This window comes from Martelella mediterranea (assembly GCF_021021415.1).
In the GTDB taxonomy this organism is placed as follows: Bacteria; Pseudomonadota; Alphaproteobacteria; order Rhizobiales; family Rhizobiaceae; genus Martelella; species Martelella mediterranea_C.
The window spans coordinates 1-54,283 of the sequence record NZ_JAINWJ010000027.1 but is presented as its reverse complement, the minus strand read 5'-3'; the positions used below and the strand labels follow the sequence as shown (position 1 = coordinate 54,283).

Below are 54,283 nucleotides of genomic sequence, written 5' to 3'. Positions count from 1 at the left end.
GGGCGGGAGAAGTGCCGCGATCTGGGCGAAATTGCTGCGCACCGCGTCGCAGCCATCAATCTCCCCCCTTGAGGGGGAGATGTCGCGAAAGCGACAGAGAGGGGTAAAGGGCGCAAGCCCTAGAAACCGCAGTCTCCGTGCTCTCGGATAAGTTTCACCCCTCTCTGCCCCTGTCGGGGCATCTCCCCCTCAAGGGGGGAGATTGTTGGGGGGCTCTGCGGCTGGGCCTCAGATGGGCGCAGGGAAGGTCCGGTGCACCCTTGCGATATCGCCGAGAATATCGTCGGTCATGGCGACGTCTGCTGCGGCGATGTTGGTCTTGAGCTGCTCCATTGTGGTCGCGCCGATGATGGCGGCGGTCACGAAGGGGCGGGACAGCACGAAGCCGAGCGCCATCTGCGCCGGGTCCAGCCCGTGGGTTTCGGCAAGCTTGCAATAGGCGTCGACCGCCGGTTCCTGGTGCTCCTGCAGTCGCCCGCCGAGATCGGCGGACGAGACCGCCGCGCGCGAGCCTTCCGGCAGCTTGCCATTGCGGTATTTGCCGGTCAGAAGCCCGGCGGCGAGCGGCGAGAACGCCAGAAGGCCGACATCCTCGTGATAGGCAAGCTCGGCCATGTCGAGGTCGTGGTGGCGGTAGAGCAGATTGTACTCGTTCTGAACGGTCGCGATCCGCGCCCGGTCCTTGGCCTCGGCGCGTTCCAGATATTTCATCGCGCCCCAGCAGGTCTCGTTGGAAAGGCCGATGGCGCGGATCTTGCCGGCTTTCACCAGATCGTCCAGCGTGTCGAGCGTCTCGGCGATATCGATGCGCGCCTGGAACCGGTCCTGCCCGAAGGGGGAGTAGGACCAGGAATTGCGGAAATGGAAATGGTTCCGGTTCGGCCAGTGCACCTGGTAGAGGTCGATGTAATCGGTCTTCAGCCGCTTCAGGCTGTCATCGAGCGCCGTGCGGATGCCCTCCGGCGTCAGCGGGCCGCCATTGCGCACCCATGGGCGGCCGGGGCCCGCCACCTTGCTGGCGAGCACGATATCGTCGCGCTTCTTGCGCGCGCTCAGCCATTCGCCGATGAATTCCTCGGTGCGGCCGTAGGTTTCCGGGCCGATTGGGGTCACCGGATACATCTCGGCGGTGTCGAAGAAGTTGACGCCGTTTTCCACGGCATAGTCCATCTGGGCGGAAGCTTCCTCCAGCGTGTTCTGCGTGCCCCATGTCATGGTGCCGAGACAGATTTGCGAAACCCTGATGCCGGTGCGGCCCAAACTTTTGATTTTCATAAGTTTACCTTGAAAAACGGCTGGTGTGATCGGTGAGGCGACTTTAGCCGGAACCGCCCCGGGCGCAAGCGCATGCAGGTTTTTTTCGGTACCGACTTGTCGCGGCGCGTCGTGGCGCGCCCTTGACTTGGGCGAACGAAACGTCAATTGGAGAACGAAAACCGACGCGATCCGGTAGTATAAGGAACGCGCGGGAGGTTTCACGGCAAAGAGGCTGATTGAAATGAGCGTTGCATTCACCTTTCCCGGTCAGGGAAGCCAGACCGTCGGCATGGGCAAGGCGCTGGCGGATGAGTTTACCGCCGCCCGGCTGGTGTTCGAGGAAGTCGACGATGCGCTCGACGAAAAGCTCTCCGCCACGATCTGGGAAGGGCCTGAGGATCAGTTGCAGCTCACCGCCAACGCCCAGCCGGCGCTGATGGCGGTCTCGCTTGCAACCGTCAGGGTGCTGGAGGCCGAAGGCCTCGATCTGGCAAAAGACATATCCTATGTCGCCGGTCACTCGCTCGGCGAATATTCGGCGCTGTGCGCTGCAGGCACCTTCTCGCTGGCCGATACCGCCCGGCTGTTGCGCATCCGCGGCAATGCCATGCAGCGCGCGGTCCCCGTCGGCAAGGGCGCGATGGCAGCGATCATCGGGCTTGAGTTCGAGGATGTTGAAGCGGTGTGCGAAGACGCCTCGGCGACCGGCGTCTGCCAGATCGCAAACGATAATGGCGGTGGCCAGGTGGTGATCTCCGGCAGCAAGGACGCTGTCGAAAAGGCGGTCGGGATCGCGACGGAGAAGGGCGCCAAGCGCGCGCTGCTGCTGCCGGTCTCCGCACCCTTCCATTGCGCGCTGATGGCGCCGGCCGCCGATGCGATGGAGGAGGCGCTTGCCGAAGTCCGTCGCGGCGAACCGGTCGTGCCCGTTATCGCCAATGTCCGCGCCGCCCCCGTTTCCGATCCCGATGAGATCACGAAGCTGCTGGTGGAGCAGGTCACGGGCCGGGTGCGCTGGCGCGAGACGGTAAGCTGGTTTGCGGCAAATGAAATCGAAACGCTCTATGAAGTCGGCGCCGGCAAGGTGCTGACCGGTCTTGCGCGGCGCATCGAGCGTTCGCTCTCCGGCGTCGCGATCAACGCGCCGGGCGATATCGACGCGGCGCTGAAGGCGATCAAGGGCTGAAACCGAAACGGCCCGCGATTGGCGGGCAAACATCTGACGAGGTTATGACATGTTGGATCTGACTGGCCGAAAGGCGCTCGTTACCGGCGCCAGCGGCGGCATCGGCGAGGCGATCGCCCGCATGCTTCACGCCCAGGGCGCGACCGTGGCACTCCACGGTACCCGCGCGGAAAAGCTCGAGGCGCTCGCCGGCGAGCTGGGCGAGCGCACCCATGTGTTCCCCGCCAATCTTTCCGATCGCGATGCCGTCAAGGCGCTTGGCGAAAAGGCCGAGGCGGATCTCGGCGGCATCGACATCCTGGTCAACAATGCCGGCATCACCAAGGACGGCCTGTTCGTGCGCATGAGCGACGCGGACTGGGAAAGCGTGCTGGAGGTCAACCTCACCGCCGCCTTCGTGCTGACCCGCACCATCATGCATCCGATGATGCGCCGCCGTTTCGGCCGGGTCATCAACATCACCTCGATCGTCGGCGTCACCGGCAATCCGGGGCAGGCGAACTATTGCGCCGCCAAGGCCGGCATGATCGGCTTTTCGAAATCGCTGGCGCAGGAGGTCGCGCCGCGCAACGTCACGGTCAATTGCGTCGCCCCCGGCTTCATCGAAACCGCAATGACCGACAAGCTGAACGACAAGCAGAAAGAAGCGATCCTTGGCGCGGTGCCGATGAAGCGGATGGGCAGCGGGGATGACATCGCCGCCGCCGTCACCTATCTTGCCTCCAACGAGGCCGGCTATGTCACGGGCCAGACCTTGCATATCAATGGCGGCATGGCCATGATCTGACATCGCGGTCCGCTCCACGCGGGTCGTCGAAAATGCTGGAGAGACCGGCAACGCGGTGTTTTTTGGGCTTTGCGCTCAGAACAAAGCATGGTAAGCGGGCCGGGACTGCCAAGAACAGTCCAATGAACGAAGCCCGGTCCATCGGCCGGGATTTCGGTTTAAGTGGGCTTTGGTTCACATATCTGCCGCGGCGTGTTTCCTTTTGGAGGGCCGGCGGCTTTCACATAGCGGATGTCAAGGCATCCGGTAGAACTTGAGACAGGTCGAGGAAACCGACATGAGCGATATCGCAGAACGCGTTAAGAAAATTGTAGTTGACCACCTGGGCGTGGATGCCGACAAGGTTGTCGAAAGCGCAAGCTTCATCGACGATCTCGGCGCCGACTCGCTCGATACCGTCGAGCTGGTCATGGCCTTCGAAGAAGAGTTCGGTGTGGAAATCCCCGACGATGCCGCTGATTCGATCCTCACGGTCGGCGATGCCATCAAGTTCATCGAAAAGGCTCAGGCCTGATCGACTGAAAATTCAGGGCGGCGTTCGGGTCATACCTGCAACCCGCCTCGAACGGCCCGGTAATACGGGCCATTTTTTTGTCCGGCGTTCCGGGACGGGAACGCATCAAGGACGGTTTTGCGCTTGTGACGAGAGCGTTTATAGTCGGGCGAATGTCGATTCCACTCGGCATTGGCCGGCATGAAACACTGGTCATGATGGCAAGAAACTTGAGAAAAATGGGGGCGATCCACCAATGAGGCGTGTCGTAATCACCGGTCTGGGCATGGTAACGCCGCTGGGCTCAGGAACCGAGACAACCTGGTCGCGTCTGCTTGACGGCGTCAGCGGAGCAGGGAAGGTCACCGCGTTCGAGACCGAAGACCTTGCAGCCCGGATTGCATGCATGATCCCGGTCGGCGACGGCAGCGATGGCACCTTCAACGCCGATCAGTGGCTGGAGCCGAAGGAGCAGCGCAAGGTCGATCCGTTCATCACCTACGCGATCGCTGCCGCTGACATGGCGCTTGACGATGCCGGCTGGCATCCCGAAAGCGATGACGACCAGATCTCGACCGGCGTGCTGATCGGCTCCGGCATCGGCGGGCTCGAAGGCATCGTCGAAGCCGGCTACACGCTGCGCGATCGCGGCCCCCGCCGCGTTTCCCCGTTCTTCATTCCCGGCCGTCTGATCAATCTCGCTTCCGGCCAGGTATCGATCCGCCACAAGCTGCGCGGCCCCAACCACTCCGTGGTCACGGCGTGCTCCACGGGCGCGCATGCGATCGGCGACGCCAGCCGGATCATCGGTTACGGCGATGCCGATGTGATGGTCGCCGGCGGCACGGAATCGCCGATCTGCCGCATCGCGCTTGCCGGCTTTGCCGCCTGCAAGGCGCTCTCCACCAATTTCAACGATGATCCCCAGCGCGCTTCGCGCCCCTATGATGTCGACCGCGACGGGTTCGTGATGGGCGAGGGCTCCGGTATCGTGGTGCTCGAGGAGCTGGAACACGCCAAGGCGCGCGGCGCCAAGATCTATGCCGAGGTGGTCGGCTACGGCATGAGCGGCGATGCCTTCCACATCACCGCGCCGAGCGAGGACGGTGAGGGTGCGTTCCGTTGCATGACCTCAGCGCTGAAGCGCGCCGGCGTCGCGCCGTCCGAGGTCGACTACATCAATGCCCATGGCACGTCGACCATGGCCGACACGATCGAGCTTGGCGCCGTCGAGCGGCTGCTGGGCGATGCCGCCGGCAAGGTCTCAATGTCCTCCACCAAGTCCGCAACCGGCCATCTTCTGGGCGCGGCGGGCGCGATCGAGGCGATCTTTTCGACGCTGGCGATCCGAGACAACATAGCGCCGCCGACGCTCAACCTCGATAATCCCGAGCGCGAGACGGCGATCGATCTGGTGCCGAAGGCGGCCCGCAAGCGCAATATCGATGTCGCGCTGTCGAATTCCTTCGGTTTCGGCGGCACCAATGCCTCGCTGGTGCTACGACGCTACGCGGATTGAGCCGACCGCCATTGTGGACATGGAAAAGAAACGGCTGACATTTTGCAGCCGTTTTTTTATTGAAGAGCAGGCTTTGGCAGCCGTTAACGACGAATCGGCGGCTCAACCGGTTAAGCTTCGACTGGCCGTTTTCATCCGGTTCGCCGGCAATGTCGGACATTGATAACAACACCGGCAATTCATTTGGGTCAGGCGGCTTTTTAAAAGTCGTCGAGGAACATGCGAAAAGGGGGTCCGGTGAGCGGCTCGGATCAGGACAGTGAGCGCGGTTCGGCGCCGGAACGCAGGCCGGCGGCGGTGAAATCGGCCAAACAGGCGCTGAGGCCGGAGCGTGTACCCCAACCAAGCGCGCGTTCGAAGAAGGCCAAGAGCCCGGTCGTCATCCTGCTTAATTTCATGATGACGCTGCTGGTGCTGTGCTGCCTCGGCGCAATCGCGATCTATTACTACGCCATGTCGAGCTATCGCGATCCCGGTCCGCTGGCCGCCGACACGGAATTCACGGTGAAAAGCGGCGCGGGGCTGGCGATGATCGCGCGTGACCTGGAGCGCGAGGGCATCATCTCCGATTCCCGGATTTTCCGCTATGTGACGGCGGCGCGCATGCGCGATGGTGAGACCCTGAAGGCCGGCGATTACGAGATCGAGGCGGGCGCTTCGATGCAGGAGATCGCCGATCTGTTCGAATCCGGCAAGTCGATCCTGTTCAGCATTTCGTTTCCCGAGGGGCTGACGGTGCGCGAGGTCTTCGACAAGCTGGCCGCCGACCCGAACCTGTCCGGCGACCTGCCGGAGGAATTGCCGCCGGAAGGCAGCCTGATGCCGCAGACCTTCTCCTTTGCGCGCGGAACGCCGCGCACCGAGATCGTCGAAAAGATGCGGGCGGGCCAGGAGGCGCTGGTCGATGAAATCTGGCTGCAGCGCGCCAGGGACCTGCCGATCGAGAACAAGGAGGAATTCCTCACCCTGGCCTCGATCGTGGAAAAGGAAACCGGCGTGGCGGAAGAGCGGCCGCTGGTGGCGGCGGTGTTTCTCAACCGTCTCAAGCGCGGCATGCGCCTTCAGTCCGATCCGACCGTGATCTACGGCATCTTCGGCGGCGAGGGAAAACCCTCCGACCGCCCGATCTACCGCTCTGATCTCGACAAGGAAACGCCTTACAACACCTACCGCATCAACGGTCTGCCGCCGGGGCCGATCGCCAATCCCGGACGCGATGCGCTGGAGGCCGTCGCCAACCCCGCCGAGACCGATGCGCTCTATTTCGTTGCCGATGGCAGCGGCGGCCACGCCTTTGCCGAGACGCTGGATGAGCACAACGCCAACGTGCGTGCATGGCGCAAGGTGGAGGCCGAGCGTTCCGCCAACTGATCCTCGGTATAAAACCGTGCGTTTGCCTGTCTATTGCGTTCCGACGTTGTGTCAAATCCTGTAGTGTGCCGCCAAGCGAGCGTTAGCGAGGGACCATGACACAGCAATCGATGACAGGTTTTGCCCGCAGTCAGGGGCAGTTTGATCGCTATCGCTGGACCTGGGAGCTGCGTTCCGTCAACGGCAAGGGCCTAGATCTGCGTCTTCGACTGCCGCAGGGTTTTGACCATCTGGAAAGCGCTGTCAGAAAGCTTGCCGCCGCAAGGCTGACGCGCGGCAATGTGCAGGTTGCGCTCAACCTCAGCGTTGCCGACAGCAAGCTCGAACTGGCCGTCAATGACAGCGCGCTCGAGGCGGTACTCAATCTCAAGACCCGACTTGCTTCCAGGCTGGATGATTCGCGCCTGTCGCTTGAAGGATTGCTGGCGATTCGCGGCATCGCCGAGCTGCGCGAGGCGGAGGAGCGCGGCGAGACCCTTCAAAAGCGCGAAGCCCTGATCCTGCGCGATCTTGAACTCGCGATCGATCGGCTCGCGGCCATGCGGACGGAGGAGGGCGAGAAGATCGTCGCCGTGCTGCAAGGGCAGGTCGACGCGATCGAGGCGCTGACGGACGATATCGAGGCAGACCCTTCGCGCCAGCCCGCGGTGATTGCGGCGAAGCTCTCCGAACAGGTGCAGCGGCTTCTTGAAGCCGCCCCCTCGCTCGAAAGCGACCGGCTCTATGCCGAGGCGGTGCTGCTGGCCACCAAAGCCGATATTCGCGAGGAAATCGACCGGCTGCGCGCCCATGTGACGGCCGCCCGCGCGCTGCTGGCCGAGCCCGGGCCGTGCGGGCGACGGCTCGACTTTCTCGCGCAGGAATTCAACCGCGAAACCAATACGATCTGTTCCAAATCCAATTCGGTGGGGGTGACGGCTGCCGGGCTTGAATTGAAAACGGTGATCGATCAATTTCGCGAGCAATTGCAGAATCTGGAGTGAGCATGGACGTGAGCGAAACGGTGAGACGGCGGGGCGTGATGCTGGTGCTGGCGGCGCCTTCGGGCGCTGGCAAATCGACGATCGCGCGGCGGCTTCTGGCCGAGGACCCGATGATCGATCTGTCGATCAGCGCCACCACGCGGCAGATCCGCCCGAGCGAGCGCGAGGGCGTGCATTATTTCTTCATGGACCCGGAAGGCTTCATGAAGAAGCGCGACGAGGGCGCGTTTCTGGAGTGGGCGGAAGTGCACGGCAATTACTATGCCACGCCGAAGGCCGCCGTCGAGCAATCGCTTGCCGCCGGCCGCGACGTGCTGTTCGATATCGACGTGCAGGGCGCCGAGCAGTTGAAACAGGCCATGCCCGGCGATGTCGTCGGCATCTTCGTGCTGCCGCCCTCGATGGAGGCGCTGAGGGCCCGGCTGCTGGCGCGCGCGGAAGACAGCAAGGCCGCCATGGAAGTGCGCCTCAAGAACGCCACCGGTGAAATCTCGCACTGGCGGGACTACGAATATGTCGTCATCAACGACGACCTCGACGATGCCTACGACCTCGTCCGCTCAATCCTGCGCGCCGAACGCGCTAAACGCGAGCGCGAAACGGCAATCCCGCGTCACGTCGAAAGCCTGCTGGGCCAATAGGGCCTGCCGCATCCGGCGCGTTGCCGGATGCGGCCTGATCGCCTTCGTCAGGCCTTGAGGAAGGTGGCGACGGCGTCAATCTCCTCCGGGCGGATTTCGTGGCCGCCGGGATGGAAGAGTGAGCGAAGCCCCGCTTTCTGCGCTTCGAAATAGCCGATCAGGGCCCGGGTCAGCGATGGCGGGCAGATCGGGTCGCGCTCGCCCGCCGTCACCAGGATTTGCTTGCCGGCGAGGCCGGCATTGTCCCTGGGTGTCCAGGGGATCAGCGGGTGGAGCAGCACGGCGCGGTCAAAGAGCTCCGGTCTTTCGAGAAGCACCGAGGCGAGAATGTTCGCGCCGTTGGAATAGCCGATGCCATAGACGGGGCGACCGGGATTGGCCGCCCTGTGCATCTCTATGAAGCGGGTCATCTTCTCCGTGCGGCGGGCGAGATCGTCCATGTCGTAGACGCCTTCGCCGGTGCGGCGGAAAAAGCGCAGGGCGCCATGCTCGGATACATCGCCACGCGGCGAGACAATCGCCGCCTCCGGCAGAAGCTGGTCCACCAGGGGCACGAACTGATGCTCGTTGCCGCCCGTGCCGTGGAAGCTGAAAACCAGCGGTTCGCCAGCCGCGCCGGCGCGAGTGAATGCCTGATATGTATCATTGGTCATGATCTTCGTGCTCCAACCGGCCGCGCATCCGCGATCGACCGGCGTCAGGTGGCCCAGCCGAACCGGACCGGACCTTGATATGTGTGAGATCCCTGCTCAGCCGAACGGTTGGGCAGGGCCGATGCTAGTCCCTGAGCGGCGTCAGGATCTGCTCGATCTGCGCACGATGCTGCTCATATTGCGGCGGCAGTTTCAGCGCCTCGCCGAGATGGGCGGTGTCCTCGTCGGCGTCAAAGCCCGGTTCGTTGGTGGCGATTTCGAACAGCACGCCGCCGGGCGTGCGGAAATAGATCGCCCAGAAATAGTTCCGGTCGATCACCGGGGTCACCTGATAGCCGGTATCCATCAGCGCCTTGCGGACTTCGAACTGGGCGGCGCGATCTTCCACCGCGAACGCGATGTGATGGACCGAGCCGGCGCCCTGACGGGCGGCGTTGGCCGAGGGCAGGGTCTGGATGTCGATGACATCGGCGCCATTGCCGTGGCCGATCGCAAAACGGGTCCAGTCGTCCTTGCTGTCGACCTTTTCATAGCCCATGAAGCCGAGCAGTTCCGCCGTCGCGCCGCTGTCAGCGAGCCGCAGGCTTGCGCCATGGAAGCCCCGGATTGCTTCGGCTTCGGCGATATCGCCCTTGAGCCAGCCGGCGCGGTGATCATTGTCCACCTCGACCAGCGCGAAGGCATCCCGGTCCGGCCCCGCGAAATGCAGCCGCTTTTCGCCGAAGACTTCGCTTTCCGTGATGTTTCCGACCCCAAGCTTGCCGAGACGCTCCTTCCAGAAGCCGAGCGAACCGCGCGGGACCGCAAACAGCGTTTCGCCGACCTCGCCCGTTCCGGGTTTTCCCGCCGCTATGTGCGGGAAGGGGAAGTAGGTCATCACCGAGCCGGGCGTGCCGATCTCGTCGCCGTAATAGAGGTGATAGACATCGGGCGCGTCGAAGTTCACCGTCTTCTTGACGCGCCTTAGCCCGAGCGCGCCGGTGAAGAAGTCGTTATTGGCCTGGGCATCCGCCGCCATCGAGGTGATGTGATGCAGGCCCTTGATCTGCTGTAACATCAAACTGTTCCTTGCTGTGCGGGCGCATCTGCCGCGCCGCGCTTCTGGCCATAAGATGGCAATTATGGGTCTACGCGTGTAGTGCAATAAAATTGACATTATTATTGCGAAAAACGTAATAATCTTCCGATGAAGGACATGAACGACATTCGGGTTTTCCTGAGCGTCGCCGAACTGGGTAGTTTCGCCGCGGCGGCGCGCACGCTTGCGATGACCGCGCCGAGCGTGACGCGGGCGGTCGGCGCGCTGGAGGATCGGCTCGGTGTGCAGCTCTTCGTGCGCACCACGCGCCAGGTGTCGCTCACCGCGGCGGGCGCGATCTATGCGGCGCGGATGCGGCCGCTGCTGAAGGCCTTCGACGATGCCAGCGAGGAGGTGCGCGAGCGTGAAAGCGCCGTCAGCGGCCATATCCGACTGAACGCGCCGCTGTCGCTTGGCCAGCAGATATTGCCGGACGTGCTTTCAGGCTTCCGCTCGGAGCATCCGGCGATCAGCCTTTCGGTGACGCTGGAGGACAGCTTCGTCGATATCGTCGGCGCGCCGTTCGATCTGGCGATCCGCATTTCCGGCCCGCCGGACGACAAGTCGACGATCTGGCGCAAGTTGTGCCCGGTCCGTCGGGTGCTGGTGGCCTCGCCCGGCTTTCTCGCCGCAAACGGAACGCCGCAAACGCCCGACGATCTCGCCGCCGCCGCCTGCCTCGCCTTCGACGCCGAGGCGACGGGTGAAACCTGGGAGCTGACGAGCGCCGGGAAAAAGCGGCGGGTGAGGGCGGGAACGAATCTCGCCGGCAACAACGGCGAATTGCTGGCGCGGCTTGCCGAGAATGGCGAGGGCGTGGCGCTGCTGCCGCATTTCATTGTTGAGGAAGCGCTGGGAGAGGGACGGCTGAAGCAGGTGCTTTCCGACTGGTCACCGCCGGAACTCTGGTTGACGCTTTACTATCCGCCCTATGAGAGGCTGCCGATCCGGGTTGCTCGGTTTTCGGATTTCTTCGAGGCCTATGTCACCCGCGTCCGGCCGCTGTGACGCGCGGCGCGCAAACGCGCTTGCCCGAAAGGCGCAACTTCTTTACCTCTGGCATCGTTTCACGCTCGTGCTGAAAGGTCTGTCGTACATATGGCTAAGGCAATCTATCGCTCTCCGGCGCTGACCGGGGCCTTCTGGATGGTGATGGCCGGCGTGGTTTACGCGGCCGGTAATGTGGCGCTTCAGCAGGTGACGATGAATATGGGGTTCGCCGCCTCGTCGGTCGCCTTCTGGCAATATGGCATCGCGCTGGTCTTTGCCGTGCCCTATCTCTGGCGCACCGGCCTTTCGGTGATGCGCACAAACCATCCCTGGCAGCATGTTTTCCGGGTCGCGCTTTCCGCGCTCGGGGTACAGGCGTGGGCCATCGGCCTTGCCTCGGTTCCGATCAGCCAGGCGATCGCGCTGGTCATGACCTCGCCCTTCTTCATCATCGTCGGGGCGAAACTGTTCCTGGGCGAGACGGTCGGCCCCTCGCGCTGGATCGCGACGGCGGTCGGTTTCACCGGCGCGCTGCTGATCCTTCAGCCATGGTCGGAAAGCTTTACCTGGGCGGCGCTTCTGCCGGTTGCCTCCGCGCTTCTGTGGGGCGGAACCTCGCTGATCACCAAGCGGCTGACGGCCCATGAACGCCCCGAATCGATCACCGTCTGGCTCCTGATGCTGCTGACCCCGATCAACGCGCTGGTCGCCATCGGCGGCGGCTTTGCCGTGCCGACCGGCGATATCATCTGGATCATGCTGGCGCTCGGCCTGCTGACGGCGCTGGCGCAGTATTTTCTGACGCTTGCCTATTCGAGCGCGGACGCGGCCTATGTCCAGCCCTTTGACGACCTGAAACTGCCGCTCAACGTGCTCGGCGGCTGGCTGGTGTTCGGCTATGCGCCGGACACGCTGTTCTGGATTGGCGGCGTGATGATCCTCTGCGCCTCGCTTTCGATCATGCTGATCGAGCGCCGGCGGGAAAAGTAGGCGGGGTTGTCATCGTCGTGTCATCACGGCGTAATCCTGCTGTCACACCGCGCGCGCAGAACCCTCCGGACATCATCACCTTGGAGGGTATATTCATGCGATTCCGTCTCACCGGCGCGGCCTTGAGCGCTGCGCTTCTGGCTTCCGCCGCTTTCCCCGCCGCCGCCGATCCCGTCTTCAACCGCATCGCGGTTTTCTCCGTTGCCGAAAACCTGCCCGCCGACATGGACCCCGCGACCGAGACCTCGGCCGAGATCATCGCGGCCAGCGAAGACGGCAACACGCTGATTTATTCCGACAGCCCGCTCGGCGCGCTCGGCTTCTTCGACATCACCGACATGAAGGTCCCGGCCGCGCTCGGCATCACCACGCTTGAAGGTGAGCCGACTTCGGTTGCCGTTTCCGGCGCAAAGGCGCTGGTCGGCGTCAATACGTCGGAAAGCTATACCGATCCGTCCGGCTTCCTCGGCGTTGTCGATATCGCCTCGCGCACGCTGGAAAGCCAGTGCGATCTCGGCGGCCAGCCTGATTCCGTCGCCGTGTCTCCGGACGGCTCGATCGTTGCCATCGCGATCGAAAACGAGCGCGACGAAGAGTTGAACGACGGCGAAATCCCGCAGATGCCGGCCGGCGATCTGGTGATCATTTCGCTCAATGACGGTGTTGCCGATTGCGCCACGATCAAGCACGTTGCGCTCGCCGGTTTCTCCGAAATGGTCGCGCCCACCGATCCCGAACCGGAATTCGTCGACATCAACGACGACAATGAAATCGTCGTGACGCTGCAGGAAAACAACGGCATCGCGATCATCGACGGCAATACCGGCGAGGTGAAGAACCACTTCTCCGCAGGCTCCGTCGATATCAGCGGCGTCGACATCGAAAAGGACGGCAAGCTCGACTTCACCGGTTCGCTGTCCGGCATCGCGCGCGAGCCCGACACCGTTAAATGGCTCGACAATGACCGCTTCGCCATCGCCAATGAGGGCGACTACAAGGGCGGCTCGCGCGGCTTCTCGATCTTCTCCGATGCCGGCGAACTGCTCTATGATTCCGGCAGCTCGTTCGAGCGCGCCGTCGCCTCGATCGGCCATTTCCCGGACAAGCGCGCCGACAAGAAGGGCGTCGAGCCCGAGGGCATGATCAAGGGCACCTTCGGCGACACCAACTATCTGTTCGTGCTCTCCGAGCGCGCCTCCGTCGTCGGCGTCTATGATGACAGCGCCGCCGACGCGCCCGAGCTGGTTCAGCTCCTGCCGTCCGGTCTGTCGCCGGAAAGCGGCGTTGCCATTCCCGCCCGCAACCTGCTGGTCACCGCCAACGAGACCGATCTCGGCCCCGATGGCGGCGTGCGCGCCCATGTGATGCTTTATGCCTACGAAGACGCCGAGCCGAACTATCCGCAGATACTCTCCGATGTCTCGCGCGATGAGCTGATCGGCTTCGGTGCGCTTTCGGGCCTCGCCGCCGATCCGGGCGATGCTTCGAAGCTCTATGCCGTCAATGACAGCTTCTATTCCGCCCAGCCGTCAATTTTCATCATCGACGCCTCGCAGAAGCCGGCGATGATCACCGATGTCATCCGCGTCACCCGCGATGGCGCCCCGGCCGAAAAGCTCGACCTCGAAGGCGTTGCGACCGACGGCAATGGCGGCTTCTGGCTCGCCTCGGAAGGCAATCCCGACAAGGAAGTGCCGCATGCGGTCTATCATGTCGACGGCACCGGCGCGATCACCGAGACGATCGACCTCCCGGAGGCTCTGCTCGCCAACCAGACCCGCTTCGGCATGGAAGGCATCACCACGGTCGGCGAGGGCGATGACCTGACGCTGTGGATGGCGGTGCAGCGCGAATGGGCAGACGACGAGAAGGGCTTCGTCAAGCTGCTCGCCTACAAGCCCGCCACCAAGGAATGGGGCGCGGTCGCCTATCCGCTGGAAACGCCGGAAAAGGGCTGGATCGGTCTTTCCGAGATCACGGCGAACGGCGACAGCGTCTACATCGTCGAGCGCGACAACCAGATCGGCGAGGCCGCCAAGCTGAAGAAGCTCTACAAGGTCGCCCTTTCCGACATGCAGCCGGCGCCGATCGGCTCCGATCTGCCGGTTGTAGAGAAGCAGGAAGCCGCCGATCTGATGCCGCTGATGAAGTCGGCCTCCAACGGCTTCGTCGTCGACAAGATCGAAGGCTTCACCATCGCCGCCGACGGCACGGCCTATGCGGTCACCGACAATGACGGCGTCGACGATTCCTCCGGCGAGACGCTGTTCTTCACGGTTTCGCTGAACTGATCGTTACTGTATTCGAAAACAAGGAGGCCGGGCGTCAATGCCCGGCCTCTTTGCGTTGTTCAACGATCGCATGCGAAGACGTCACATTCCCCTGACGCTCGCGAAGCTTTCCGGACGAGCCGACAATGGTCGGTTTGCAGCCGGCAGGTCTCTTACACCCGTTCGGCGTGCCAGCGCAGGTGATCGTCCATGAAGGTCGAGATGAAGTAGTAGGAGTGGTCGTAGCGCTCGTGCATGCGCAGCGTGAGTTCGATATCGGTGCCCTTGACGGCCTCCTCGAACAGCCACGGCTTCAGCCCGTCCTCCAGGAAATTGTCGGCCTTGCCCTGGTCGATCAGGAAGGCGGGAAAGCGCGCGCCATCCTCCACCAGCGCGCAGGCATCGTGCTTGCGCCAGATAGACTGGTCGGAGCCCAGATATTTCGTGAACGCGCCCTGCGCCCAAGCCGATGTCGAGGGCGAGACGATCGGCGCGAAGGCCGAGCAGCTCTTGTAGCGGCCGGGATTTTTCAACGCCAGCGTCATCGCGCCGTGGCCGCCCATGGAATGGCCGAAAATGCCCTGGCGATCCATGTCGACGCGGAAGCTCTTGGCGATCAGCGCCGGCAACTCCTCCGTGATGTAGCTTTCCATCCTGTAGTTCCGCGACCACGGCTCCTCGGTGGCATCGACATAGAAGCCTGCCCCCTTGCCGATCTGCCAGTCGGTGAGCGCATCGGGAACGTCAGTGCCGCGCGGGCTGGTATCCGGGCAGACGATGATCAGGCCGAGCTCGGCGGCCATGCGCCGGTACTCGCCCTTTTCCATGACATTGGCATGGGTGCAGGTAAGGCCGGAGAGATACCAAAGCACAGGGCAGGGTCGCTCGGTCGCCTGGGGCGGAAGGAAGACGGCGAAGGTCATCTCGCATCCGCAGGCTTCCGATTCGTACGAGAAAACGCCCTGCATGCCGCCGAAGGCAGTGTTTTCGGAAATAATGTTCATCGTGATTTCCTTCGTCATTCACCGGACGACTTCGCCTTGCGGCAAAGCTGTTCCATGGTTTGTAGAAAAGCCGATCGGTCGCGGGCCGAAAACGGCGCGTTGTAGCCCTTGCTCTCGCCGGTCTCGCGCAGATGCTGGCCGAGATCGCGCATGGCGCGGGCCATGCCGATATTCTTGTCGTCGAAGACCCTGCCGGTCGGGCCGGTGACCAGCGCGCCGGCTTGAACGCAACGCTCGGCAAGCGGCACATCGGCGGTCACGACGATATCGCCCGCGCCGGCGCGTTCGGCAATCCAGTCATCGGCGGCATCGAATGCGCCGGAGACGATGACATTGGAGATCATCGGATCGCGCGATGGGCGCAGGCCGGTATTGGCCACGAAGGTGACGCGCATCCCGTGACGCTCCGCCACCTTGATCACCTCCGGCTTCACCGGACAGGCATCGGCATCGACATAGATCATGAGGCGATCCTCTCGGCGGGGCGGATCATGTCCACATGCGGGATGCCGTCCTCAAGATATTCCGCCGAGGTCACGCTGAAGCCGAGACCGCCATAGAAGCGCTGCAGGTGCGCCTGCGCCGAAATCGCGATCGCAGCGCCCGGCGCGCGTTTTTCACAGGCGGCGATCGCCTCCCGCATGATGCGCTCGCCGAGACGCCGGCCGCGATAATCGGGCGCGACGACGACGCGGCCGATTCGCGCCTCGCTCGTGGTCGCGTTGGCTGCGAAGATACGGGCATAGGCGGCAAGCCGGCCCTCGTCCAGAAGGCGCAGATGCAGCGCCTCGGGGTCCTTGCCGTCGATCTCGGGATAGGGGCAGTTCTGCTCGACCACGAACACGTCGATCCTCAGCCGGAACAGGTCATGCAATTCGCCCGGCGTGAGCGCATCCAGCCGGGCGATATCGACGGTCAATGCCATCAGTAGAGGACAACCGAGCGGATGCTCTCGCCGCCATGCATCAGATCGAAGCCCTTGTTGATGTCTTCCAGCTTCAGGAGATGGGTAATCATCGGATCGATCTCGATCTTGCCGTCCATGTACCAGTCGACGATCTTCGGCACGTCGGTGCGCCCGCGCGCGCCGCCAAAGGCGGTGCCCATCCAGGAGCGCCCGGTGACGAGCTGGAACGGACGGGTGGAGATTTCCTGGCCCGCGCCGGCAACGCCGATGACGACCGACTTGCCCCAGCCGCGATGGGAGCTTTCCAGAGCCTGACGCATGACGGTGGTGTTGCCGGTGCAATCAAACGTGTAGTCCGCGCCGCCGATCGTGTCCGCGCCGCGCTTCGTCAGATTGATCAGATAGGGGACGAGGTCCTCGCCGATCTCCTTCGGATTGACGAAATGGGTCATGCCGAAGCGCTCGCCCCATTCCTTCTTGTCGTTGTTGAGGTCGACGCCGATGATCATGTCCGCGCCGGCAAGCCTGAGCCCCTGGATGACATTGAGGCCGATGCCGCCGAGACCGAAGACGATCGCCGTCGCGCCGATTTCCACCTTGGCCGTATTGATCACCGCGCCGACGCCTGTCGTGACGCCACAGCCGATATAGCAGACTTTGTCGAAGGGTGCGTCCGGGTTGATCTTGGCGACCGCGATTTCAGGCAGCACGGTGAAATTCGCGAAGGTCGAGCAGCCCATATAGTGGTAGAGCGGCTTGCCATCGAGCGAAAACCGGGACGTGCCGTCCGGCATCAGGCCCTGACCCTGGGTCGAGCGGATGGCGGTGCACAGGTTCGTCTTGCGCGACAGGCAGGAGGGGCATTCGCGGCATTCCGGGGTGTAGAGCGGGATCACGTGATCGCCCTTCTTCACCGAGGTTACGCCCGGGCCGACGTCAACCACCACGCCCGCGCCCTCATGGCCGAGGATCGCCGGGAAAATACCTTCCGGATCGGCGCCCGACAGCGTGAAATCGTCGGTATGGCAAATGCCCGTGGCCTTGACCTCGATCAGGACTTCGCCCGCTTTCGGTCCTTCGAGCTGAACATTCATGATTTCCAGCGGCTTTCCCGCTTCAACAGCCACTGCGGCGCGTACATCCATCGGCGTTACTCCCGGATTCTCTTGTTTTCGTGCACCGAGTTTCGCATGCGCGCTCCGTCGTCGGCAAGTATGCAAGCGACCAATTTCAGTTGATTTGCGGAAAGCAGCGGGTGTGGGTGGCGGTTTTGCCCGCGATTGGCTATGAAGGATCAAGACCGGGCAAACCGGCGCGGTTTTCGGGAAGGAAGCGCAATGGACGAGAAATTCTACGCCGACGACACGCTCGGCGGCAGGCTGCTTGCCGCGCGCGAAAGCGCAGGATTGAGCCTCGATACCGCGGCCGCGCGGCTTGGCGTTGCGCCACTGACGCTCAGGAACTGGGAATGCGACCGCGCCGAACCGACCGTAGAGCGCCTGGTGAAGATCGCCGCGATCCTCGGCGTGCGGCCGTTCTGGCTGATTTCCGGCGACTGGGAAGACGATTGCGGCGAGGCCGGGATGAAACACACCGACATGGTGATGGGCATCAACCGCGTGGGAAAAACCGGCCGTCGCGACGGCGATGCCAAAGGCAGCGCATCGCGCGCGCGTCTTTCAGGCTTTGCGACCGGCAACCGAACGCTGCAATAGCAGGGTCAGCCCTCGATTTCCGTTTCTCCGAATACATCCTCGAAGGCCTTGCGCAGCGCGATGTCGACATCGCCCATGGTCACCGGCAGGCCGAGATCCACGAGACTGGTGACGCCATAGCCTGAAATGCCGCAGGGCACGATGCCGCCGAAATGCTCGAGTTCCGGCTCGACATTGATCGACAGGCCGTGAAAGCTGACCCAGCGCCGGAGCCTGATCCCGATCGCGGCGATCTTGTCCTCGGCCATGGAGCCGTCCGGCAGCGGCGGGCGTTCGGGCCGCCGGACCCAGACGCCAACCCGGTCCTCGCGCCGCTCGCCGCGCACATTCATCGAATCGAGCGTCTTGATGATGGTCTCCTCGATCGCGGCGACGAAGGCGCGCACATCGCGGCGGCGGCGCTTCAGGTCGAGCATCAGATAGGCGACCCGCTGGCCGGGGCCGTGATAGGTATATTCGCCGCCGCGTCCGGTTTCATAGACCGGGAATCGATCGGCGATCAGCAGGTCGCCGGCATTGGCGCTGGTGCCGGCTGTATAGAGCGGCGGATGCTCGACCAGCCAGACGAGCTCGTCCGCTTCGCCGGACGCGATCAGGTCGACCTCACGCTCCATTTCGGCAAGCGCCGCAGGGTATTCCGTCAGTCCCTCGCTCACCCGCCAGCGCACCGGCGGGCTGCCGGGCTCGGGCTGCATCAGGGTCTCGATGTCGCTTCTTTGCATGTGCGGATCCTTCGGCCTTCTCCTCGCAGATTTGGGGCGGGACGGCAAGCGCCGCAAGGCCTGTCGCGGCGGGCGGAGAGCGCGGTTTCACACTTCGCGTGCAGAAATGAAAAAAAACGATCAATGGCGCTTGTGTGGCGAGTTTGCTTTTGCTACATGCTGCGGCGCCGGCACAAACCGGCATCTACCACGATGCGGTCGTGGCGGAATTGGTAGACGCGCAGCGTTGAGGTCGCTGTGGGGCAACCCGTGGAAGTTCGAGTCTTCTCGACCGCACCATTTTTTGAATTTCATTCAGTAAAAACAATCGTTTATGCCGTATTGTGCCCCACGTTGGAGCCATGTGTGGAGCACTTCGAGGCGGCGCATGGCGTCTGAGGCGAGTTTCCAGCGCTCAATTCGTCTGGTGTGAACCTCGCTGGTCTTCGTGAGATTGGTTGAAAGTGTTCTGAAACACCCTCAACCAACCTCGCGCGAATCTATGGGATTGTTCGCTCTTACTCTCCGTCTTCATCCGCCGTATCAGGCGGAGCCGAGGCGCTGTTCCAGCGCAGGTTCATCGTGCGGTCGAGCCAGCCGAGGCCGGCCAGCGCCAAACCGAGGCCGATGAAGGAGACGACGCGCAACAGGCCTTCCAGGCCGGATATATCGACCAGGAAGACCTTCGCTATGGTGAGGCCGGTTGCTGCCATGGCGACCTTGCGCAGCGCATTGGAGCGTCTTGCGAAGCTCACCAGCAGCAGGACCGCGCAGACGATCACCAGCGCGATCGTGTAGCTGTAGAGCTCTGGTTGGGTGACGCCCGGAACCGAAAGGTCGTTGCCGCGCCAGAACCGCCGGATCTCGCACACCACATAATAGCTGGCCAGCAGGCCCGCGACCCCGATAAAGCCGATTCGCAACCATCGCCCGAGAGTGCCGATCTTCCAGGCGCCGATCGCGAGGACCACCGAAAGCGGCAGATAGGCGAGCGCCAGACTGTCGAATATCGGCGGGCCGGTTACCAGGTTGGATCGGAAGAGAAGCGGGTTAGTGAGTGTCAGTGGCACGGCGATCAGCGTCAGGGTGATCAGGCCGAAGACGACTGCCAGGGCGACCCGAAGATGCCACAGCCATCTGTTCGAAGTCGACAGACGGCTGATCTGCCCCAGCATGGCGATGGCCGTCACGGCGGCAAGCAAGCCCGGCTCTTCAGGAACCAACCGTTGCAGCAGCGCGCAGGCGAATACGGCGGCAATCGTCCAGGTGGTGGTTTCGATGGCCGCCTGCACCGACGCGCGCGCGCGCTCCACGGTCAGGCGCCATCCGACATAAAGCAGCGCCAGCGTGCCGACATAGGCCTCGAAAAACATAAGCCAGGATGTGTTGCTGCGCATCGCCCAGAAAAAGCCGGGGCTAATCACCAGCCGGTAGGCGATGATCGCCAGCGCAATCTTGGTGAAGATGCCAACCAGCGCGAGATCGAACCGGCGATCGAGCCAGATCGTGAGAATGACCACGACGCCCAGCGCCAATGTGAGCGCCGTTTGGGTGAGTACAACGAATAGCGCCAGCGCCAGCATCGAGAGTGCGGAAATGGCGAATAGCGCCGCCTGCAGTTGCCGCCTTCCGTGATTTTCTCCGCGCAGCACCCGGTCCGTCATAAACGCCATCACCGCGGCGATGGCGAGAATATGCAGGCTCCAGAGATAATCCCCGAAGGCCGCCGCCGGCGACCACAGAAACTGGAAGATGAAGGCGCAGGCCGGCGCGAATACCGCGGCGCCAAGGGCAAATCCCAGCGCCGTCTTTTCTTCGTCTGCGCAATGCGTCATCCGCCAGAAGCTCATCACAGACGCGATCGCCGACAGGACAAGGGAAAGGGTGATGAAGGATGACGCCGGGGCTCCATCGGTCTCGACCTGCAGCGCAGCAACGAAATGGCTGAACAGCGGTCCATATTCGACGGCCTGCAGCACAGGCACCGCCAGAAACGCGGCGGCGGGCAGGAGCGGCATATCCGTCAGCGCTTCCGCCCGGTGCATCCAAATCAACGTCGCGCCAAGAACAAGGGCGATGAGCACGAAGGCGATGTTGGCCTCCGCGATTGACTGCGCTTCAAGGGAAAGAACTATGCCCGCGCCGCAGACGAAGGCCGTCATCGCCGCAACGATCCGGGCGGGGAAGTCGGCGCGCGGCGTTTTGCCCGCGAAAGTCGCCACTATCGTCTGGCCTACATGGTTCGGCACGAGGCTCTGCACTGGAATTATAACGGCTGCCAGCCAGGATAGGGCAAGGAAGGCCGTGTAGTGGATGAGGCCGCCCGTCGCGGCATAAAGCACTGTTGCGGCGGCGGTGGTGGCGATCAGCACGAGTGCGGAGACCCATGCCCAACGCTTCACACAGTCGACCGCAAGGCCGGCTATCGCGATCAGTGCAAAATAGTAGAAGAACAGCCAGCCGCTGTCCGATTCGCCGCCGACGAGAAACGGGGCGGCTGTGGCGCCGATAATACCAACGGCGCTGAGTACGGAGCCATAAAGCCAGCCGAGCGCCACTGCCAGAACGCTGACCAGAACAAGCCCGGCGAGCGTCGTCTCCGCGGAAACAAGACCATAAAGCAGACGCGCGGCAAGCACGGCGGAAAAAAGCGTTATCAGACCCGCGCCGGCGAAGACGGAGGGCAGGGATCGGGTGGCCGGCGTCTCCTCATCGCCATAGCGGCGGCGAAGCCTCTCGCCGACGCCCACCAGCAGCGCGCCCAGGATCAGCGCTCCGATAACCCTCCAGACCGGCGTCAGAAGCCCGTTTTCGACGCCGTACTGCACCATGAAGATTCCGCCGAGCGCCAGCGACAGCGCCGCAAGGGCGATCGTCCAGTTGCCGCGAAGCCAGCCGCCGAACTGCCGCAGCAGCGTTCCGGTAAAGACGAAGGCGCGGGGGGGACCACTTGACGCGGCCGCCGGTCGAGGGGCTTCTGTCGTTTCTCTTTGCTGCGGCGGCGCGGCGTTTGCAGTTTTAGTCATATCGGTTCTGGCGCCGATCGGCTCGATCGCAACCTTTTGCGGCTCCTCGACGTCGGAGGCCGCGGCGCCTTTCGCCGCGCCATCGCCGCCGCGCTCCAGCGCCTCCACCCGGCTGCGAATCGTTCGATGTTCATCCTCCAGCCTGTTCAGTCGACGCTTCAGCTCCTTGTTCGAAACCGCCAGCGCGGCCAGAATCAGAAGCAAAAACAGAAGTCCAAAGAACGAAGTCATTTCAACACATTCCACTTTCAAACGCGGTGCGACAGGTCTAGCCGAGATGTTTGCCGCCGTTAAGGCCCAACATGGGCTTCTGCGCAAGCGACGTAACCACGACGTGTTCCAAAGTCACGGCTGCCTGAGAGGGGGTGAGCGGCGACCGGAGCGATGAAACTCCGCGATGATGGGCTCCGGGGTTTGGCCTTTCCCTCAAGGTCGATGCTTGTCAGCGCCTGTCGACCTGAGGGATGATGCGATATCTTTTCGGGTCGAAGGCTCGCCGTCGCAGGCCAGTAGCGCCGGGGCTCTACCGTTCATACGGCTCGCCGAGCGAGGCGATGCCGTTCAGCTTCAGCAGGCGTCGGTCGGCGGAGATGATGCCCAGCACGATGATGGTGACGATGTAGGGCAGGGCGGAGAGCAGTTGCGAGGGCAGGCCGACGCCGGAGGCCTGGGCGGCAAGGCTCAGGAGCGAAACCAGTCCGAACATGCAGGCGCCGAGAAAGACCCGGCCCGTCAGCCACGTGCCGAAGACGACGAGGGCGATGGCGATCCAGCCGCGCCCGGCGATCATGCCGTCGGCCCAGAGCGGGGTGTAGACCGTCGCCGCATAGGCGCCGGCAAAGCCTGCCATCGCACCGCCGAAGACGATTGCCGCCAGACGCACGGCGATAACGGGAAAGCCGATCGCATGCGCGGCCTTGGGGTTTTCGCCGACGGCCCGTATGACGAGACCGGTCTTGGTGCGATTGAGCATGAACCAGACGCCGAAGGTTGCCGCCAGCGATAGCCAGACGACGATATCCTGGCTGAACAGCCCGCCCACAACGGGGATATCGGAAAGGCCGGGGATCGCGAGCTTCGGCAGGCCCTTGATCGTCAGGCTCTCATAGGTCTTGCCGAACAGCGCCGAAAGCCCCTGTCCGAGAATGCCGATCGCAAGCCCGGCCGCGACCTGATTGGCGCGAAATCCCAGCACCACGAAGGCAAAGATCAACGCAAGCAGCGCGCTGACGATGCCTGCGGCGATAAAACCGAGAATATGGCTTCCGCTTTGATAGACGACGATGAAGGCGATCGCCGCGCCCAGTGCCATCAGCCCCTCCAGGCCGAGATTGATCACGCCGGAGCGCTCGACCACGAGCTCGCCGAGGGCCGCCAGCAGGAACGGCGTTGCGGCGGCCAGCATGCCGGCGATAATGAATTCGACTGCGTTCATGCCGTGCTCCGCCGATGGGTGGCCGGCCACTCCAGCCGATAGCGCGTGAAGGCGATGGCGACGAGATAGGCCAGAAGCAGGCTGCCCTGGAAGACCCGAACCGCCGCGACCGGCAGGTTGGCGGAGACCATGGCGTTGTCGCCGCCGATATAGAGCGCTGCCATGAACAGCGAGGAGAAGATGATGCCGATCGGATGCAGGCCGCCGAGATAGGCGACGATGATCGCGGCATAGCCATAGCCGGTCGCAATCGAGCGCTGGAGCTGGCCGACGGGGCCGGCCACTTCGGCAGCGCCCGCGAGGCCGGCCGCAAAGCCGCCGATCAGCAGCGAAAGCCAGATCGCGCTCTTGTCGCTGAAACCGGCATAGCCCGCCGCCTTCGGCGCAAGCCCGCCGACCTGTAGCTTGTAGCCCATGAAGCTCTTCTGCATGAACACGAAGGCGGCCGCCGAGAAGACGAGGGCGATCAGCAGCGAGACATTGACGCGGGTGCCGGGGATCAGCGTCGGCACCATCGCGTCATACTGGAACATCACCGATTGCGGGAAATTGAAGCCGTTCGGGTCCTTCCACGGCCCGAGCAGCAGGTAGTAGAGCAGTTGCAGGGCGACGAGGCTCAGCATCAGCGAAACGAGAATTTCACTGGCGTTGAGGCGCGCGCGCCAGAACGCCGTGATCGCGGCCCAGAGCGCGCCGCCGACGGCGCCGAGCAGAAGCATCAGCGGCCAGATCCAGAACCCCGTCGCCATCGGGAACCAGACCGGTATCGCAGAGGCGAAGATCGCGCCGAGTATGAACTGTCCCTCCGCGCCGATATTGAACACCTTCGCCCGGAACCCGATGGCGAGACCCTGCGCGATCAGCAATAAAGGTCCGGTCTTCAGCAGCACCTCCGAAAACGAGGTCCACGAGATGAACGGTTCGAGCAGCATGGCATAGACGACCGCCGTCGGGCTGCGGCCCATCAGCACATAGAGGCCGACATTGAGGATGACCGCCGCCAGCAGCGCCAACAGCGGCGCGAGCAGGGTCGCCTTCAGCGAGGCCTGTTCTCGCTTCACCAGATTGGGCAGGAACGACAGGGCGGTCATGAGGCGCGTTTTCCTGTTTCGGAGCCGATCATGTAGCGACCGATTTCCTCGGGTCGGGTGTCGCGGGTGACGAGCGGCGGGCTGAGCTTTCCGTGGTGGAGCACCTGGATATGGTCGGAAAGCTCGAACAGTTCCTCAAGCTCCTCGGAAATCACTAGGATCGCCATGCCGGCATTACGCAGCGCGATCAGTCGCTGGCGGATCGCGGTCGCGGCTCCGATATCCACGCCCCATGTCGGCTGGGCGACGAACAGCAGTTTCGGCGCGAGCATGATCTCGCGCCCGACGATGAATTTCTGCAGATTGCCGCCGGAAAGCGCGCCGGCTTCGGCCTGCGGCCCCGGCGTGCGGACATCGTATTCGCTGATGCACTCAAGGGCGAAGGCCTCCGCCGCTTTCCTGTCGATCACGCCGTTGCGGACCACGTTGCGGCCATGGGCGGTCAGAATGGCGTTCATCGCCAGCGACATTTCCGGAACCGCGCCCCGGCCAAGCCGTTCTTCCGGAACGAAGGCGAAGCCGAGCTTGCGGCGGGCGGCGGCACCCATGGGGCCGACATCCTTGCCCATCATGAAGATGCGGTCAGCGGTGGCAAGCCGGGTCTCGCCGGAAATCAGCGCGGTCAGCTCGCTCTGGCCATTGCCGGAAATGCCGGCGATGCCGAGGATTTCGCCGCCGCGAACGGTGAGTGTGATGCCTTCGAGGGACACGCCGAACGGGTCTTCGGGCTTGTAGTCGAGACCGACGATCTCGAGCTGCTTGTCGCCCTGTTCCACAGGTTCGGCTGGCATTGGTTCGGGTATGTCGCGGCCGATCATCATCTTCGCGAGCGTGTGCTCGTCATGCGCGCGCGGGTCGAGATGGCCGGTGACGCGACCGGCGCGCAGGATTGTCGCCCGGTCGCAGATCGCCTGGATTTCCTCCAGCTTGTGCGAGATCAGCAGGATCGACACGCCGCCATCGCGCAGGCGCTGCAGCGTTTCGAACAGAAGGGTGACCGCTTGCGGCGGGAGCACCGATGTCGGCTCGTCGAGGATCAGAAGCTTGGGGTCGGTCATCAGGCAGCGGATGATCTCGACCCGCTGACGCTCGCCTACCGAAAGCGCGTGGACATGGGCGAAGGGATCGACCTCCAGCCCGAAATCGCGGCCGAGCGCGCGCATGCGCTCGGCAAGCGCGGCCTTGGTTCCGGGCATGACGAGCTGGATGTTCTCGACGACGGTCAGCGTCTCGAACAGGGAGAAATGCTGGAACACCATTCCGATGCCCTGGCGGCGGGCGGCGGCGGGAGAGGCGAGCGCGATCGGCGCGCCATTCCACGCCATGCTGCCGGCGTCGGGCTGCTCCACGCCGTAGATCAGCTTCATCAGCGTGGATTTGCCCGCGCCGTTTTCACCGAGGATCGCGTGGATCGATCGCGGAGCGACGGCGAGGTCGATGTCCTGGTTGGCCTGGACCTGTCCGTAGCTCTTCGAAATGCCCTTGAGCGAAAGGAGTGGTGTCTCCATTCCCTGCGGGCCTTATTGCGGCAGCGGCGTGGTGACGCCCTTGACGTGCCAGTCCATGGCGACGATCTGCTCGTCGGTCATGATCTCGCCCGCGGCCACGCCCTCGCTACCGTCAGCCTTGGCGATCGGCCCGGTGAACGGCGAGAAGCTGCCGTCGGCGATCTGGGCTTCGGTCGACTTGATCTTCTCCATGATGTCGGCAGGGATGTCGCTGTTGAGGTCAACGACTTCGACCACATTGTCAGCCATGCCGAGGAAGGCATTGGCACCCTTGAATGTTCCGTTCATATGCGCCTCGACCTGCGCCTTGAAATAGGGCGACCAGTCGGTGGCCACGCAGCCGAGATATTTCTCCGGCGCGTATTTCTGCATCGAGGAATTGAGGTTGAAGGCATAGACGCCGGCTTCCTCGCAGGCCGAGATCACCGAGGGCGTGTCCTGGGCGTTGGAGAAGATCACGTCGCAGCCCTGCGCGATCAGCGCCTTGGCGGCATCCTGTTCCTGTGCCGGATCGAACCAGGAATTGACCCAGACCACCGAGACCTCGATATCCGGATTGACCGCCTGCGCGCCGAGCGTGAAGGCATTGATCGAGGTGATCAGTTCGGGAATGGCGAAGGCCGAGACAGAGCCGAGCTTGCCGGATTTTGAAACCGCGGCAGCGGCCATGCCGAGCAGATAGGTGCCCTGGAAATATTTGGCGGCAAACGGCGAGAAATTCGGCCCGACCATGTAGCCCGAGGCATGCAACACGCTGATCTTCGGATTGCGCCGCGCGATCTGGAACGCGCCGTTCTGATAGCCGAACGAGCCGGCGATCAGGAAATTATTCCCATCGGCGACGGTCTTGTTCATGATCCGGTCGGCGTCGGGGCCTTCCATGATATTTTCAAGCACGGTGACCTTGACCTTGTCGCCATAGGCTTCCTTGACCGGTTCAAGGCCGGCGGCCAGCGCATGGCCCCAGCCGACATCGCCGATCGGCGACGGCACGACGAGGGTGATGCCGAGCGGTTCGTCGGCGGCAAAGGCGCGCTGTGCGCCCATCGCGCCGGCGAGGCCGGTGGCGGCTGCGGCCTGGATCAAGGTTCTGCGGGTAATCTTGGTCATGTTATCGGTTCCCTGGAGGTTGGTCTTCACATTGCAATGCCGGCGAGCGCCTGTTCGGCGTCCGCGAAGAGTTTCTGTTCATCGAGACCGGCGAACTCGCCATCCTGCCAGATGATCCGTCCGTTGATCATGGTCATGTCGGTCGTGCTGCCGATGCCGACGCGTGGGATCAGGCTCAGCGGATCGTGTCGGGTGCCGACATAGTCCATGCGGCGCGTGTCGATCGCGAACAGGTCGGCCGCCATGCCGGGCGCGAGCCGGCCAATATCGCTGCGCCCGAGCAGGCTTGCGCCGCCGGTCGTGCCATAGGCCAGGAAATCGGCTGGCGGCGGCACTAGGTGCTCGCGGGTCGATGAGACGAGGCATTGCAGCATGTAGCCCGAATGCAGGCAGTGCATCAGGTTGGAATTGTCGTTGGAGGCAGCACCATCGCAGCCCAGCCCGACACGCAGGCCGAAGGCGGCCATCGCCGGAATGTCGGTCACCTCGGCGCCGACGAGATAGACCGGCTCTGGGCAGTGGGAAACGCCGGTGCCGCTTGCCGCCATCCGGCGAAGCTCGTCATGGGTCAGTTCCCAGCAATGGGCATAGAAGGTGTCGGGGCCGGCAAAGCCCATCTCTTCCAGATAGTCGACGGTGCGCTTGCCGTGGCGGGCCTCCATCACCGGGCTTTCACCCTCGCCGACATGGGTGTGCAGCAACACGCCCCGATCGCGCGCCAGGCGAACCGATTCCACGAAGGTCTCGCGATAGCTGTTGACCGGCTGGCAGGGCGAGACCACGACTTGGCGCATGCTGAAGGGGTTGGCATCGTGATAGGCGTCGATCAGCCGCGCGCAGTCGCCGATGAATTCGTCGGTGGTCTCCAGCATCTCGTCGGGTATGGTCGAGCCTTCGGATTTCGGCAGGCTGTTGCCGCCGCGCCCGGCGTGAAACCGCATGCCGAACAGGTCCGCGGCCTCGAACTGGCGGTCGATCAGCCGTTTGCCGGCATGGCGCGGGAAATTGTACTGGTGGTCGAAGGCGGTGGTGCAGCCATGCTTGATCAGTTCGGCCATTGCCGTGACCGAGGAATGGTAGAAACAGTCTTCATTGAGGCACGCAAACACCGGATAGATCCGGTCGAGCCATTCGATGACCGACAGTTTGGTCCAGTCCAGATCGGCCCGGTTGCGCACGAAGCACTGGAAGAAGTGATGATGCGTGTTGACGAGGCCGGGATAGACAAACCATCCATCCGCATCGATTTCTGTCGTGCCCTCCGGCATCTCCCGGTCCGCAAGACCAATGCCGATGGCTTTGATCGCCGGGCCCTCGGTGAGAAGATCGACATTGCGCAGCACGGTCGGACCGTTGCCTTCATCGACAACAACGGCCGCGCAGTTCTTGAGCAGATGACCGGCCACTCAGCTTTCCTCCGCAGTGTGTTCCGGTTCAGGCTTCAGTTCATGCAGCCGGTGGATGCCCGGCATCTCGATGAAGCCGTCGAGCGAGCGGATGGCGCGCAGCCACATGCGGATCGTCGGGTAGGGATCGAGCAGGATATTGCCGTCGGGAGCGAGCGCCACATAGGGGAAGCAGGCGATATCGGCTATCGTCGGCCGGTCGGCGGCAAGATAGCGCATGCCGCGTTCGCGTTGCTCGAAAAGACCCATCTCCAGTTCCCTGAGGGCCGCGACGCCCGCGGCGGACATGGCATCGATATCGCCCGGCATGTTGAGCATCTGATGAAGCCTGGCGCCGCCGAGGCTCGCCGTCAGCCTGGGCGAGAAGGCAAGCCATTGCTGCACGAGGGCAATCTCGACGGAATTATCGGCCCGGCCAAGCCAGGCGGGCGCCGAACCGGCCGCGATATAGGCGAGCATGGCCGAGGATTCGGTCAGGACGAGATCGCCATCCGTCAGGATCGGGAGCGTTCCCGCCGGATTGAGCTGCCGCATTTCCGGGCCGCGATGTTCCTTGCCGGGGTGAAAGTCAACCGCGCGGGTCTCGAGCGTGACGCCGGCCAGCGCCGCCATCAGCCGGACCTTGTAACAGCTTGGAGAAAGGATGTAGTCGTAGAGTTTCATTGGGCCACCAATTGCGCGCCATAGGTATAGTTGTGGCGCTTCAGCCAGCGTCTGTAGGCGATGGATGTCATGTCGGCCCGCGTCGGGATTTCCTTGCCGGGGTCAAGCGGCAGGCGCGCGGGGATCTGGTTTTCGAGGATCGAACGATCCTGCAGGAAGATCATCTGCTGGAACTGGATCAGGTCGGTCATCGAGGAGGTGTCGTCGAACAGCGCCATCCATGGCCACACCTCACACACTTCCTCCGTCAGCGGCTGAACGAACAGCGCGATCACATCCCACTCGCCGGGGCGCGGCGGACAGGATTTGTAGAGCACCGAGCAGGTGGGGGCGGGGACGCGGTACATATAGTCGGTATCGATGCCGCCGCTTGCCGATTTGGCCGCCTGCGGCTGGTAGAACTTCACCTGGGTCGCCCAGACCTCGTCCCCTTCCTCGCGGATTTCGACTTTGTAATTTGCCACCTCGGTATGCGGCTCGGCGCCGAGAATATCGGTATGGACGAAGGGGAAATGGGCGATGTCGAGAAAATTCTCCACGGCCCGCAGCGGCGAGCACTGAACCCGGACGATCCCGACTTCGACAAGGCGGCGCTCGGGATCGGCGGCCTCCGGGATATCGAACAGCTCGTGGTCGGGCGTGCCGAGCGAGGTCCAGACGTGGCCGTAGCGTAAGCGCACGGGGAGCGCGCGGCCATCCGAGGCGGTCACCTTCGCCTCGTCAGCGCCGACGCGCGCGACGGTGATGTTTTCGCCCATCAGCATGGTGTCGCGGCGATCGAGCTGGCTGAACAGCGCGACCGGATACCATTCGTCTCGCATGGCATTCATGATCCGGCTCCCTGGTTGCTGGCGGCTTCCGCCTTGCGGCGCAGCGTTTCCGCCTGTCGCGAGGCGGCGATCCGCTGCGGCGGCGTTGCGTCGGCGAAAACGAGCACATGAATCAACGTTGCGGTTTTGCCCTGCGGGGCAAGCAGAAGGCAGAAGGCGTCATCGGATGGCCTCACCACGCCGTCGGCATCCGCTTTTGCATCGGCGGCCAGCTCGATGGCGGCAATGCCGGCGCTCACGTTCAGCGAACGAAGCGGCATCAGCCCGTTCAGGGGCGGCGGCGCGCCGGCATCCTCGCCGTCCGCGATCCAGATGATGCCGTCCTGTTCGATCACGGGGTAGGTTTCAACGCGGATGGTCTTTGGCGGGGTGAGATCGGGATGAGCCGGGATGCGCAGACACTGGCCGTCCTGGCCATAGCGCCAGCCATGATAGATGCAGGACAGCGCCTCGCCGCGCACGAAGCCGTGGGAAAGGCGCATGCCCCTGTGAGGACAGCGATCGTCGGAGGCGGTCAGGCGGCCGGAGGCGCTGCGCCACAGGGCGATGGTCTTGTCCGTGAGGCTGGCCGGCATCGCCGTGCCCGCGGCCAGGTCGGCCGAGAGCGCCGCCGGCGTCCATCTGCCTGTTGTCTGGGGGTGCATTTCGGGGCTTTCCAAACATTGATTTCTCATCGGCCGGCGCGCCCTTTCAACAAGCGATCGCGTCGACGCTGTCTAAATTTGCACAGCAAATATGCATTGGCAAGAATGAACAAATTTGATGCAAAGGTAATTCAGCGTGCGGTCGCCGAAGCCGGGCGTCCTGCGGCATATCCCGTCCGGTCAATGGCTGACCGGCTCATCGGATTTCGGCATGGCATTGAGCGGCAGGCATTCGATGTCCTCGACCCAGATCTCGATCGGCCCAAGCGAACAGGCCATTTCCATCGCGTCGATCAGGGCAGGCGGGCCTTTGACCGCCATTTCGATGCGCTCGGGCGAGGCGGTGATGATTCGCTTCTCCAGTCCAAGCTTGCGGGCATGCCGGTCCATCCACGGGATGAAGCTGTCGGCGCCGAAACGGCCGCGCATGATGAATTTCTGTGTCTGGTCGATCTGGGTCAAAGGCGGTTCTCTGAAAGGGTCGTCGCGCCTGCCGAAGGCTTTCGGCCAGATTATGCAGTCACGACGCGCCCGTCCAGCCCTGGTGCAGACAACCCTCTGGCATTGCACCTTGCGAGAAGGGTATGGCATGAAGCGGCGAGCCGCTTTTGAGGAGCCCATTCATGGAAAAAATCGATATCGTGCTGGTCGCGGCCGTGGCCGAAAACGGGGTGATCGGCCGGGCCGGCGACATGCCCTGGCACCTGGGCTCCGATTTCAAACGCTTTCGCGCGATCACCAAAGGCAAGCCGCAGATCATGGGCCGCAAGACCTTCGCGTCCATCGGCAAGCCGCTTCCCGGCCGCACCAACATCGTCGTTTCGCGGGACCCGGACCTTACGATCGAGGGATGCCTGACGGCGACCTCGCTTGAGGATGCGCTGGCGCTCGCCAGAAAGGACGCCGTGGAAAAGGGCGTGGATGAAATCTGCATTCAGGGCGGCGGCGAGATCTACCGGCAGGCGATAGGGCTGGCCGACCGCCTGCGCATCACCCATGTCGAGACCACGCTTGCAGGCGATACGGTTTTTCCGCACATCGATCCCGCGCTCTGGGAGGTTGGCGAGGAGGAAAGGCTTCCCGCCGGCGAGAAGGATGACTATCCGACCTGCTACAGGGTCTATGAGCGGCGTCGTTGAACAGGAATTTACCGAGAAAACTCTTTCGTTATCACGGATCGCGTTGAAAGCGGTCGTCTGCATCCTTATAACGGGTCAAACGCCTTGCGCGTCAACGGGGCCGCGCTTTGCGGTTCAGAGGAAACAAACAGTTAAGAGGTGTGGATGCCCTGGAGCAATCAGAATGGCGGCGGTCCCTGGGGAGGCGGCGGCGATAATCAGGGACCCTGGGGGCAGGGGCCGAAGCGCCCCTCCGGCGGCAATGGCGGCAGCGGAAACGGCGGCCCGCCCGATATCGAGGACTTCTTCCGCAAGGGCCAGGATCAGTTCAAGGGCATGTTCCCCGGCGGTTTCAGCGCCGGCTTGATCGCGATCATCGTTCTGGTGTTGGCGGTGTTCTGGATCATGCAGTCTGTCTACACCATCCAGCCCGACCAGCGCGGCGTGGAACTGCGCTTCGGCAAGCCCAAGACGGACGTCGCCCAGCCGGGTCTGCACTTCATGTTCTGGCCGTTCGAGACCGTCGAAAAGGTCGACATCACCGAACGCCGCATGACCCTTGGCGGCGGCCGCGGAGACCCCGACGGCATCATGCTGACCGGCGATCAGAACATCGTCGATCTCAGCTTCTCGGTGATCTACAACGTGACCGATCCGAAGAGCTTCCTGTTTGACGTGGAATCGCCCATCGAGACGCTCAATCAGGTTTCCGAAAGCGCCATGCGCGAAGTTGTCGGCCGCAGGCCCGCCAACGACGTCTATCGTGAGCAGCGCGAGGCGATCGCCGTCAACGTGAAGTCGATCATACAGGATACGATGAATGAATACGGCTCCGGCATCACCGTAAACGCGGTGTCCTTCCAGGATGCGTCGCCGCCGCAGCAGGTGGCCGATGCCTTTGACGAGGTGCAGCGCGCCGGACAGGATGCGGACCGCTTCCAGCAGGAAGCCAACCAGTATGCCAACAAGGAACTGGGTGCTGCCCGCGGTAACGCGGCCGTGGTCCGCGAGGCGGCGGCCGCCTACAAGGATCGCGTCGTCAAGGAAGCGGAGGGTGAGGCCGAGCGCTTCATCTCGATCTATGATTCCTATCGCACCGCGCCTGACGTGACCCGCAAGCGTCTCTATCTCGAGACCATGCAGGGCGCGCTGTCGCAGTCCAAGAACGTCATCGTCGACGATGAAGGGCAGGGGGTCGTTCCCTATCTGCCGCTCGATCAGATCGACCGCGATGCGGCCCAGCGGACGCAACGGACGCTTCCCGCATCATCCTCGACGCAGAACCTGACGCAGGGAGCGAGCCAGTAATGTCATCCAATCGTCTTCTCGCTACCCTTGCCGCCATTGGCGTCATTCTCGTGGTGCTTTACGGCTCGTTTTTCGTGGTCAATCCGCGCCAGCAGGCGATCGTCATCCGCTTCGGTGAGATCCAGCGCGTGGAGTCGGAGCCGGGAATCTATTTCAAGCTTCCCTTCTCCTTCATCGATGCCGACCGCGTTCAGTATGTCTCGAAGCAGGATCTCCGCTTCGACCTCAGCGATCTGCGCATCCAGGTCGCCGACGGCAAGTTCTACATCGTCGACGCTTTCGCGGTGTACAACATCAACGATCCGGAACGCTTCCGCGAGGCCGTCTCGGGCGACCGGACGGAGGCCGAGGGACAGTTGCGGTCGCTGCTCGATTCAGCCCTGCGCCGGGTCTATGGTCTGCGCGGCTTCCAGGCGGCGCTTTCCTTCGAACGCGCTTCGATGATGGAGGAAGTGCAGGAACTGCTGCGCAACGACGCCGAAAAGCTCGGCATCAAGATCGTCGACGTCCGCGTGCTGCGCACCGATCTGACGCCCGAGGTATCGGAAGATACCTATTCGCGAATGAAGTCGGAGCGTCTTGCGGAAGCCGAGGCGATCCGGGCGAACGGCCGCGAACAGGCCGAAACCCGGCGGGCCGTGGCCGATCGCCAGGTCGTCGAGATCACCTCGCAGGCGGAAAAGGAAGCCGAAATCCTGCGCGGTGAGGGCGATGGCCAACGCAACCGCATCCTTGGCGATGCCTATGGCCGCGATCCTGCCTTCTTCGCCTTCTATCGTTCGATGAACGCCTACAAGGACGTCATCAACGACAATGCGACGATGGTGCTGTCGCCGAATTCGGAGTTCTTCGAGTATTTCGGCTCCAGCGGCAGCGACAATGCGCCCGCGCCATTCGCGCCGGACGTGGAAGAGGATACGACGGAAGCTCCCGCCGGGAGCAACTGATCCATGCTGATGCAGGATATCCTGATCGGATTCGCTTTCTTTCTGATCATCGAGGGGCTGGTCTATGCACTGGCCCCTTCGTTTCTTGTCTCCATGGCAAGACTGCTGCCGACTTTTTCGGAAGGCGCATTGAGACTGGCAGGCGTTGTCGCCGTCGCGCTTGGCGTGCTGCTGGTGTTCCTGGTGCACGGCTGAAGTGGTGGTGGTCCGGCGTTTTCGGAGGCTCCGGTCTCGATCTTCGCCGGAAATGCCCTATGATCTGATCATCAATGACGGAGGCTTCATGTCGAAGACAGTCGATTCCCTCTTTGTCCGCCGCCTTGCCGGTCTCGGGCTTGCCGTCGCTCTGGCCGCTTCGACGCCGCTTGCGGGGCCGGCCGGCCGGGCGGAGGCGGAAACCCTCTCCGACGTCTCGATCGCCGACATGGCCGAAAGGCTGTTGCCCTCCGTGGTCAATATCTCGATCTCGCAGGAAGGCGATGGCGATGCTGGCGATCGTCCGGTGCCCAAGGTGCCCGAAGGCCAGCCCTTCGAGGAATTCTTCGAGGACTTCTTCGATGGCGAAGGCGGGCCCGGCAGCCGGCCGGTGTCGTCGCTCGGTTCCGGCTTCATCATCGATCCGGATGGCATCATCGTCACAAATAACCACGTGATCGAGAATGCCGACACGATTTCCGTGTCGTTCGCCGACGGCGAAACGCTGGACGCGACGCTGCTCGGCGTCGATGACAAGACCGATCTCGCGGTCCTGAAGGTGGAGCCCGATGCGCCGCTGCCGGCGGTGAAGTTCGGTGATTCGCGCACCGTCAGGATCGGCGAATGGGTGGTGGCGATCGGCAATCCCTTCGGTCTCGGCGGTTCGGTGACGCTCGGCATCGTCTCGGCGCGCGGGCGCGAACTCGACGGGCCCTATGACAATTTCATCCAGACCGATGCGGCGATCAACAAGGGCAATTCCGGCGGCCCGCTGTTCAACATGGATGGCGAGGTGATCGGCATCAACACCGCGATCCTGTCGCCCTCGGGCGGCTCGATCGGCATCGGTTTTGCCGTCCCAAGCGAACTGGCGGAGAATATCGTCGACCAGCTCGTCGAGTTCGGCCAGACGCGACGCGGCTGGATCGGCATTCGCGTGCTGGAGGTCAGCGATGATCTTGCCGCCTCGCTCGGCGCTGACGATCCCTCAGGCGTCGCGGTCGGCTCCATTATCGAGGACGGGCCAAGTGCCGGCGGCCCGCTCGAGGAAGGCGATATCATCCTCAGTTTCGACGGCCATCCGATCGAAAGCCCCCGCGATCTGCCGCGCTTTGTCGCCGAAAGCCGGATCGGCGAGCCGGCCGATGTCGAGATCGTGCGCGACGGTGAACGAATGACGGTTCAGGTCACGCCGCAATTGCTGGAAGAACCCGAACTGGCGGAAAGCGAGCCGGCATTGACCGATGAAGCTCTGCCGGAGGATGGCGTGCCCGATCAGCCCGGCCTGCCGGTGTCGCTCTACGGGCTGACGCTTGGCGATCTCGACGACAATGGCCGCGCGCTCTACCAGATCGACGGCGATGTCGAGGGCGTGCTGATCACCGAGGTCGAGCCGGACAGCGCGGGCGCCGACGAGGGGCTGGAACCCGGCATGGTGATCGTGGAGGTCGAGCAGGATGCGGTTGCCACCCCGCAAGAGGTGCGGTCCCGCATCGTCAAGCTGATCTCCGAGGGCCGCCGCAGCGTGTCGTTGATGGTCGCGGCCCCGGACGGCGCGCTCAGCATCGTCAGCCTGGTGCTGGAATAGCGGGCTCAGCCCTGCCAGTCGGTCTTGTGGAGACGATAGAGCACGTGGCGTTTCAGGTGCGGATGGCTGTCCGGGATTGAAGGATGGTCGAAATCGCCCTCAAGGTCCCGCTCCATGCCCAGCCGTTCCATGACCGCCGTCGAGCGGTGGTTATCGGCGACCGCGAATGAGACGAGCTGGTCGTGGCCGCGTTCGTCGAAGGCGAGCGCGATCATGGCGCGGGCCGCTTCGGTGGCATAGCCCTTGCCCCAGTGGCGCGTCGTCATCCGCCATCCGATCTCGGGCGTGCCGTCCGGTTTGATGTCGGCGCTGTAGACCTTGTTCAGGCCCGTGAAGCCGATCACCTCGCCGCTTTCCTTCAGTTCAACGGCCGGGAAGCCATAGCCGGTCTCCGCGATCTTCGCGCGGATCATGTCGAAGAGTGCGTCGCTCTCCGCCCTGTTTCTCCGCATCGGGAAGAACGCCATCACGGTGTCGTCGGAATTGATCTCGTGGAAAAGATCGCGGTCGCGGTCTTCCCAGTTGCGGATGATCAGGCGTTCGGTTTCAGCGAGCTTCATGGCGCGAAGTCCTCCTGTCGGTAACCCTGAATGTAAAGCAACGCCGTTAGATCGCCATGGTCGATGCGGATTGACGCCTCCGCGGCAACCTTCGGCTTGGCATGGAGCGCGACGCCGCTGCCGGCAAGCTTGATCATGCCGAGATCGTTGGCGCCGTCGCCGACGGCCATGACATCGGCCACGGAAATGCCGCGCTTGGCCGCGACATCATGCAGCGCCTCGACCTTGGCCTCGCGCCCGAGGATGGGATCGGCAACGTGGCCCGTGAGCTTTCCGCCGTCCTCCAGCAGAATATTGGCGCGGTTCTCGTCAAAACCCAGCATTGCCGCGATCCGGCTGGTGAACACGGTGAAGCCGCCGGAGACCAGCGCCGCATAGCCGCCATTGGCCTTCATCGTCGCGATCAGCGCCTTGCCGCCCGGCGTGAGCGTGATGCGCTTTTCGATGATCTCGTCGACGATGCCGATCGAAAGCCCCTTCAGCAATGCGACCCGCTCGCGCACCGCCGGCTCGAACTCGATCTCGCCATTCATGGCGCGGGCGGTGATGGCGGCGACCTTGTCCTTGAGGCCAACTTCGGCGGCCAGCTCATCGATGCATTCCTGGCCGATCATGGTGGAGTCCATATCCGCCAGCAGCGCCTTCTTGCGGCGCGTTGCGGCATCCTGCACCACCACGTCGACCGGCAACGCGCCGATCGCGGTTCTGAGGGCGTTCTCCGCCGCCGCGGCATCCGCGCTTTCGGATAGCAACAGGTCAGCCGCGATGCCGGTTGCCAGCCAGTTGGCTTTTTCCGTCCGCGCGGCGTCGGAAAGCCGGGAAACGAGGTCCTCGGTCACGACAGGGTTTGACGGATTGGCGACAAGCGTGGCAACGAGAGCCATGGCGAATTCCTCGGGTGAACATTGGCGTGCCGTTCTGATAACGGGGCCGACGGCGAGCGGCAAGTCCGCTTATGCGATCGCGCGGGCCGAAGCGGCCGGCGGCGTGGTGATCAATGCCGACAGCATGCAGGTCTACGACACCCTGCGCGTGCTGACGGCACGGCCTTCCGTGGATGACATGCAGGGCATACCGCATTATCTTTACGGCCATGTCCCTGCCGGCGACGAGTACTCCACCGGCGCGTGGCTGCGCGACATGGAAGCACTGCTCAAGCAGTTTGCAGGCGAGGGGCGGATGCCGGTGATCGTCGGCGGCACTGGGCTCTATTTCAAGGCGCTGACCGAGGGTCTTGCCGCAATGCCGCCGGTCCCCGCCGATATCCGCGCCCGGTGGCGGCAGGCGCTTGCAGAGGAGGGAGCCGTCGCGCTTCATTCCAGGCTTGCCGAATGCGACCCCGCAATGGCGGCTAGGCTCCAGCCTTCCGATGGCCAGCGGATCGTGCGCGCGCTTGAGGTATTCGAGGCCTGCGGCCGCTCGATCGCCGATTTTCAGGCGGAAAACCCGCCGCCGCTGATCGACGCGGCGAACGCCGACAAGATCGTAGTGCTGCCGGAAAGGTCTGTTCTCCATGACCGCATCAACCGCCGCTTCGAGACGATGCTGGAGGCGGGCGCGGTGGAGGAGATCGAGGCGCTGCTGGCGCTCGGTCTCGATCCGGCGGCCCCGGTGATGCGCGCCATCGGCGTCAAGGAGATCGCGGCCATGCTTTCCGGCGCGATCAGTCGGGACGAGGTGATCGAAAAGGCGAGCGCTGCCACCCGGCAATATGCCAAGCGGCAGATGACATGGTTTCGCAACCAGATGGGGCCGGAGTGGAAAAGGCTCGATCCGGCAAAGGGTTAGGGCGAGGAATGCATATCCAGGCCGGCTAATTTTATTGCGCGGGCTTGGGCTTCGCGGCATTTTTCTTGCAGTTGCGCGTTGACTGAGGCGGAAAGTCGGGCTATCAGGCCAAGCATGGCTAAGAAAGAACTTCTTATTGTGGTGGGATCGCGCATGGGCAGGATGGTGTAACCATCCGGCAGCAGCCACCCATGCGCGACGACAGGCTCCTTGAAGGGGCCTTTTTTTATGCCCGAGGAAACCCAGGACCATCAAACGGAAAAATGAGATGACCGCAGCGGACAACATGATGACAGGCGCCGAAATCGTTTTGCAGGCGTTGAAGGAAAACGGGGTCGAACACATTTTCGGATACCCCGGCGGCGCCGTGCTGCCGATCTACGACGAAATCTTTCAGCAGGACGAAATCGAGCATGTGCTTGTCCGCCATGAGCAGGGCGCCGGTCATGCCGCCGAAGGCTATGCCCGCTCCACCGGCAAGGTCGGTGTCATGCTTGTCACCTCCGGCCCCGGCGCCACCAATGCGGTAACGCCGCTGCAGGACGCGCTGATGGATTCCATTCCGCTGGTCTGCATTTCCGGCCAGGTTCCGACCGCGCTGATCGGCTCGGATGCTTTCCAGGAATGCGATACCGTCGGCATCACCCGACCTTGCACCAAATATAACTGGTTGGTCAAGGACGTAAACGAGCTGGCTGATGTCATTCATGAAGCCTTCCGCATCGCCCAGACCGGTCGTCCGGGCCCGGTCGTCGTCGATGTTCCGAAGGATATCCAGTTTGCCACCGGCCGCTACACGCCGCTGGCCGAACACATGATCCGCGAAAGCTACCAGCCGAAGGTCCAGGGCAATGCTGAGGCGATCCAGGCGGCGATCGAACTGATGGCCCACGCGAAGCGTCCGGTTCTCTACACCGGCGGCGGCGTCATCAATTCCGGCGACGAGGCTTCGCGCCTGTTGCGCGAGCTGGTCGAACTGACCGACTTTCCGATCACATCGACGCTGATGGGGCTTGGCGCCTATCCGGCGTCGGGCAAGAACTGGCTGGGCATGCTGGGCATGCACGGCTCCTACGAGGCCAATATGGCGATGCATGACTGTGACGTCATGGTCTGTATCGGCGCGCGCTTCGATGACCGCATTACCGGCAGGGTCGATGCCTTCTCGCCGAATTCGAAAAAGATACACATCGATATCGATCCGTCCTCGATCAACAAGAACATTCGCGTCGATATCCCCATTCTGGGCGATGTCGCTCATGTTCTGGAAGACATGGTGCGGCTGTGGCGGGCGCTGCCGGCCGAAAAGCCGTCGCTCGACGACTGGTGGCGGAACATCGACCGCTGGCGCGGCCGCGACTGCTTCGCCTATGCGCCGAACAAGGACGTCATCATGCCGCAATACGCGCTGGAGCGGCTGAATGCGGCGATCAAGGATCGTGACGCCTATATCACCACCGAGGTCGGTCAGCACCAGATGTGGGCCGCGCAGTTCCTGCATTTCGAGGAACCGAAGCGCTGGATGACGTCGGGCGGGCTGGGCACGATGGGCTACGGCCTGCCGGCGGCGCTGGGCGTCCAGATCGCCCATCCGGAAGCACTGGTCATCGATGTCGCGGGCGATGCCTCGATCCAGATGTGCATTCAGGAAATGGCGGCGGCGATCCAGCACAATGCGCCGATCAAGATCTTCATCCTGAACAACCAGTATATGGGCATGGTGCGCCAGTGGCAGCAGCTGCTCCACGGCAACCGGCTGTCGCATTCCTATACCGAGGCGATGCCGGACTTCGTCAAGCTGGCGGAGGCCTATGGTGCGGAAGGCATCTATTGCGACAATCCGAACGATCTCGACGAGGCGATCCAGCGGATGATCGACAGCCCCAGGCCGGTGATCTTCGATTGCCGCGTCGCCAATCTCGCCAACTGCTTCCCGATGATCCCGTCGGGCAGGGCGCATAACGACATGCTGTTGCCGGACGAGGCCAATGACGAGGCCGTCGCCACCGCCATTGATGCCAAGGGCCGTCAGCTCGTCTAACGTTTGAAAGAGGTCAGAATAATGAACGCGAAACTACAGCCCACCGGCTCGGCCTATTTCATTTCGAGCCAGACCGCAGCGCCCGAACGCCACACGCTTTCGGTCGTCGTCGCCAACGAGCCGGGCGTTCTCGCCCGGGTCATCGGCCTGTTCTCGGGCCGCGGCTACAATATCGAAAGCCTCACCGTTTCGGAGACGGAGCACGAGGCGCATCTGTCGCGCATCACCATCGTCACCAAGGGCACGCCGGACGTGCTGGAGCAGATCAAGGCGCAGCTTGACCGGATGGTGCCGGTTCACAAGGTCGTCGATCTTTCGGTGCGCGCCCGCGAACTGGGCCAGGCCCCGCCGGTCGAGCGCGAGGTCGCGCTGGTCAAGGTCGTCGGCAATGGTGAGCAGCGCCAGGAAGCGCTCCGTCTTGCCGATGCCTTCGAGGCCAAGGTGGTCGACGCGACGGTCGAGCATTTCCTGTTCGAGATCACCGGCAAGGTGTCGAAGGTCGATCAGTTCATCGCCATCATGAAGCCGCTCGGTCTCGTCGAGATCTGCCGCACCGGCCCCGCCTCGATGAACCGCGGCCCCGAGGGGATGTAGGCGTCATTGGTATATGAGTGAGTAGCTCGCGGGCCCTTTGCCGACGAGCTGCGGGTTACTCCCAATACTCTCTCCCGCTGGCGGGAGAGATGCCCCGACAGGGGCAGTGAGGGTGGCGCGGCCTTTCAGTTTCGTGAAGGTGTTCGCGAGGATAGACTCCCCCCTCACTGTCGCTGTCGCGACATCTCTCCCCTCCGGGGCGAGAAGATTGGGGGGCTGTGCGGCGGGCGAAAACGCTGCCGCTGTATCTTCTTTCCGCAGACCGCGTTCGTGGACCTCCGGCTGTTGACGCCCATGTCGCGACGCGGCACAAGCGGATGTCGCTTCTCGCGGGAAAGGGCCTTCTCCAATGCATATCTGGATACTCACGGACGGCAAGATCGGGGATCGGGTGCAGTGCCTTGGGGTGGTCTCGCGGCTGGGCGAGGCAGCGGAGGAGAAGGTGATTTCGCCGGGCAAGCCGTGGGAATGGCTGATGCCGCGCGGACCCGTGCCGCCGAAACACCGCCCCGGCAAGCCGGGCAGTCCGATCACGCCGCCATTCCCCGATGTCGCAATTGCGAGCGGCCGGCGCATGGTGCCTTATCTGAAAGCGGTGAAGGCCGCTTCGGGCGGCAGGACATTCACGGTGTTTCTGAAGGATCCGAGGATTGGCAAATCGGCCGCCGATCTGATCTGGATGCCGCGCCACGATCGTTTTCGCGCAGACAATGTTCTGGTCACCGATACCGGGCCGCATCCGTTGACGCCCGAGGCAATCGCGGCGGCGGTCGCCACGCGGCCGTACGAATGGGGCCAACTTCCGTCGCCGCGGCTTGGCGTGCTGATCGGCAACCCGGTCTCCGGCACGCGGGATCAGGCGGCAGCGCTTGATCACTTCATGCAGCAGATCGATCAAGCGAAGGCTAAGGTCGGCAGCATCATCGTGACCCAGTCGCGCCGCACGCCGGAACCGGTGATGGCGGCTCTGCGCAAGCGGCTCGACGGCTTCCCGCACTGGATCTGGTCGCCGGAAACCGACAATCCCTATCGCGCGATGCTCGGTTCTGTCGACATGCTGGCGGTGACGGCCGATTCGCACAATATGATGAGCGAGGCGCTTTCCACCGGCAAACCGGTGTTTCCAATGCGGCCCTACCGACTCAATCCCAAGCTCGCCGGCTTCATCGACAGGCTGGATGCGGCGGGCCAGACGCGGCCGTTCGAGGGCGCGCTTGCGCCTTATGACTATGTGCCGGTCGATGCGACGGAAGAGATTGCGCAAGCAATTCGGAGGGGGCTTGCAAAACGCGGGCGGTGAGGGCTGCAGCACGGCTTCGTTTGCAACCACGCCCGGAACGTTGTGTTTCTTGGCGGCACTGGCAAAAACAATCGCCCCTCAAGGGCAGGGTTATCGCATATGACATTGTCGCATAGCCCCCAATCTTCTCGCCCCGGAGGGGAGAGATGTCGCGAAAGCGACAGTGAGGGGGGAGTCTATCCCCGCGAAAGCTCTCACGTTTGGAAAAGGCTGCTCCACCCTCACTGTCCCTTTCGGGGCCTCTCTCCCGCCAGCGGGAGAGAGTATTGGGAGCAAGCTGCTACACCATATGCGATAGCCCTGCCCTCAAGGGGGGAGATTGGGGGCTGAAACGCCTCGTCCTCAGGCGACCTTGATCGGCTGGTCGGGATAGGCGAGCTGTTCGCGGGCGCGCCATTCCGGCGTCACGTAATTGATGATCAGCGATTTGCGCACGCCCTGGATCGGCCGCTTCTCGAAGCCGTGCCAGGTGTTGGAGGAGGGCACGAAGATCATCGCGTAGTTCGGCGCGAAGGGCGAGCGGCCGACATGCTCCTCCTTTGAGGCGTAGATATCGGTTCCAAGCTCGTCATGACCGGGGCCATCGGAGAGGTAGATCAGCAGGGTGAACAGCTTCACACCGATATCGGTGTGCGGCTCCAGCCAGAAGCCGTCGATATCCTGCGCGAATTCGATGCGCAGGCTCGAGCCCTCGATATTGGTGCCGAAAGTGTCCTGGATGACTGCGGCAACTTCGGGTGACTGAAAGGCTTCAGCGACGGCTGCGCAGCATGCATGTTTCGCGATATTGGGCTGGTCGAAATAATGCCGGCTCTTGTTGTGAACCTCGCGCGTGCCCGATACGCCGCCAAGATCCGGTTTAGGATAATCCAGCGACTGAATGTCCTTCAGAAGCTCCGTCGGAAACATGTCCGAAAGCAGCCAGTGGCGATAGGGCTCGGCATTTGAGTGGGCATTCCTGAATGCCGACTTCACATGCTCCTGAACGTTTCCGTAATCTGTCATTTCTGAACCATATGCTTGTTTGATCAACGTTATCGTATCGCCATCGGCGGGCGGGCACAACCATTGTCGCCGCCCGTCTTATTTCCCCGGCTTGCCGGTCTTTCCGGTGCGGCGGCCGCGCCGTTTCTGCTCGCCGGGATCTTCGTAGGAGCCCGTGCCGATCTTGCCGCGCTTGACCGGCTTGACGTCGCCGCCGAGCGGCTTTTCCGTGCGGCCGACGGTCATCTCGTCGAGATCGTTCTTGCGGAACAGCGGGCGGGCGGTATCGGTGCCCGGGCCCATGTCGTCCAGCGAAGGCTTGGCGAAATAGCCGCTCTGTCCGCCGCTTTCCGCCTGCCGCGATTCCTGCCGCTCCAGCTTGTCGTCCATGCCCTGGAGTTCGGCGGCCTTGAGGCGCTTGATCTCGTCGCGCACGCGGGCGGCCGTCTCGAAGTCGAGATCGGCGGCGGCGTCGCGCATCTGCTTTTCGAGCGCGTCGAGATGAGCCTGCAGATTGTTGCCGACGAGATGGCCATCGGCCGCGAAACCCTTGCCGCCCTTGGTGCCGATATCGGCGCGGACATGGTCGCGTTCGTAGACCGAGTCGAGAATATCCGAAATCCTGGCCTTGACCGATTCCGGCGTGATGCCGTGCTCCTCATTATAGGCAAGCTGCTTTTCGCGGCGACGGCTGGTTTCGTCCATGGCGCGCTGCATCGAACCGGTGACCCGGTCGGCATAAAGCACGACCTTGCCGTCAACGTTACGGGCGGCACGGCCGATCGTCTGGATCAGCGAGGTTTCCGAGCGCAGGAAACCTTCCTTGTCGGCGTCGAGGATCGCGACGAAGCCGCATTCGGGAATGTCGAGACCCTCGCGCAGCAGGTTGATGCCGACCAGCACGTCGAAGGCGCCGAGCCGCAGGTCGCGGATGATCTCGATCCGCTCCAGTGTGTCGATATCGGAGTGCATGTAGCGCACCCTTATGCCCTGTTCGTGCAGGTATTCGGTGAGGTCTTCGGCCATGCGCTTGGTCAGCACCGTCACCAGCGTACGGTAACCCTTCGCTGAAACCTCGCGGATTTCGGAGAGCACGTCATCGACCTGGGTCTTGGCGGAGCGGATTTCCACCGGCGGATCGATCAGCCCGGTCGGGCGGATGACCTGCTCGGCGAACACGCCGCCGGCCTGCTCCATCTCCCAGCCGCCGGGCGTCGCCGACACCGCGATTGTGTCGGGCCGCATCGCATCCCATTCCTCGAAACGCAGCGGCCGGTTGTCCATGCAGGAGGGCAGGCGGAAGCCGTATTCGGCCAGCGTCGCCTTGCGGCGGAAGTCGCCGCGATACATGCCGCCGATCTGCGGCACGGTGACGTGGCTCTCATCGATGAAGATCAGCGCATCGTCCGGAATATATTCGAACAGCGTCGGCGGCGGCTCGCCGGGGCGGCGGCCGGTCAGATAGCGCGAATAGTTCTCGATGCCGGGGCAGGAGCCGGTCGCCTCCATCATCTCGATATCGAAGCGGGTGCGCTGCTCGAGGCGCTGTGCTTCAAGAAGACGTCCAGCCTTTTCAAGCTCTTGCAGGCGCGCCTTCAACTCTTCCTTGATCGATTTGATCGCCGCGTTCAGCGTCGGGCGCGGGGTGACGTAGTGGGAGTTGGCGTAGATCTTCACCGATTGCAGGTCGCCGGTCTTCTGGCCGGTGAGCGGGTCGAATTCCGTGATCGCATCAATCTCGTCGCCGAACATCGAAATCCGCCATGCCGCGTCCTCAAGGTGGGCGGGAAAGATTTCGATCGTGTCGCCGCGCACCCGGAACGAGCCGCGCTGGAAATCCATGTCGCGGCGCTTGTATTGCTGGGCCACGAGGTCGGCGAGCAATTGCCGCTGGTCGAGCGTGTCGCCGACCGACATCTGGAAGGTCATCGCGGTATAGGTCTCGACCGAACCGATACCGTAGATGCAGGAGACCGAGGCGACGATGATGCAGTCGTCGCGTTCCAGAATGGCGCGGGTGGCGGCGTGGCGCATCCGGTCGATCTGCTCGTTGATCGAGGATTCCTTCTCGATATAGGTGTCGGAGCGCGGCACATAGGCTTCCGGCTGGTAGTAATCGTAATAGGAAACGAAATACTCGACCGCATTGTCCGGAAAGAAGTTCTTGAACTCGGAATAGAGCTGGGCGGCGAGCGTCTTGTTGGGCGCGAGGATCACCGCCGGGCGCTGAGTCTCCTCGATCACCTTGGCCATGGTGAAGGTCTTGCCCGAGCCGGTGACGCCGAGCAGCACCTGGCTGCGGTCTCCGGATTTCAGCCCCTCGACGAGATCGGCGATCGCGGTCGGCTGGTCGCCGGACGGCTTGTATTCCGTGACCATGCGGATCGGGATGCCGCCCTCGGATTTTTCCGGGCGCTCCGGCCGGTGCGGGGTCCAGATCTTGCCGTCCTTGAACAGCGGGTTGCCGCTTTCGATCAGGCTCGAGAGCGCATCCACGGTCGCGGTGACGCCGCCCTTGGCGAGGTTCTGGGCTTCTTCCAGCGAGACATCAACGCCGGCAACCGGGTTCAGACCGGCGGCGGCGCGGGTCTTGGGGTCGGAGGAGCCGCCGATGGAGACGCCGCGCGCGGTGCGGCTGGCCGTCGCGCCGCCGCTTTCGGCGGCCTTGCGGCGATGCTTGCCGGCTTTCGAGGCGAGCTTGCGCTGGCTGTCGACGGTCTCGGCCTCGGCCTCCTTCTCCAGCCCGGCAAGCCAGTCCGTCATCGAGCCTTCATAGCTCTCGCCCTCGAATGGCGCCTGGGGCGCTTCTTCGAAACCTTGTTTGTCGGAGGATTTCCTGGGTGATCTGGCCATGGGGCGAATATGGGGAACAAGCCTGTAAAAGAAAAGGGTGTTGCGACAGAACAAAAATAGAACTTGCGCCGCGATTCGGTCAAGTTTCGCGGCTCAAATTCCTGATGCTGTCCGCAACAGTTTGCGCTAAGAATGCGCGAAGCTGCCGGGCTGGCGGCGTTTCCGGAGAAAATTCATGCCATTTTCGTTTTCGCCCGCGGCCCTGTGGCCGGTTCTTATGCTGGTCTGCTCGAATGTTTTCATGACCTTTGCCTGGTACGGGCATTTGAAGTTCAAAAGCGCGCCGCTGCTGCTGGTGATCATCACCGCATGGGGGATCGCGTTTTTCGAATACTGCCTCGCGGTTCCGGCCAACCGGATCGGCGCGTCGGTCTATTCGACCGCGCAGTTGAAGACGATCCAGGAAGTGATCACGCTACTGGTGTTTTCGGGCTTTTCGGTCCTGTGGCTGAAGGAGGCGATCACCCTCAATCACGTAATCGGCTTCGCGCTGATCGCGGTCGGCGCGGCGTTCATTTTTCGGGGCTGACGCTCACGCCTCCTGCGGAACGACGGCCGGCCTGCCGGTTTCATCCATCGCCACCATCACGAACTGGGCTTCGGTTACCTGTTCGCGGTGCGGCATGCGGTGGCGGTGCACCCAGGCCTCGACATGGATCGTCATCGAGGTGCGGCCGATCCGCTCGAACGAGGTGTAGACGCAGAGCGTGTCGCCGACCTTGACCGGCTGGGCAAAGGCCATCGAGTTGACCGCGGCGGTGACCGTCCTGTTGTTGGCGCGCTCGGAGGAGGCGACATAGGCGGCGAGGTCCATCTGCGACATCACCCATCCGCCGAAAATATCCCCTGACGGATTGGCATTGGCCGGCATGGCGACCGTGCGCATGGTCAGGTTGCCGGTGGGCGATTTCTCGTCGTTCATCGATCTCTCCTGTGGCTACGGGCGCTGTACCCTGGTCAGTTTCAGACAATATGCGACGGCTGCGGAATTGCAACTCGGGCCATCCGGCCAGCCGGCAACACAAGGTTGTCTTTTCATCACCGCCGCAAAAGCATTTGTTTACTCTTGTCTGGTCTACTCGCATCCGGAGTATCAACGCGATTTCGGTTCAGTATGACGTTTCCCTTGCGACGCGCGGTTTCATTGGCAGCCATTGCGGCAACGCTCACCGGTTGTTCCATCGGCGGTTTGATGACGTCATTTTCGGTGGATACCAGCGACAAGGGCCCCCAGATCGTCACCCGCAGCGAGGAGGCCGCGCAAAACCCGCAGCCGCAACAGACCGCCGCCGCGCCTGCACCGGCCGCCGCGCCATCGCCGCCGCCTTCCATCGAGCAACTGATCGCCAGCACCGAAACCGAGGCCGGCGTGCCGATCGACAGCTATCTCGGCGTTTCGACGAACGAGGAAGCCGCCGTTGTTGCGACCAATGCCGCAGCGCCCTTGACGCCCGACAATCCGAAGGCTGAGAGCCCGGCATCCGATGTCGCGGCGCCGGATCCCGGTATCGACCCGATCCAGACCGCCTCGTTGCTGCCGCTGAGCGAGCCTGGCGGCGTCGCCTCGCCGCAAAAGGGCCGGCTGCCCGGTCTGATGCCGCTGGCCGAGCGGCAGTGCCGCAGCTCGCTCAGGGAAATGGGCGTCAGCTTTTCCGATGTCGCGGCGATCGCGAACGGCAGCCAGTGCGGCATTGCCTATCCGGTCGAGCTGGAATCACTGTCGGGCAATGTCGCGATCTCGCCCAGCGTCACGGTCAACTGCCAGACGGCGCTTGCCTTCGCCGAATGGGTCCAGAACGATGTCGCGCCCGCCGTGCGCGTGCGCTATCTCACCGGGCTCAAATCGGTGAACACGATGGGCGGCTATTCCTGCCGGCGCGTGAACAACGGCACCAACTCCCGCACATGGTCCGAGCATTCGAAGGGCAATGCCATCGACGTTGGCGGCTTCACGCTCAATACCGGAAAGACCATCGATGTCTCGCCCAAGGGCTTCTTCGCCTTCCGGGAGAAAGGGCTGCTGAAATCAGTCCGCGCCAGCGGTTGCGACTATTTCAACACCGTCCTGGGGCCGGGCTACCCCAAACACAACGACCACCTGCATTTCGACCTGAAGCAGCGTAATTCCGGGCGGAGCTACTGCAAGTAGGGCTTTCGCCGCACCGGCGTGGCCGCGATTTTCGCTTCGCGCTATCCTCACTTTATATTTATCGGCTTCATCCTGTGCGGGTTTCGTTTGGGAACCGTCTGCGGGCCGCGCACGCGCGTCCTCTGCGGGCAAAAGCGGCGATCCTGCCACCATGAGATGCTTAAAAGCCGGTATTTTGTTAATGACAAGCCCGGAACATCGGCATTAAGATCGGATCAGTCGAAGGGAGCTTGAAACGGACTCGGTAGATACAGATATGAACACCAACAAAAGACTTGGTGAACACGCCTGAGAGACTTACGGAGTTAGTGAGAATGATCGCGATGTCGATCCGGATGCAGAACGATCCCTCCAAGAATGGGGACAATCCGAGCCGCGGAACGGCGGTCATCGCGCGTACCAAGCCGAAAACAAAGAAACCCAGCCTGTACCGGGTTCTCCTGTTGAATGATGACTACACACCAATGGAATTTGTCATCCATATTCTGGAGCGTTTTTTCCAGAAGGATCGCGAAGCGGCGACCCGCATCATGCTCAATGTCCATAACAATGGCGTGGGCGAATGCGGGGTCTTTACCTTCGAAGTGGCCGAAACCAAGGTCACGCAGGTGATGGATTTCGCGCGCCAGCATCAACATCCATTGCAATGTGTCATGGAAAAGAAGTGAGGAACTGATCGTGCCAACTTTCTCCCCCAGTCTTGAAAAGGCGCTGCATCAAGCTCTGACCTATGCCAACGACCGGCACCACGAATATGCAACGCTGGAACACCTCCTGCTGGCGTTGATCGATGATGGTGACGCAGCCGCCGTCATGGGTGCCTGCAATGTCGATCTCGACGCATTGCGCAAGATTGTAACCGAATATGTCGATACCGAACTCGCAAACCTGATCACCGGCTATGACGAGGACTCCAAGCCCACCTCCGGCTTCCAGCGCGTCATTCAGCGCGCGGTGATCCATGTGCAGTCCTCCGGTCGCGAAGAAGTGACCGGCGCCAACGTGCTCGTCGCCATCTTTGCCGAGCGCGAGAGCCATGCCGCCTATTTCCTGCAGCAGCAGGAGATGACGCGCTATGATGCCGTGAACTACATTTCCCATGGCATCGGCAAACGTCCCGGCTCCTCCGAGACCCGTACGCCGCGCGGCGTCAACGAGCCGGAGGAAAGCGATGCAAGCGGCCAGCGCGAGAGCGAGGACAGCGCTCGCAAGCAGCCGGATGCGCTGAAGGCCTATTGCGTCAACCTCAATGAAAAGGCGATGACCGGCAAGATCGATCCGCTGATCGGCCGCGATTCCGAGGTCAACCGCACCATCCAGGTCCTGTGCCGCCGGTCGAAGAACAACCCGCTCTATGTCGGCGATCCCGGCGTCGGCAAGACGGCGATCGCCGAGGGCCTCGCCAAGCGGATTGTCGAAGGCAAGGTGCCTGAAGCGCTGATCGATGCGACGATCTTCTCGCTCGACATGGGCACGCTGCTCGCTGGCACCCGCTATCGTGGCGATTTCGAGGAGCGGCTGAAGCAGGTGGTCAAGGAACTCGAGGAATATGAGGGCGCCGTGCTCTTCATCGACGAGATCCATACCGTAATCGGGGCAGGCGCCACCTCTGGCGGCGCGATGGACGCTTCGAACCTCTTGAAGCCGGCGCTCTCTTCGGGTGCGATCCGCTGCATCGGTTCGACCACCTACAAGGAATACCGCCAGTTCTTCGAAAAGGACCGGGCGCTGGTGCGTCGGTTCCAGAAGATCGATGTCAACGAGCCCTCCGTGGACGATGCCATCGCGATCATGAAGGGCCTGAAGCCCTATTTCGAGGAATATCACAACCTGCGCTACACCAACGACGCCATCAAGGCGGCGGTGGAGCTGTCCGCGCGCTACATCACCGATCGCAAGCTGCCCGACAAGGCCATCGACGTGATCGATGAAAGCGGTGCGGCGCAGATGCTGGTGCCGGTTTCGCGCCGCCGCAAGATGATCACCGAAAGGGAGATCGAGGCGACGATCGCGACCATGGCCCGTATTCCGCCGAAGACCGTCTCCAAGGATGACGAGCAGGTGCTTGCCAATCTGGAGCAGGAGCTGCGCTCCGTGGTCTACGGCCAGGACAAGGCGATCGACGCACTGTCGACTTCGATCAAGCTGGCCCGTGCCGGGCTTCGCGAGCCCAACAAGCCGATCGGCTCCTACATCTTCTCCGGCCCCACAGGCGTCGGCAAGACCGAGGTGTCGAAGCAGCTTGCCTCCTCGCTCGGCGTCGAGCTTTTGCGCTTCGACATGTCGGAATATATGGAGCGGCACACGGTCTCGCGTCTGCTCGGCGCGCCTCCCGGCTATGTCGGCTTCGACCAGGGCGGCCTCCTGACCGATGGCGTCGACCAGCATCCGCATTGCGTGGTGCTGCTTGACGAGATCGAGAAGGCGCATCCGGATATTTACAACCTCCTGTTGCAGGTGATGGATCACGGCTCGCTGACCGACCACAACGGCAAGAAGATCGACTTCCGCAACGTCATCCTGATCATGACGACCAATGCGGGCGCTGCCGAAATGTCGAAGTCGGCGATCGGCTTCGGCTCCTCCCGGCGCACCGGCGAGGACGAAGAGGCGCTCAACCGCATCTTCACGCCGGAGTTCCGCAACCGTCTCGACGCGATCATCCAGTTCGCGCCGCTGCCGACCGAGGTCATTCATCAGGTCGTCCAGAAGTTCGTCATGCAGCTCGAAAGCCAGCTTTCGGAACGCAACGTCACCTTCGAACTGGAGGACAAGGCCGTCGAATGGCTCGCCGAACGCGGCTACGACGAAAAGATGGGCGCGCGGCCGCTGTCGCGGGTCATCCAGGAGCACATCAAGAAGCCGCTCGCCAACGAGATCCTGTTTGGCAAGCTCAAGAAGGGCGGCGTCGTCCGCGTCGGCGTGGCCGAAAAGGATGGCAAGCCGGAACTGACGCTGGAGGCGATCCCCGAGGCAACGCCGATCAAGCCCAGCGAGTTGAAGTCCGATGGGCCAAAAGGGAAATCCGGCAAGACGGCTTCCGCCGCCGATACCTGAATACGCGTAAAGGTCGGGTTGTCGTCCTGACCGGTCCGCTTGAAGAACGCATGAAACGCCGGGGTTCTGCTCCGGCGTTTTGCATTTACAGGGCTGGGCGTCGCCTCGCATTGGCGTCGCCTCGCGTTGCCGCTCGGCCCGACGAGCCAAGTGCAAAACCGGGCGAGGGGGCTATCTCAGCACCCCGCTCCGCCAGGCGGTGGCCCGCGTTACATGCGGCCGCGCCTGTCAAGAGCGGGCATCGAAGCGTAGTATTCCCGCTTCTGGCGGTACATTTCCTTGTCCGCGCGCCGGACGGCCGATTCGACGGTTTCGCCCTTCTCGCAGATTGCCACTCCGACCGAGATGCTGATCGGCGCGTCGGCGTAAAACTGATTGTTGATATTCAGAAGCTTGCCGATCTGTTCCACCATGACCTTGACGTCGTCTTCGCTTGCGCCCGGCATGAGCACGGCAAACTCGTCGCCGCCGATGCGGGCGGCGCAATGGGGCGTGCTGACGGCTTCGCTCAGCACCTCGCCGAGCCGGCGCAGCAGGCCGTCGCCGGCGTCATGGCCAAGCGAATCATTGGCTTCCTTCAAGCCGTTGAGATCGATGATCAGCACGCCGATCGGCCGGAAGTCCTTGCGCTCGAGCCGGTTGATCTCCTCGGTATAGTAGGAGCGGTTGTAGAGCTTGGTCAGCACATCGTGACGGCCGAGATATTCGAGATAGGCCTCCGCCTTCTTGCGCGCGGTGATGTCGGTCAGCGACACCAGCACCAGCGACCAGTCGTGCTCGTGGCCCGGCAGCACCGAGAAATGCAGCAGCACGTAGCGCTCGGAGCCGTCGAGGGCGTAATTCATCACCTCGTGGCTGTGGAACAGCCGGCCTTCCCAGAGATCGATGAGCTGTTCGCGGAAATGCTCCTCGACATCGTCGCGGAAGATGGCATGCTGGTTCTGCAACAGGGCCTGCCGGTCGGCGGCGCGGAACATGTCGAGCGTGGCCTGGTTAACGTCGATCACCTTGATCTCGTTCAGGCATTGGCGCACGAAATCGGGGTGCACGTCCATGAACACCCTGAGATCGACGATGTGGCGCGAACGCAGGTCCTCCAGCAGGTTGCGGATGCGCGAGAAGTCCTCGACCCACAGCGAGACCGGAGAATGCTCGAACAGGCCCTGCGCATAAAGCGCCTGCGCGCGTTCGCGCCGATGCGCCGCCTCGCGCAGGGAGACGTCCTCGGTGGTGAGCAGGATCCGGTCCAGCGTGTCCTCATGGCCGGGCAGAACCTGGCCGCGAAGCTGGATGTCGAGCCGCTTGCCGGAGAGCGTGTAGTTGACGGTGTTGCTGGAAAAGGAATGCGCACCCTCGAATAGCTGGACCAACTCGTCGATATGGCTTTCCAGCGTGTCGTCGCGAAACACCTGATCGATGCTGGAGACCAGCTGCTCCATGTCGCTGGCTTCAAACAGGTCAAGCGTCTTGCGGTTGACCTGTAGCACCCGGATCGCCCGGGAACAGGCCGCTACGCGCGACCGGTCGGCCCTGAGAAACGCCTCGATATCCGTCACGCCGGCGGAGCGCCAACGGTCGAAAAGGCATTTGACGCCACTGAAATCCTCCACCCACATGGCAATGGGCGCGAGTTCAAACATCTGTTCAAAAGAGCTGTTTTCCAACTTAATGCTCATCATTCGTGCGTCCCGTCAGCGAAAAGTCAGGCGACCGATACGGAATCGGAGGTGCAATGTCATGTAAGCGCAACCATCGGTTCACTCTTTTGCCCGTATCGCTGATCGCGACTCAGTATTCTCTTTTGCCGACTTGGAACTATAAGGCTATCTGCCGCAATTTGCCGCCCGTAATTTTGGGTTCCGCCTCGTTCCCGGCGTGATGATGATCGGCCCGGTTCCGCACGCGGCTTGCCTCCCCCGACACGCAGGGCGGGCGACAAATGCTATTCTCATGTCAGATGTATTTGACTTGCATAAAAACCACAACCCTTCGCACCCCGTTGCCCGCAGGCGTTTTACCGCGCTGGCCCGCGGGGCGGCGTTATTTCAGGCATTGTGGACATATTCGCGTGTTGTCGCCGGTTTTTCGGCTTGATTTTTATTGCTCATGGGCAAAAATTGCGTAACAAGGGCACGGGCTGGCGCAACGCCGCCGGCCGGACAATCAAAGCGGAGCAAAAGCGATGTCGGCGAAGATTTACCGCCCCGCCAGAACGGCGATGCAGCAGGGCAATGCCAAGACCCATGAATGGGTGCTCGAATTCGATCAGCAGGCGCCGCGCACGATTGATCCCTTGTTCGGTTATACTTCGTCCTCCGACACGCTGCAGCAGGTCAAGCTTCGCTTCGAGACGCAGCAGGACGCCGAGGACTATGCCCGCCGCAAGGGCATCGCCTACCGGGTCATCCCGCCGAAGGAAAAGACGGTGAAGGTGGTCTCCTATTCGGAGAACTTCAGCCCCAACCGCACCCAGCCCTGGACACACTGATCGCGATCCGCCGCATCAACGCGGCGCAACGGCCGCCTCAGACTTGCCCTTTACGTCCTCATCAGGCATTGATGCGGCCGATACCCGGCCCCTTAGCTCAGCTGGATAGAGCACCGGCCTTCTAAGCCGACGGTCGCAGGTTCGAATCCTGCAGGGGTCGCCAATCTTTCAATTGTTGACAATGAAGCATAAGAATGCACGAAATCGCCATTTCTCGTGCACCCCCGAGTCAAGCGATTTCTCTTGATTTGCAAATTTTCTTTTGAAAATCAAATTAAATCAGATGGTTGTGGCTTTATTGGATCAGATCACGATGAAAATCGGGATTCTGTCGTGTTAGGACTTTAATCAGAGTTCAGCTCTTGCCGCCTTCTCTTGAAGGCGGGGAAACCAAAAGCGTACGGGGCAAAGCCTCCAGAAAACACCACCTACCGTGTCGATGCGCCCGGAAGTTTACAGGCGCGGCATCTGGGAACGATAGCTTAGCGCTTCCATTTAGGTCATTCAATCTACGACTTGATGCTCCCGAAACCTGCCGTTCGCTGAACAGAGATAAGAACAACGCAAATGTTGGTCAGGGAGGGTATGATAGTACCGTTCCCATCCATCGTGACGATGCGGCCGACGAGGACTTGTCGAACGCCGTGAACTGCCGCAATGAGATTTCCCATTTAAACTCCCCCCAGAGACCGAACTTGAAATTTTTAGGCGTTCTCATCGTGCTGCGACGACTGTTAGGCCCGGTGTCGCTCACTTCCCAAGGCCTGGTAGCGTCGAAGTAGCGCCTGAAATTCGTCCCAAACGTCGGTTTTTGCTTTAATCTTCATGATGAGCAGAGTGGCGATTATCATGGAAATGCCAAGCTCTGTCATCGAGCGTTGAAAATCGTCGTCATCGAGCTCCGGATGAAGGGTCAGCGTTGCCAAGCCGGTTTCGGGATGCTCGATATAGTGCCGGTTGAGGGCGGTGATGCTCACGTGAGCCGCGTCCCCGGAAATGTCGCGATGGGTACTCAGAGGTGGCTCGGGAAATCTGCACAGCTAGGATAAGTGGAG

General features: G+C 62.6%; 50 protein-coding genes and 2 tRNA genes. 27 read left to right on the top strand and 25 right to left on the bottom strand.

Going from position 1 to position 54,283, the window contains the following annotated elements:
• Nucleotides 1-228: 228 nt before the first annotated feature.
• The gene (locus K7H91_RS16040; RefSeq protein WP_230721270.1) at nucleotides 229-1,275 is read right to left on the bottom strand and encodes an aldo/keto reductase; all 1,047 of its coding nucleotides are present in this window, start codon (nucleotides 1,273-1,275) and stop codon (nucleotides 229-231) included.
• A gap of 223 nt (nucleotides 1,276-1,498) precedes the next feature.
• Between K7H91_RS16040 and fabD the strand changes: the two genes are divergently transcribed.
• The 7 genes from fabD (at nucleotide 1,499) to gmk (ending at nucleotide 8,237) form a co-directional block, all read left to right on the top strand.
• The gene (gene fabD, locus K7H91_RS16035; protein ID WP_230721269.1) at nucleotides 1,499-2,443 is read left to right on the top strand and encodes an ACP S-malonyltransferase; all 945 of its coding nucleotides are present in this window, start codon (nucleotides 1,499-1,501) and stop codon (nucleotides 2,441-2,443) included.
• 49 nt (nucleotides 2,444-2,492) lie between these two features.
• Nucleotides 2,493-3,230, top strand: a complete 738-nt coding sequence (gene fabG / locus K7H91_RS16030; RefSeq protein WP_230721268.1) for a 3-oxoacyl-[acyl-carrier-protein] reductase — start codon at nucleotides 2,493-2,495, stop codon at nucleotides 3,228-3,230.
• A gap of 277 nt (nucleotides 3,231-3,507) precedes the next feature.
• Entirely contained in the window at nucleotides 3,508-3,744 is a 237-nt protein-coding gene (locus tag K7H91_RS16025) for an acyl carrier protein (protein ID WP_018062986.1), read from the top strand.
• Nucleotides 3,745-3,979: 235 nt separating this feature from the next.
• On the top strand, nucleotides 3,980-5,242 hold the full coding sequence (fabF, locus tag K7H91_RS16020) for a beta-ketoacyl-ACP synthase II (RefSeq protein WP_230721267.1): 1,263 nt from the start codon (nucleotides 3,980-3,982) through the stop codon (nucleotides 5,240-5,242).
• 219 nt (nucleotides 5,243-5,461) lie between these two features.
• Nucleotides 5,462-6,613 carry an endolytic transglycosylase MltG gene (gene mltG / locus K7H91_RS16015; RefSeq protein ID WP_269066296.1) on the top strand — a complete coding sequence of 384 codons (1,152 nt, stop codon included), beginning with the start codon at nucleotides 5,462-5,464 and terminating at the stop codon, nucleotides 6,611-6,613.
• A gap of 95 nt (nucleotides 6,614-6,708) precedes the next feature.
• The gene (locus tag K7H91_RS16010) at nucleotides 6,709-7,596 is read left to right on the top strand and encodes a YicC/YloC family endoribonuclease (RefSeq protein ID WP_230721265.1); all 888 of its coding nucleotides are present in this window, start codon (nucleotides 6,709-6,711) and stop codon (nucleotides 7,594-7,596) included.
• 2 nt (nucleotides 7,597-7,598) lie between these two features.
• Nucleotides 7,599-8,237, top strand: a complete 639-nt coding sequence (gene gmk / locus K7H91_RS16005; RefSeq protein ID WP_230721264.1) for a guanylate kinase — start codon at nucleotides 7,599-7,601, stop codon at nucleotides 8,235-8,237.
• A gap of 47 nt (nucleotides 8,238-8,284) precedes the next feature.
• Here gmk and K7H91_RS16000 read toward each other — a convergent pair whose 3' ends face one another.
• Both K7H91_RS16000 and K7H91_RS15995 read right to left on the bottom strand, forming a co-directional pair.
• The gene (locus K7H91_RS16000) at nucleotides 8,285-8,890 is read right to left on the bottom strand and encodes an alpha/beta hydrolase (protein WP_230721263.1); all 606 of its coding nucleotides are present in this window, start codon (nucleotides 8,888-8,890) and stop codon (nucleotides 8,285-8,287) included.
• Between the two features lie 124 nt (nucleotides 8,891-9,014).
• Nucleotides 9,015-9,947 (bottom strand): ring-cleaving dioxygenase, encoded by a 933-nt coding sequence (locus tag K7H91_RS15995; RefSeq protein WP_230721262.1) that lies wholly within the window; start codon nucleotides 9,945-9,947, stop codon nucleotides 9,015-9,017.
• A gap of 129 nt (nucleotides 9,948-10,076) precedes the next feature.
• Here K7H91_RS15995 and K7H91_RS15990 point away from each other — a divergent pair, with 129 nt between their 5' ends.
• The 3 genes from K7H91_RS15990 to K7H91_RS15980 all read left to right on the top strand — a co-directional run bounded on the left by K7H91_RS15990 (nucleotide 10,077) and on the right by K7H91_RS15980 (nucleotide 14,239).
• Entirely contained in the window at nucleotides 10,077-10,976 is a 900-nt protein-coding gene (locus tag K7H91_RS15990; RefSeq protein ID WP_230721261.1) for a LysR family transcriptional regulator, read from the top strand.
• Between the two features lie 90 nt (nucleotides 10,977-11,066).
• Nucleotides 11,067-11,948 carry a DMT family transporter gene (locus K7H91_RS15985; protein WP_230721260.1) on the top strand — a complete coding sequence of 294 codons (882 nt, stop codon included), beginning with the start codon at nucleotides 11,067-11,069 and terminating at the stop codon, nucleotides 11,946-11,948.
• 95 nt (nucleotides 11,949-12,043) lie between these two features.
• A complete protein-coding gene (locus K7H91_RS15980; protein WP_230721259.1) occupies nucleotides 12,044-14,239 on the top strand; it encodes an esterase-like activity of phytase family protein in 2,196 nt (731 codons plus the stop codon).
• Between the two features lie 152 nt (nucleotides 14,240-14,391).
• Here the strand turns inward: K7H91_RS15980 and fghA are convergent, their stop codons facing one another.
• Genes fghA through K7H91_RS15960 form a run of 4 tightly spaced genes read right to left on the bottom strand, consistent with a single transcriptional unit; the run spans nucleotide 14,392 to nucleotide 17,274 of the window.
• Nucleotides 14,392-15,222 (bottom strand): S-formylglutathione hydrolase, encoded by an 831-nt coding sequence (gene fghA, locus K7H91_RS15975; protein WP_230721258.1) that lies wholly within the window; start codon nucleotides 15,220-15,222, stop codon nucleotides 14,392-14,394.
• 14 nt (nucleotides 15,223-15,236) lie between these two features.
• The gene (locus K7H91_RS15970) at nucleotides 15,237-15,686 is read right to left on the bottom strand and encodes a YaiI/YqxD family protein (RefSeq protein ID WP_230721257.1); all 450 of its coding nucleotides are present in this window, start codon (nucleotides 15,684-15,686) and stop codon (nucleotides 15,237-15,239) included.
• A complete protein-coding gene (locus K7H91_RS15965; protein WP_230721256.1) occupies nucleotides 15,683-16,147 on the bottom strand; it encodes a GNAT family N-acetyltransferase in 465 nt (154 codons plus the stop codon). The genes K7H91_RS15970 and K7H91_RS15965 overlap by 4 nt, the downstream gene beginning before the upstream one ends.
• Nucleotides 16,147-17,274, bottom strand: a complete 1,128-nt coding sequence (locus tag K7H91_RS15960) for an S-(hydroxymethyl)glutathione dehydrogenase/class III alcohol dehydrogenase (RefSeq protein WP_230721255.1) — start codon at nucleotides 17,272-17,274, stop codon at nucleotides 16,147-16,149. Before K7H91_RS15960 ends, K7H91_RS15965 begins: the two co-directional genes overlap by 1 nt.
• Nucleotides 17,275-17,466: 192 nt before the next feature.
• Here K7H91_RS15960 and K7H91_RS15955 point away from each other — a divergent pair, with 192 nt between their 5' ends.
• A complete protein-coding gene (locus K7H91_RS15955) occupies nucleotides 17,467-17,844 on the top strand; it encodes a helix-turn-helix domain-containing protein (RefSeq protein ID WP_230721254.1) in 378 nt (125 codons plus the stop codon).
• Between the two features lie 5 nt (nucleotides 17,845-17,849).
• Here the strand turns inward: K7H91_RS15955 and lipB are convergent, their stop codons facing one another.
• Nucleotides 17,850-18,566, bottom strand: coding sequence for a lipoyl(octanoyl) transferase LipB (gene lipB / locus K7H91_RS15950; protein ID WP_230721253.1), 717 nt, complete (start codon nucleotides 18,564-18,566; stop codon nucleotides 17,850-17,852).
• Between the two features lie 194 nt (nucleotides 18,567-18,760).
• On the opposite strand from lipB, the gene K7H91_RS15945 reads away from it, so the two are divergent.
• Nucleotides 18,761-18,845 (top strand) — tRNA-Leu (locus tag K7H91_RS15945).
• A gap of 218 nt (nucleotides 18,846-19,063) precedes the next feature.
• Here the strand turns inward: K7H91_RS15945 and K7H91_RS15940 are convergent.
• The 10 genes from K7H91_RS15940 to K7H91_RS15895 all read right to left on the bottom strand — a co-directional run bounded on the left by K7H91_RS15940 (nucleotide 19,064) and on the right by K7H91_RS15895 (nucleotide 30,720).
• Nucleotides 19,064-21,802: a DUF2339 domain-containing protein gene (locus tag K7H91_RS15940; RefSeq protein ID WP_230721252.1), complete on the bottom strand. Its 2,739-nt coding sequence runs from the start codon at nucleotides 21,800-21,802 to the stop codon at nucleotides 19,064-19,066.
• Nucleotides 21,803-22,094: 292 nt separating this feature from the next.
• Nucleotides 22,095-23,006: an ABC transporter permease gene (locus tag K7H91_RS15935; RefSeq protein ID WP_230721251.1), complete on the bottom strand. Its 912-nt coding sequence runs from the start codon at nucleotides 23,004-23,006 to the stop codon at nucleotides 22,095-22,097.
• The gene (locus K7H91_RS15930; protein WP_230721250.1) at nucleotides 23,003-24,097 is read right to left on the bottom strand and encodes an ABC transporter permease; all 1,095 of its coding nucleotides are present in this window, start codon (nucleotides 24,095-24,097) and stop codon (nucleotides 23,003-23,005) included. Before K7H91_RS15930 ends, K7H91_RS15935 begins: the two co-directional genes overlap by 4 nt.
• On the bottom strand, nucleotides 24,094-25,605 hold the full coding sequence (locus tag K7H91_RS15925; RefSeq protein ID WP_230721249.1) for an ABC transporter ATP-binding protein: 1,512 nt from the start codon (nucleotides 25,603-25,605) through the stop codon (nucleotides 24,094-24,096). Before K7H91_RS15925 ends, K7H91_RS15930 begins: the two co-directional genes overlap by 4 nt.
• 12 nt (nucleotides 25,606-25,617) lie before the next feature.
• Entirely contained in the window at nucleotides 25,618-26,715 is a 1,098-nt protein-coding gene (locus tag K7H91_RS15920) for a BMP family ABC transporter substrate-binding protein (RefSeq protein WP_230721248.1), read from the bottom strand.
• Nucleotides 26,716-26,741: 26 nt separating this feature from the next.
• Nucleotides 26,742-28,121: an amidohydrolase gene (locus tag K7H91_RS15915; protein ID WP_230721247.1), complete on the bottom strand. Its 1,380-nt coding sequence runs from the start codon at nucleotides 28,119-28,121 to the stop codon at nucleotides 26,742-26,744.
• A complete protein-coding gene (locus tag K7H91_RS15910; protein ID WP_230721246.1) occupies nucleotides 28,122-28,784 on the bottom strand; it encodes a glutathione S-transferase family protein in 663 nt (220 codons plus the stop codon).
• Nucleotides 28,781-29,614 carry an aromatic ring-hydroxylating oxygenase subunit alpha gene (locus K7H91_RS15905; protein WP_230721245.1) on the bottom strand — a complete coding sequence of 278 codons (834 nt, stop codon included), beginning with the start codon at nucleotides 29,612-29,614 and terminating at the stop codon, nucleotides 28,781-28,783. Before K7H91_RS15905 ends, K7H91_RS15910 begins: the two co-directional genes overlap by 4 nt.
• Complete coding sequence (locus K7H91_RS15900; protein WP_230721244.1) at nucleotides 29,611-30,258, bottom strand: Rieske (2Fe-2S) protein; 648 nt, start codon at nucleotides 30,256-30,258, stop codon at nucleotides 29,611-29,613. The genes K7H91_RS15905 and K7H91_RS15900 overlap by 4 nt, the downstream gene beginning before the upstream one ends.
• Nucleotides 30,259-30,438: 180 nt before the next feature.
• Nucleotides 30,439-30,720: an acylphosphatase gene (locus K7H91_RS15895; protein WP_230721243.1), complete on the bottom strand. Its 282-nt coding sequence runs from the start codon at nucleotides 30,718-30,720 to the stop codon at nucleotides 30,439-30,441.
• 161 nt (nucleotides 30,721-30,881) lie between these two features.
• Between K7H91_RS15895 and K7H91_RS15890 the strand changes: the two genes are divergently transcribed.
• The 5 genes from K7H91_RS15890 to K7H91_RS15870 all read left to right on the top strand — a co-directional run bounded on the left by K7H91_RS15890 (nucleotide 30,882) and on the right by K7H91_RS15870 (nucleotide 35,414).
• Nucleotides 30,882-31,397 (top strand): dihydrofolate reductase, encoded by a 516-nt coding sequence (locus K7H91_RS15890; protein ID WP_230721242.1) that lies wholly within the window; start codon nucleotides 30,882-30,884, stop codon nucleotides 31,395-31,397.
• Nucleotides 31,398-31,541: 144 nt separating this feature from the next.
• Nucleotides 31,542-32,684 (top strand): FtsH protease activity modulator HflK, encoded by a 1,143-nt coding sequence (gene hflK, locus K7H91_RS15885; protein WP_230721241.1) that lies wholly within the window; start codon nucleotides 31,542-31,544, stop codon nucleotides 32,682-32,684.
• Nucleotides 32,684-33,631 carry a protease modulator HflC gene (gene hflC, locus K7H91_RS15880; protein ID WP_230721240.1) on the top strand — a complete coding sequence of 316 codons (948 nt, stop codon included), beginning with the start codon at nucleotides 32,684-32,686 and terminating at the stop codon, nucleotides 33,629-33,631. The genes hflK and hflC overlap by 1 nt, the downstream gene beginning before the upstream one ends.
• Nucleotides 33,632-33,640: 9 nt before the next feature.
• A complete protein-coding gene (locus K7H91_RS15875) occupies nucleotides 33,641-33,826 on the top strand; it encodes a DUF2065 domain-containing protein (RefSeq protein ID WP_026173171.1) in 186 nt (61 codons plus the stop codon).
• Between the two features lie 88 nt (nucleotides 33,827-33,914).
• The gene (locus K7H91_RS15870) at nucleotides 33,915-35,414 is read left to right on the top strand and encodes a Do family serine endopeptidase (RefSeq protein WP_230721239.1); all 1,500 of its coding nucleotides are present in this window, start codon (nucleotides 33,915-33,917) and stop codon (nucleotides 35,412-35,414) included.
• 5 nt (nucleotides 35,415-35,419) lie between these two features.
• On the opposite strand, the gene K7H91_RS15865 is transcribed toward K7H91_RS15870, so the two are convergent.
• A complete protein-coding gene (locus K7H91_RS15865; protein ID WP_230721238.1) occupies nucleotides 35,420-35,974 on the bottom strand; it encodes a GNAT family N-acetyltransferase in 555 nt (184 codons plus the stop codon).
• Complete coding sequence (serB, locus tag K7H91_RS15860) at nucleotides 35,971-36,858, bottom strand: phosphoserine phosphatase SerB (RefSeq protein ID WP_230721237.1); 888 nt, start codon at nucleotides 36,856-36,858, stop codon at nucleotides 35,971-35,973. Before serB ends, K7H91_RS15865 begins: the two co-directional genes overlap by 4 nt.
• On the opposite strand from serB, the gene miaA reads away from it, so the two are divergent.
• The 4 genes from miaA to K7H91_RS15840 all read left to right on the top strand — a co-directional run bounded on the left by miaA (nucleotide 36,857) and on the right by K7H91_RS15840 (nucleotide 41,697).
• On the top strand, nucleotides 36,857-37,762 hold the full coding sequence (miaA, locus tag K7H91_RS15855; RefSeq protein ID WP_230721236.1) for a tRNA (adenosine(37)-N6)-dimethylallyltransferase MiaA: 906 nt from the start codon (nucleotides 36,857-36,859) through the stop codon (nucleotides 37,760-37,762). The genes serB and miaA overlap by 2 nt on opposite strands.
• 268 nt (nucleotides 37,763-38,030) lie before the next feature.
• Nucleotides 38,031-39,803, top strand: a complete 1,773-nt coding sequence (locus K7H91_RS15850) for an acetolactate synthase 3 large subunit (protein WP_269066295.1) — start codon at nucleotides 38,031-38,033, stop codon at nucleotides 39,801-39,803.
• Nucleotides 39,804-39,824: 21 nt separating this feature from the next.
• On the top strand, nucleotides 39,825-40,397 hold the full coding sequence (ilvN, locus tag K7H91_RS15845; protein WP_230721235.1) for an acetolactate synthase small subunit: 573 nt from the start codon (nucleotides 39,825-39,827) through the stop codon (nucleotides 40,395-40,397).
• Between the two features lie 349 nt (nucleotides 40,398-40,746).
• Nucleotides 40,747-41,697, top strand: coding sequence for a mitochondrial fission ELM1 family protein (locus K7H91_RS15840; RefSeq protein ID WP_230721234.1), 951 nt, complete (start codon nucleotides 40,747-40,749; stop codon nucleotides 41,695-41,697).
• A gap of 342 nt (nucleotides 41,698-42,039) precedes the next feature.
• On the opposite strand, the gene K7H91_RS15835 is transcribed toward K7H91_RS15840, so the two are convergent.
• Nucleotides 42,040-42,702 carry a 2OG-Fe(II) oxygenase gene (locus K7H91_RS15835; protein WP_230721233.1) on the bottom strand — a complete coding sequence of 221 codons (663 nt, stop codon included), beginning with the start codon at nucleotides 42,700-42,702 and terminating at the stop codon, nucleotides 42,040-42,042.
• A gap of 78 nt (nucleotides 42,703-42,780) precedes the next feature.
• On the bottom strand, nucleotides 42,781-45,534 hold the full coding sequence (gene uvrB / locus K7H91_RS15830; protein WP_230721232.1) for an excinuclease ABC subunit UvrB: 2,754 nt from the start codon (nucleotides 45,532-45,534) through the stop codon (nucleotides 42,781-42,783).
• A 175-nt stretch (nucleotides 45,535-45,709) separates the two neighbouring features.
• On the opposite strand from uvrB, the gene K7H91_RS15825 reads away from it, so the two are divergent.
• Entirely contained in the window at nucleotides 45,710-46,063 is a 354-nt protein-coding gene (locus K7H91_RS15825) for a DMT family protein (RefSeq protein WP_230721231.1), read from the top strand.
• 3 nt (nucleotides 46,064-46,066) lie between these two features.
• Here K7H91_RS15825 and K7H91_RS15820 read toward each other — a convergent pair whose 3' ends face one another.
• Complete coding sequence (locus K7H91_RS15820) at nucleotides 46,067-46,456, bottom strand: acyl-CoA thioesterase (RefSeq protein ID WP_230721230.1); 390 nt, start codon at nucleotides 46,454-46,456, stop codon at nucleotides 46,067-46,069.
• A gap of 270 nt (nucleotides 46,457-46,726) precedes the next feature.
• Between K7H91_RS15820 and K7H91_RS15815 the strand changes: the two genes are divergently transcribed.
• The 3 genes from K7H91_RS15815 to clpA all read left to right on the top strand — a co-directional run bounded on the left by K7H91_RS15815 (nucleotide 46,727) and on the right by clpA (nucleotide 50,740).
• Complete coding sequence (locus tag K7H91_RS15815) at nucleotides 46,727-47,683, top strand: extensin family protein (RefSeq protein ID WP_230721229.1); 957 nt, start codon at nucleotides 46,727-46,729, stop codon at nucleotides 47,681-47,683.
• A 314-nt stretch (nucleotides 47,684-47,997) separates the two neighbouring features.
• Nucleotides 47,998-48,351, top strand: a complete 354-nt coding sequence (clpS, locus tag K7H91_RS15810) for an ATP-dependent Clp protease adapter ClpS (RefSeq protein ID WP_018063049.1) — start codon at nucleotides 47,998-48,000, stop codon at nucleotides 48,349-48,351.
• Between the two features lie 10 nt (nucleotides 48,352-48,361).
• Complete coding sequence (clpA, locus tag K7H91_RS15805; RefSeq protein WP_230721228.1) at nucleotides 48,362-50,740, top strand: ATP-dependent Clp protease ATP-binding subunit ClpA; 2,379 nt, start codon at nucleotides 48,362-48,364, stop codon at nucleotides 50,738-50,740.
• Between the two features lie 209 nt (nucleotides 50,741-50,949).
• On the opposite strand, the gene K7H91_RS15800 is transcribed toward clpA, so the two are convergent.
• On the bottom strand, nucleotides 50,950-52,419 hold the full coding sequence (locus tag K7H91_RS15800; RefSeq protein WP_230721227.1) for a sensor domain-containing diguanylate cyclase: 1,470 nt from the start codon (nucleotides 52,417-52,419) through the stop codon (nucleotides 50,950-50,952).
• A gap of 503 nt (nucleotides 52,420-52,922) precedes the next feature.
• Between K7H91_RS15800 and K7H91_RS15795 the strand changes: the two genes are divergently transcribed.
• Both K7H91_RS15795 and K7H91_RS15790 read left to right on the top strand, forming a co-directional pair.
• Nucleotides 52,923-53,228, top strand: coding sequence for an ETC complex I subunit (locus K7H91_RS15795; protein ID WP_230721226.1), 306 nt, complete (start codon nucleotides 52,923-52,925; stop codon nucleotides 53,226-53,228).
• 86 nt (nucleotides 53,229-53,314) lie between these two features.
• Nucleotides 53,315-53,391, top strand: a tRNA-Arg gene (locus K7H91_RS15790).
• 571 nt (nucleotides 53,392-53,962) lie between these two features.
• Here the strand turns inward: K7H91_RS15790 and K7H91_RS15785 are convergent.
• Nucleotides 53,963-54,205, bottom strand: a complete 243-nt coding sequence (locus K7H91_RS15785) for a hypothetical protein (RefSeq protein WP_230721225.1) — start codon at nucleotides 54,203-54,205, stop codon at nucleotides 53,963-53,965.
• Nucleotides 54,206-54,283: the final 78 nt, after the last annotated feature.

What these genes read in the sequence shown, in the direction of transcription:
- K7H91_RS15875 (WP_026173171.1), top strand. Translation starts at nt 33,641, where the DNA reads ATGCAGGATATCCTGATCGGATTCGCTTTCTTTCTGATCATCGAGGGG.
- K7H91_RS15825 (WP_230721231.1), top strand. Translation starts at nt 45,710, where the DNA reads ATGCCATTTTCGTTTTCGCCCGCGGCCCTGTGGCCGGTTCTTATGCTG.
- mltG (WP_269066296.1), top strand. Translation starts at nt 5,462, where the DNA reads ATGCGAAAAGGGGGTCCGGTGAGCGGCTCGGATCAGGACAGTGAGCGC.
- K7H91_RS15970 (WP_230721257.1), bottom strand. Translation starts at nt 15,686, where the DNA reads ATGATCTATGTCGATGCCGATGCCTGTCCGGTGAAGCCGGAGGTGATC.
- fghA (WP_230721258.1), bottom strand. Translation starts at nt 15,222, where the DNA reads ATGAACATTATTTCCGAAAACACTGCCTTCGGCGGCATGCAGGGCGTT.
- K7H91_RS15935 (WP_230721251.1), bottom strand. Translation starts at nt 23,006, where the DNA reads ATGAACGCAGTCGAATTCATTATCGCCGGCATGCTGGCCGCCGCAACG.
- K7H91_RS15890 (WP_230721242.1), top strand. Translation starts at nt 30,882, where the DNA reads ATGGAAAAAATCGATATCGTGCTGGTCGCGGCCGTGGCCGAAAACGGG.
- K7H91_RS15850 (WP_269066295.1), top strand. Translation starts at nt 38,031, where the DNA reads ATGACCGCAGCGGACAACATGATGACAGGCGCCGAAATCGTTTTGCAG.
- miaA (WP_230721236.1), top strand. Translation starts at nt 36,857, where the DNA reads ATGGCGAATTCCTCGGGTGAACATTGGCGTGCCGTTCTGATAACGGGG.
- K7H91_RS15795 (WP_230721226.1), top strand. Translation starts at nt 52,923, where the DNA reads ATGTCGGCGAAGATTTACCGCCCCGCCAGAACGGCGATGCAGCAGGGC.
- K7H91_RS15910 (WP_230721246.1), bottom strand. Translation starts at nt 28,784, where the DNA reads ATGAAACTCTACGACTACATCCTTTCTCCAAGCTGTTACAAGGTCCGG.
- fabG (WP_230721268.1), top strand. Translation starts at nt 2,493, where the DNA reads ATGTTGGATCTGACTGGCCGAAAGGCGCTCGTTACCGGCGCCAGCGGC.
- K7H91_RS15980 (WP_230721259.1), top strand. Translation starts at nt 12,044, where the DNA reads ATGCGATTCCGTCTCACCGGCGCGGCCTTGAGCGCTGCGCTTCTGGCT.
- hflC (WP_230721240.1), top strand. Translation starts at nt 32,684, where the DNA reads ATGTCATCCAATCGTCTTCTCGCTACCCTTGCCGCCATTGGCGTCATT.
- K7H91_RS15920 (WP_230721248.1), bottom strand. Translation starts at nt 26,715, where the DNA reads ATGACCAAGATTACCCGCAGAACCTTGATCCAGGCCGCAGCCGCCACC.
- K7H91_RS16025 (WP_018062986.1), top strand. Translation starts at nt 3,508, where the DNA reads ATGAGCGATATCGCAGAACGCGTTAAGAAAATTGTAGTTGACCACCTG.
- K7H91_RS15940 (WP_230721252.1), bottom strand. Translation starts at nt 21,802, where the DNA reads ATGACTTCGTTCTTTGGACTTCTGTTTTTGCTTCTGATTCTGGCCGCG.
- K7H91_RS15990 (WP_230721261.1), top strand. Translation starts at nt 10,077, where the DNA reads ATGAAGGACATGAACGACATTCGGGTTTTCCTGAGCGTCGCCGAACTG.
- K7H91_RS15960 (WP_230721255.1), bottom strand. Translation starts at nt 17,274, where the DNA reads ATGGATGTACGCGCCGCAGTGGCTGTTGAAGCGGGAAAGCCGCTGGAA.
- K7H91_RS15870 (WP_230721239.1), top strand. Translation starts at nt 33,915, where the DNA reads ATGTCGAAGACAGTCGATTCCCTCTTTGTCCGCCGCCTTGCCGGTCTC.
- K7H91_RS15965 (WP_230721256.1), bottom strand. Translation starts at nt 16,147, where the DNA reads ATGGCATTGACCGTCGATATCGCCCGGCTGGATGCGCTCACGCCGGGC.
- uvrB (WP_230721232.1), bottom strand. Translation starts at nt 45,534, where the DNA reads ATGGCCAGATCACCCAGGAAATCCTCCGACAAACAAGGTTTCGAAGAA.
- K7H91_RS16010 (WP_230721265.1), top strand. Translation starts at nt 6,709, where the DNA reads ATGACACAGCAATCGATGACAGGTTTTGCCCGCAGTCAGGGGCAGTTT.
- K7H91_RS16040 (WP_230721270.1), bottom strand. Translation starts at nt 1,275, where the DNA reads ATGAAAATCAAAAGTTTGGGCCGCACCGGCATCAGGGTTTCGCAAATC.
- K7H91_RS15835 (WP_230721233.1), bottom strand. Translation starts at nt 42,702, where the DNA reads ATGACAGATTACGGAAACGTTCAGGAGCATGTGAAGTCGGCATTCAGG.
- ilvN (WP_230721235.1), top strand. Translation starts at nt 39,825, where the DNA reads ATGAACGCGAAACTACAGCCCACCGGCTCGGCCTATTTCATTTCGAGC.
- K7H91_RS15865 (WP_230721238.1), bottom strand. Translation starts at nt 35,974, where the DNA reads ATGAAGCTCGCTGAAACCGAACGCCTGATCATCCGCAACTGGGAAGAC.
- fabD (WP_230721269.1), top strand. Translation starts at nt 1,499, where the DNA reads ATGAGCGTTGCATTCACCTTTCCCGGTCAGGGAAGCCAGACCGTCGGC.
- serB (WP_230721237.1), bottom strand. Translation starts at nt 36,858, where the DNA reads ATGGCTCTCGTTGCCACGCTTGTCGCCAATCCGTCAAACCCTGTCGTG.
- K7H91_RS15955 (WP_230721254.1), top strand. Translation starts at nt 17,467, where the DNA reads ATGGACGAGAAATTCTACGCCGACGACACGCTCGGCGGCAGGCTGCTT.
- K7H91_RS16000 (WP_230721263.1), bottom strand. Translation starts at nt 8,890, where the DNA reads ATGACCAATGATACATATCAGGCATTCACTCGCGCCGGCGCGGCTGGC.
- K7H91_RS15925 (WP_230721249.1), bottom strand. Translation starts at nt 25,605, where the DNA reads ATGGAGACACCACTCCTTTCGCTCAAGGGCATTTCGAAGAGCTACGGA.
- K7H91_RS15800 (WP_230721227.1), bottom strand. Translation starts at nt 52,419, where the DNA reads ATGATGAGCATTAAGTTGGAAAACAGCTCTTTTGAACAGATGTTTGAA.
- K7H91_RS15995 (WP_230721262.1), bottom strand. Translation starts at nt 9,947, where the DNA reads ATGTTACAGCAGATCAAGGGCCTGCATCACATCACCTCGATGGCGGCG.
- K7H91_RS15820 (WP_230721230.1), bottom strand. Translation starts at nt 46,456, where the DNA reads ATGAACGACGAGAAATCGCCCACCGGCAACCTGACCATGCGCACGGTC.
- clpS (WP_018063049.1), top strand. Translation starts at nt 47,998, where the DNA reads ATGATCGCGATGTCGATCCGGATGCAGAACGATCCCTCCAAGAATGGG.
- K7H91_RS15900 (WP_230721244.1), bottom strand. Translation starts at nt 30,258, where the DNA reads ATGCACCCCCAGACAACAGGCAGATGGACGCCGGCGGCGCTCTCGGCC.
- lipB (WP_230721253.1), bottom strand. Translation starts at nt 18,566, where the DNA reads ATGCAAAGAAGCGACATCGAGACCCTGATGCAGCCCGAGCCCGGCAGC.
- K7H91_RS15905 (WP_230721245.1), bottom strand. Translation starts at nt 29,614, where the DNA reads ATGAATGCCATGCGAGACGAATGGTATCCGGTCGCGCTGTTCAGCCAG.
- hflK (WP_230721241.1), top strand. Translation starts at nt 31,542, where the DNA reads ATGCCCTGGAGCAATCAGAATGGCGGCGGTCCCTGGGGAGGCGGCGGC.
- K7H91_RS15985 (WP_230721260.1), top strand. Translation starts at nt 11,067, where the DNA reads ATGGCTAAGGCAATCTATCGCTCTCCGGCGCTGACCGGGGCCTTCTGG.
- fabF (WP_230721267.1), top strand. Translation starts at nt 3,980, where the DNA reads ATGAGGCGTGTCGTAATCACCGGTCTGGGCATGGTAACGCCGCTGGGC.
- K7H91_RS15815 (WP_230721229.1), top strand. Translation starts at nt 46,727, where the DNA reads ATGACGTCATTTTCGGTGGATACCAGCGACAAGGGCCCCCAGATCGTC.
- gmk (WP_230721264.1), top strand. Translation starts at nt 7,599, where the DNA reads ATGGACGTGAGCGAAACGGTGAGACGGCGGGGCGTGATGCTGGTGCTG.
- K7H91_RS15840 (WP_230721234.1), top strand. Translation starts at nt 40,747, where the DNA reads ATGCATATCTGGATACTCACGGACGGCAAGATCGGGGATCGGGTGCAG.
- K7H91_RS15930 (WP_230721250.1), bottom strand. Translation starts at nt 24,097, where the DNA reads ATGACCGCCCTGTCGTTCCTGCCCAATCTGGTGAAGCGAGAACAGGCC.